At 67.5% G+C, this 54,407-nt stretch carries 59 protein-coding genes and 1 tRNA gene (2 of these 60 running past the window's edge); 30 read left to right on the forward strand and 30 right to left on the reverse strand.

Annotation, left to right across the window (positions count from 1 at the left end):
- Both QYL93_RS04485 and QYL93_RS04490 read right to left on the reverse strand, forming a co-directional pair.
- Nucleotides 1-16, reverse strand: partial view of a porin gene (locus QYL93_RS04485; RefSeq protein ID WP_305742526.1) — the start only. Its footprint begins 1,085 nt before the window's first position; the window shows 16 of its 1,101 coding nt (coding positions 1-16); the start codon lies at nt 14-16; its stop codon lies off the left edge, out of view.
- A gap of 525 nt (nt 17-541) precedes the next feature.
- Complete coding sequence (locus tag QYL93_RS04490; protein ID WP_305742527.1) at nt 542-1,267, reverse strand: FadR/GntR family transcriptional regulator; 726 nt, start codon at nt 1,265-1,267, stop codon at nt 542-544.
- A gap of 122 nt (nt 1,268-1,389) precedes the next feature.
- Here QYL93_RS04490 and QYL93_RS04495 point away from each other — a divergent pair, with 122 nt between their 5' ends.
- From QYL93_RS04495 to QYL93_RS04545, 11 genes are all read left to right on the forward strand, one after another.
- Nucleotides 1,390-2,208, forward strand: coding sequence for an NAD(P)-dependent oxidoreductase (locus QYL93_RS04495; RefSeq protein WP_305742528.1), 819 nt, complete (start codon nt 1,390-1,392; stop codon nt 2,206-2,208).
- An 11-nt stretch (nt 2,209-2,219) separates the two neighbouring features.
- Nucleotides 2,220-3,101, forward strand: a complete 882-nt coding sequence (locus QYL93_RS04500; RefSeq protein ID WP_305742529.1) for an SMP-30/gluconolactonase/LRE family protein — start codon at nt 2,220-2,222, stop codon at nt 3,099-3,101.
- Nucleotides 3,102-3,148: 47 nt separating this feature from the next.
- A complete protein-coding gene (locus QYL93_RS04505) occupies nt 3,149-4,126 on the forward strand; it encodes a TRAP transporter substrate-binding protein (RefSeq protein WP_305742530.1) in 978 nt (325 codons plus the stop codon).
- Nucleotides 4,127-4,208: 82 nt separating this feature from the next.
- Nucleotides 4,209-4,697 (forward strand): TRAP transporter small permease, encoded by a 489-nt coding sequence (locus QYL93_RS04510; protein WP_007853074.1) that lies wholly within the window; start codon nt 4,209-4,211, stop codon nt 4,695-4,697.
- 62 nt (nt 4,698-4,759) lie between these two features.
- Entirely contained in the window at nt 4,760-6,052 is a 1,293-nt protein-coding gene (locus tag QYL93_RS04515) for a TRAP transporter large permease (RefSeq protein ID WP_305742531.1), read from the forward strand.
- Between the two features lie 160 nt (nt 6,053-6,212).
- Nucleotides 6,213-7,148 carry a DMT family transporter gene (locus tag QYL93_RS04520; protein WP_305742532.1) on the forward strand — a complete coding sequence of 312 codons (936 nt, stop codon included), beginning with the start codon at nt 6,213-6,215 and terminating at the stop codon, nt 7,146-7,148.
- Between the two features lie 9 nt (nt 7,149-7,157).
- Complete coding sequence (locus tag QYL93_RS04525; protein ID WP_305742533.1) at nt 7,158-8,267, forward strand: aldose epimerase family protein; 1,110 nt, start codon at nt 7,158-7,160, stop codon at nt 8,265-8,267.
- A 111-nt stretch (nt 8,268-8,378) separates the two neighbouring features.
- Nucleotides 8,379-9,905, forward strand: a complete 1,527-nt coding sequence (locus QYL93_RS04530) for a DegQ family serine endoprotease (protein ID WP_305742534.1) — start codon at nt 8,379-8,381, stop codon at nt 9,903-9,905.
- Between the two features lie 69 nt (nt 9,906-9,974).
- Nucleotides 9,975-10,634, forward strand: coding sequence for a response regulator transcription factor (locus QYL93_RS04535; protein ID WP_305742535.1), 660 nt, complete (start codon nt 9,975-9,977; stop codon nt 10,632-10,634).
- On the forward strand, nt 10,631-12,016 hold the full coding sequence (locus QYL93_RS04540; protein ID WP_305742536.1) for an ATP-binding protein: 1,386 nt from the start codon (nt 10,631-10,633) through the stop codon (nt 12,014-12,016). Before QYL93_RS04535 ends, QYL93_RS04540 begins: the two co-directional genes overlap by 4 nt.
- Nucleotides 12,017-12,084: 68 nt before the next feature.
- Nucleotides 12,085-13,080, forward strand: a complete 996-nt coding sequence (locus QYL93_RS04545) for a 2-dehydropantoate 2-reductase (RefSeq protein WP_305742537.1) — start codon at nt 12,085-12,087, stop codon at nt 13,078-13,080.
- A 57-nt stretch (nt 13,081-13,137) separates the two neighbouring features.
- On the opposite strand, the gene QYL93_RS04550 is transcribed toward QYL93_RS04545, so the two are convergent.
- Nucleotides 13,138-13,365: a hypothetical protein gene (locus tag QYL93_RS04550; RefSeq protein ID WP_305742538.1), complete on the reverse strand. Its 228-nt coding sequence runs from the start codon at nt 13,363-13,365 to the stop codon at nt 13,138-13,140.
- Between the two features lie 328 nt (nt 13,366-13,693).
- Nucleotides 13,694-13,927: a hypothetical protein gene (locus QYL93_RS04555; RefSeq protein ID WP_305742539.1), complete on the reverse strand. Its 234-nt coding sequence runs from the start codon at nt 13,925-13,927 to the stop codon at nt 13,694-13,696.
- A 256-nt stretch (nt 13,928-14,183) separates the two neighbouring features.
- Between QYL93_RS04555 and QYL93_RS04560 the strand changes: the two genes are divergently transcribed.
- Entirely contained in the window at nt 14,184-14,993 is an 810-nt protein-coding gene (locus tag QYL93_RS04560; RefSeq protein ID WP_305742540.1) for a hypothetical protein, read from the forward strand.
- A gap of 16 nt (nt 14,994-15,009) precedes the next feature.
- Here the strand turns inward: QYL93_RS04560 and QYL93_RS04565 are convergent, their stop codons facing one another.
- On the reverse strand, nt 15,010-15,426 hold the full coding sequence (locus QYL93_RS04565; protein WP_305742541.1) for a hypothetical protein: 417 nt from the start codon (nt 15,424-15,426) through the stop codon (nt 15,010-15,012).
- Nucleotides 15,427-15,770: 344 nt separating this feature from the next.
- Between QYL93_RS04565 and QYL93_RS04570 the strand changes: the two genes are divergently transcribed.
- Together QYL93_RS04570 and QYL93_RS04575 are read left to right on the forward strand one after the other, a co-directional pair.
- Nucleotides 15,771-15,992 carry a DUF4287 domain-containing protein gene (locus QYL93_RS04570; protein ID WP_305742542.1) on the forward strand — a complete coding sequence of 74 codons (222 nt, stop codon included), beginning with the start codon at nt 15,771-15,773 and terminating at the stop codon, nt 15,990-15,992.
- Nucleotides 15,993-16,211: 219 nt separating this feature from the next.
- Nucleotides 16,212-16,817 (forward strand): hypothetical protein, encoded by a 606-nt coding sequence (locus tag QYL93_RS04575; protein WP_305742543.1) that lies wholly within the window; start codon nt 16,212-16,214, stop codon nt 16,815-16,817.
- 194 nt (nt 16,818-17,011) lie between these two features.
- Here the strand turns inward: QYL93_RS04575 and QYL93_RS04580 are convergent, their stop codons facing one another.
- The 3 genes from QYL93_RS04580 to QYL93_RS04590 all read right to left on the reverse strand — a co-directional run bounded on the left by QYL93_RS04580 (nt 17,012) and on the right by QYL93_RS04590 (nt 18,663).
- On the reverse strand, nt 17,012-17,398 hold the full coding sequence (locus QYL93_RS04580) for a hypothetical protein (protein ID WP_305742544.1): 387 nt from the start codon (nt 17,396-17,398) through the stop codon (nt 17,012-17,014).
- Between the two features lie 121 nt (nt 17,399-17,519).
- Nucleotides 17,520-17,927, reverse strand: a complete 408-nt coding sequence (locus QYL93_RS04585) for a zinc-ribbon domain containing protein (protein WP_305742545.1) — start codon at nt 17,925-17,927, stop codon at nt 17,520-17,522.
- Nucleotides 17,928-18,168: 241 nt separating this feature from the next.
- Nucleotides 18,169-18,663 carry an Lrp/AsnC family transcriptional regulator gene (locus QYL93_RS04590; RefSeq protein WP_305742546.1) on the reverse strand — a complete coding sequence of 165 codons (495 nt, stop codon included), beginning with the start codon at nt 18,661-18,663 and terminating at the stop codon, nt 18,169-18,171.
- A 98-nt stretch (nt 18,664-18,761) separates the two neighbouring features.
- Between QYL93_RS04590 and QYL93_RS04595 the strand changes: the two genes are divergently transcribed.
- A complete protein-coding gene (locus tag QYL93_RS04595) occupies nt 18,762-19,649 on the forward strand; it encodes an EamA family transporter (protein ID WP_305742547.1) in 888 nt (295 codons plus the stop codon).
- A 386-nt stretch (nt 19,650-20,035) separates the two neighbouring features.
- Entirely contained in the window at nt 20,036-20,389 is a 354-nt protein-coding gene (locus QYL93_RS04600) for a hypothetical protein (protein WP_305742548.1), read from the forward strand.
- Between the two features lie 212 nt (nt 20,390-20,601).
- On the opposite strand, the gene QYL93_RS04605 is transcribed toward QYL93_RS04600, so the two are convergent.
- From QYL93_RS04605 to QYL93_RS04625, 5 genes are all read right to left on the reverse strand, one after another.
- Nucleotides 20,602-21,891 (reverse strand): hypothetical protein, encoded by a 1,290-nt coding sequence (locus QYL93_RS04605; RefSeq protein WP_305742549.1) that lies wholly within the window; start codon nt 21,889-21,891, stop codon nt 20,602-20,604.
- A gap of 795 nt (nt 21,892-22,686) precedes the next feature.
- Nucleotides 22,687-22,761: transfer RNA gene (locus tag QYL93_RS04610), tRNA-Arg, on the reverse strand.
- A gap of 147 nt (nt 22,762-22,908) precedes the next feature.
- A complete protein-coding gene (locus QYL93_RS04615; RefSeq protein WP_305742550.1) occupies nt 22,909-27,402 on the reverse strand; it encodes a translocation/assembly module TamB domain-containing protein in 4,494 nt (1,497 codons plus the stop codon).
- Nucleotides 27,403-27,460: 58 nt separating this feature from the next.
- The gene (locus QYL93_RS04620; RefSeq protein WP_305742551.1) at nt 27,461-29,383 is read right to left on the reverse strand and encodes an autotransporter assembly complex family protein; all 1,923 of its coding nucleotides are present in this window, start codon (nt 29,381-29,383) and stop codon (nt 27,461-27,463) included.
- A 226-nt stretch (nt 29,384-29,609) separates the two neighbouring features.
- Nucleotides 29,610-30,146: a hypothetical protein gene (locus QYL93_RS04625; RefSeq protein ID WP_305742552.1), complete on the reverse strand. Its 537-nt coding sequence runs from the start codon at nt 30,144-30,146 to the stop codon at nt 29,610-29,612.
- Nucleotides 30,147-30,655: 509 nt separating this feature from the next.
- On the opposite strand from QYL93_RS04625, the gene QYL93_RS04630 reads away from it, so the two are divergent.
- On the forward strand, nt 30,656-31,141 hold the full coding sequence (locus QYL93_RS04630) for a DUF4279 domain-containing protein (RefSeq protein ID WP_305742553.1): 486 nt from the start codon (nt 30,656-30,658) through the stop codon (nt 31,139-31,141).
- A 195-nt stretch (nt 31,142-31,336) separates the two neighbouring features.
- Nucleotides 31,337-31,768: a hypothetical protein gene (locus QYL93_RS04635; RefSeq protein ID WP_305742554.1), complete on the forward strand. Its 432-nt coding sequence runs from the start codon at nt 31,337-31,339 to the stop codon at nt 31,766-31,768.
- Between the two features lie 99 nt (nt 31,769-31,867).
- Here QYL93_RS04635 and QYL93_RS04640 read toward each other — a convergent pair whose 3' ends face one another.
- The 4 genes from QYL93_RS04640 to QYL93_RS04655 form a co-directional block, all read right to left on the reverse strand.
- Nucleotides 31,868-32,110 carry a hypothetical protein gene (locus QYL93_RS04640; RefSeq protein ID WP_305742555.1) on the reverse strand — a complete coding sequence of 81 codons (243 nt, stop codon included), beginning with the start codon at nt 32,108-32,110 and terminating at the stop codon, nt 31,868-31,870.
- Nucleotides 32,111-32,172: 62 nt separating this feature from the next.
- The gene (locus QYL93_RS04645; RefSeq protein ID WP_305742556.1) at nt 32,173-32,445 is read right to left on the reverse strand and encodes a hypothetical protein; all 273 of its coding nucleotides are present in this window, start codon (nt 32,443-32,445) and stop codon (nt 32,173-32,175) included.
- Nucleotides 32,430-32,705, reverse strand: coding sequence for a hypothetical protein (locus QYL93_RS04650; RefSeq protein WP_305742557.1), 276 nt, complete (start codon nt 32,703-32,705; stop codon nt 32,430-32,432). Before QYL93_RS04650 ends, QYL93_RS04645 begins: the two co-directional genes overlap by 16 nt.
- 295 nt (nt 32,706-33,000) lie before the next feature.
- On the reverse strand, nt 33,001-34,206 hold the full coding sequence (locus QYL93_RS04655) for an MFS transporter (RefSeq protein ID WP_305742558.1): 1,206 nt from the start codon (nt 34,204-34,206) through the stop codon (nt 33,001-33,003).
- Nucleotides 34,207-34,328: 122 nt separating this feature from the next.
- Between QYL93_RS04655 and QYL93_RS04660 the strand changes: the two genes are divergently transcribed.
- Nucleotides 34,329-35,237, forward strand: coding sequence for a LysR family transcriptional regulator (locus QYL93_RS04660; protein WP_305742559.1), 909 nt, complete (start codon nt 34,329-34,331; stop codon nt 35,235-35,237).
- A 132-nt stretch (nt 35,238-35,369) separates the two neighbouring features.
- Here the strand turns inward: QYL93_RS04660 and QYL93_RS04665 are convergent, their stop codons facing one another.
- From QYL93_RS04665 to QYL93_RS04680, 4 genes are all read right to left on the reverse strand, one after another.
- On the reverse strand, nt 35,370-36,557 hold the full coding sequence (locus tag QYL93_RS04665; RefSeq protein WP_305742560.1) for a VWA domain-containing protein: 1,188 nt from the start codon (nt 36,555-36,557) through the stop codon (nt 35,370-35,372).
- Nucleotides 36,558-36,585: 28 nt separating this feature from the next.
- On the reverse strand, nt 36,586-37,191 hold the full coding sequence (locus tag QYL93_RS04670; protein ID WP_305742561.1) for a GNAT family N-acetyltransferase: 606 nt from the start codon (nt 37,189-37,191) through the stop codon (nt 36,586-36,588).
- A gap of 5 nt (nt 37,192-37,196) precedes the next feature.
- On the reverse strand, nt 37,197-37,457 hold the full coding sequence (locus QYL93_RS04675) for a hypothetical protein (protein WP_305742562.1): 261 nt from the start codon (nt 37,455-37,457) through the stop codon (nt 37,197-37,199).
- Between the two features lie 88 nt (nt 37,458-37,545).
- Nucleotides 37,546-38,400 (reverse strand): MoxR family ATPase, encoded by an 855-nt coding sequence (locus tag QYL93_RS04680; RefSeq protein ID WP_057201805.1) that lies wholly within the window; start codon nt 38,398-38,400, stop codon nt 37,546-37,548.
- 109 nt (nt 38,401-38,509) lie between these two features.
- On the opposite strand from QYL93_RS04680, the gene QYL93_RS04685 reads away from it, so the two are divergent.
- Nucleotides 38,510-39,178: a cytochrome c gene (locus QYL93_RS04685; RefSeq protein ID WP_305742563.1), complete on the forward strand. Its 669-nt coding sequence runs from the start codon at nt 38,510-38,512 to the stop codon at nt 39,176-39,178.
- A 77-nt stretch (nt 39,179-39,255) separates the two neighbouring features.
- Here QYL93_RS04685 and QYL93_RS04690 read toward each other — a convergent pair whose 3' ends face one another.
- A complete protein-coding gene (locus QYL93_RS04690; RefSeq protein WP_305742564.1) occupies nt 39,256-39,690 on the reverse strand; it encodes a DUF1841 family protein in 435 nt (144 codons plus the stop codon).
- Nucleotides 39,691-39,923: 233 nt separating this feature from the next.
- On the opposite strand from QYL93_RS04690, the gene QYL93_RS04695 reads away from it, so the two are divergent.
- Complete coding sequence (locus QYL93_RS04695; protein WP_305742565.1) at nt 39,924-40,157, forward strand: hypothetical protein; 234 nt, start codon at nt 39,924-39,926, stop codon at nt 40,155-40,157.
- A gap of 110 nt (nt 40,158-40,267) precedes the next feature.
- Here the strand turns inward: QYL93_RS04695 and QYL93_RS04700 are convergent, their stop codons facing one another.
- A complete protein-coding gene (locus QYL93_RS04700; RefSeq protein ID WP_305742566.1) occupies nt 40,268-41,068 on the reverse strand; it encodes an IclR family transcriptional regulator in 801 nt (266 codons plus the stop codon).
- 122 nt (nt 41,069-41,190) lie between these two features.
- On the opposite strand from QYL93_RS04700, the gene QYL93_RS04705 reads away from it, so the two are divergent.
- The 6 genes from QYL93_RS04705 (at nt 41,191) to QYL93_RS04730 (ending at nt 46,564) form a co-directional block, all read left to right on the forward strand.
- On the forward strand, nt 41,191-41,892 hold the full coding sequence (locus QYL93_RS04705; protein WP_305742567.1) for a 3-oxoacid CoA-transferase subunit A: 702 nt from the start codon (nt 41,191-41,193) through the stop codon (nt 41,890-41,892).
- A gap of 23 nt (nt 41,893-41,915) precedes the next feature.
- Complete coding sequence (locus QYL93_RS04710) at nt 41,916-42,575, forward strand: 3-oxoacid CoA-transferase subunit B (protein ID WP_305742568.1); 660 nt, start codon at nt 41,916-41,918, stop codon at nt 42,573-42,575.
- Nucleotides 42,576-42,620: 45 nt separating this feature from the next.
- Nucleotides 42,621-43,826 carry a 3-oxoadipyl-CoA thiolase gene (pcaF, locus tag QYL93_RS04715; protein WP_305742569.1) on the forward strand — a complete coding sequence of 402 codons (1,206 nt, stop codon included), beginning with the start codon at nt 42,621-42,623 and terminating at the stop codon, nt 43,824-43,826.
- A gap of 17 nt (nt 43,827-43,843) precedes the next feature.
- Nucleotides 43,844-44,641, forward strand: a complete 798-nt coding sequence (pcaD, locus tag QYL93_RS04720; RefSeq protein ID WP_305742570.1) for a 3-oxoadipate enol-lactonase — start codon at nt 43,844-43,846, stop codon at nt 44,639-44,641.
- Between the two features lie 106 nt (nt 44,642-44,747).
- Nucleotides 44,748-45,476, forward strand: coding sequence for an SDR family NAD(P)-dependent oxidoreductase (locus QYL93_RS04725; RefSeq protein ID WP_305742571.1), 729 nt, complete (start codon nt 44,748-44,750; stop codon nt 45,474-45,476).
- Between the two features lie 86 nt (nt 45,477-45,562).
- On the forward strand, nt 45,563-46,564 hold the full coding sequence (locus QYL93_RS04730) for a tripartite tricarboxylate transporter substrate binding protein (RefSeq protein WP_305742572.1): 1,002 nt from the start codon (nt 45,563-45,565) through the stop codon (nt 46,562-46,564).
- Between the two features lie 56 nt (nt 46,565-46,620).
- On the opposite strand, the gene QYL93_RS04735 is transcribed toward QYL93_RS04730, so the two are convergent.
- Nucleotides 46,621-47,229, reverse strand: a complete 609-nt coding sequence (locus tag QYL93_RS04735; protein WP_305742573.1) for a short chain dehydrogenase — start codon at nt 47,227-47,229, stop codon at nt 46,621-46,623.
- 124 nt (nt 47,230-47,353) lie between these two features.
- On the opposite strand from QYL93_RS04735, the gene QYL93_RS04740 reads away from it, so the two are divergent.
- Together QYL93_RS04740 and QYL93_RS04745 are read left to right on the forward strand one after the other, a co-directional pair.
- The gene (locus tag QYL93_RS04740) at nt 47,354-48,247 is read left to right on the forward strand and encodes a LysR family transcriptional regulator (RefSeq protein ID WP_305742574.1); all 894 of its coding nucleotides are present in this window, start codon (nt 47,354-47,356) and stop codon (nt 48,245-48,247) included.
- Between the two features lie 263 nt (nt 48,248-48,510).
- A complete protein-coding gene (locus tag QYL93_RS04745) occupies nt 48,511-49,125 on the forward strand; it encodes a hypothetical protein (RefSeq protein WP_305742575.1) in 615 nt (204 codons plus the stop codon).
- Nucleotides 49,126-49,258: 133 nt separating this feature from the next.
- Here the strand turns inward: QYL93_RS04745 and QYL93_RS04750 are convergent, their stop codons facing one another.
- Both QYL93_RS04750 and gcvA read right to left on the reverse strand, forming a co-directional pair.
- Entirely contained in the window at nt 49,259-49,687 is a 429-nt protein-coding gene (locus tag QYL93_RS04750) for a surface-adhesin E family protein (RefSeq protein WP_305742576.1), read from the reverse strand.
- 122 nt (nt 49,688-49,809) lie between these two features.
- Entirely contained in the window at nt 49,810-50,721 is a 912-nt protein-coding gene (gene gcvA / locus QYL93_RS04755) for a transcriptional regulator GcvA (RefSeq protein ID WP_305742577.1), read from the reverse strand.
- Between the two features lie 113 nt (nt 50,722-50,834).
- Between gcvA and QYL93_RS04760 the strand changes: the two genes are divergently transcribed.
- Entirely contained in the window at nt 50,835-51,434 is a 600-nt protein-coding gene (locus QYL93_RS04760; RefSeq protein WP_305742578.1) for a LysE family translocator, read from the forward strand.
- Between the two features lie 18 nt (nt 51,435-51,452).
- On the opposite strand, the gene QYL93_RS04765 is transcribed toward QYL93_RS04760, so the two are convergent.
- The 4 genes in view from QYL93_RS04765 to QYL93_RS04780 are tightly spaced (at most 25 nt apart) and all read right to left on the reverse strand, a layout consistent with a single transcriptional unit that may run on beyond the window.
- A complete protein-coding gene (locus QYL93_RS04765; RefSeq protein ID WP_305742579.1) occupies nt 51,453-52,094 on the reverse strand; it encodes a trimeric intracellular cation channel family protein in 642 nt (213 codons plus the stop codon).
- 25 nt (nt 52,095-52,119) lie between these two features.
- On the reverse strand, nt 52,120-52,479 hold the full coding sequence (locus QYL93_RS04770) for a hypothetical protein (RefSeq protein WP_305742580.1): 360 nt from the start codon (nt 52,477-52,479) through the stop codon (nt 52,120-52,122).
- Nucleotides 52,476-53,342 carry a hypothetical protein gene (locus QYL93_RS04775; protein ID WP_305742581.1) on the reverse strand — a complete coding sequence of 289 codons (867 nt, stop codon included), beginning with the start codon at nt 53,340-53,342 and terminating at the stop codon, nt 52,476-52,478. The genes QYL93_RS04770 and QYL93_RS04775 overlap by 4 nt, the downstream gene beginning before the upstream one ends.
- A protein-coding gene (locus tag QYL93_RS04780; RefSeq protein ID WP_305742582.1) for a PepSY domain-containing protein crosses the window boundary here: on the reverse strand, nt 53,339-54,407 show its 3' portion. The gene runs 65 nt beyond the window's last position; only the last 1,069 of its 1,134 coding nucleotides appear in the window; the start codon falls outside the window, past its right edge; its stop codon occupies nt 53,339-53,341. The genes QYL93_RS04775 and QYL93_RS04780 overlap by 4 nt, the downstream gene beginning before the upstream one ends.

Below are 54,407 nucleotides of genomic sequence, written 5' to 3' on the forward strand. Positions count from 1 at the left end.
GCGTCGTCTTCTTCATGGTTTTTTGTCTCTCTCTCGTTCTCGACTCTTGTTTTCTTCAGGGTTGATGAAAGCGGGGATGGAATGGAATGGGCGGTGGGGCTCCTCAGGGGTGGATGGGCATGGCAGGGCAGCACGCCGGCTCGGCGCGGTCAGGGGCTGTCGTTGCGATGGGGGGCGGCCCGGGGCCGCAGGGTGCCGAAGTGCTCAGCGCCCGGTGGCTGCTGCCATCGGAGCGGGCAGATGTCTGACCTCACAAGGTCCCATGCCGGTCGGCGGCGCGCATTTTGGTGAGGTCATGGACGAAAGCTCCCAGGCAATGAGGCGTGCGCTGGCGTGTGCCGGTGCTTTTGGGGGCAGGGCGGCAGCCTCAACGCGTTGATTTGTTGTATGTCATCGTACAACAAAATGCGGGGGTGTGGCTTCGGGTTATTACTGACGGGCCCGGCCCCGTGGGGCGGTGCCACGCAGGCGGCCTGCAGCCTGCGGAGGGGGCTGGGTTGGGCGTTGGTGGGGCAGGGTGGGAGCGTGGGCCCCCGGGCGATCAGCCCGCCTCGGCCTGCGCGCGGCGGCGCCGCTCGCGGCTGTTGGCCAGGTGGGTGCGCATGGCTGCACGCGCGCCATCGGGGTCCTGGCCGACGATGGCGTCGTAGATGCTTTCGTGCTCGCCGTTCACGCGGCGCAGGTACTGGCGCAGGTCGCTCTGGCTGTCGCCGGCATCAAGCCGCGCACGCGGAATGATCATGCTGCCCAGCGTGCCCATCAGCTCCGCGAAGTGGCTGTTCTGTGTGGCGCGCGCAATCTCCAGGTGGAACTGGAAGTCCGACGCCACGGCATCGCGCCCTTCGTCTACGGCCTTGGTCACGGCGTCCAGCGCCACGCGCATGGCGGCGATGTTGGCGTCGGTGCGGCGCTGCGCGGCCAGCGCCGCGGCCTCGGTCTCCACGCCGATGCGCAGCTCCAACACCGCGATCACGTCGCGCAGCGTGCTGAACTGGTCGGGCGTGATCTTGAAGCCCGGCGCCTGCCCCAGGCCCAGCACGAAGGTGCCGATACCGTGGCGCGTTTCCACCAGACCCGAGGCCTGCAGCTTGGAAATCGCCTCGCGCACCACGGTGCGGCTGACCTCGAACTCCGCCATGATCGCCGCCTCCGTGGGGAGCTTGTCGCCTAGCGCCAGACGCCCGTCGCGGATGCGGTCGCCCAGGGATTCAACCAGCTCCAGGGCCAGGGTGCGGGGCTTGCGGCGAAGGGCGATGGCGGTGTTCATTTCTCGGTGTTATCCCTATGTGATCGTGGGGCGCTTGGGAGTACATTGCACTCGCGTTGTACGACAACTGATGACGTGCAGCAGAGCATACCGCCACTGTACCAAGAACCTTCCCAATTTCCATGCCTTGTCACCCGACACCGATCCGATTCAACCGCCTGCTGCTCACCGGTGCCGCCGGCGGTCTGGGCCGTGAGCTGCGCACCCGCCTGAAGGCCTATTGCACCAGCCTGCGCCTGTCCGACATCGCCGAACTGGGTGCCGAGGCCGCGGGCGAGGAAGTGCGCCCCGCCAGGCTGGAAGACGCCGCCGCCATCCATGAACTGCTGGCCGGTGTGGACGCCGTGGTGCACCTGGGCGGCGTGTCCACCGAACAACCCTGGGACGCCATCCTGCCGGCCAACATCGTCGGCACATACAACCTCTACGAGGCAGCCCGCAAGCAGGGCGTCAAGCGCGTGGTGTTCGCCAGCAGCAACCACGTCACTGGCTTCTACCGCCAGGACGAGGTCGTGGGCCTCAAGGACCCGGCCCGGCCCGATGGCCTGTACGGGCTGTCCAAGGCCTTCGGCGAAGATCTCTCGCGCTTTTACTTCGACCGCTACGGCATCGAGACCGTCTGCCTGCGCATCGGCTCCTCCTTCCCCGAGCCGCGCAACCGCCGCATGCTCGCCACCTGGATGAGCTATGACGACCTGGAGCGCCTGGTCGTCGCCAGCCTCACCGCCCCCGTGGTGGGCCACAGCACCATCTACGGCATGGGCGACAACACCACCACCTGGTGGGACAACACGCTCGCGCGCCACATCGGCTACCGGCCGCAGGACAGCTCCGAGCCCTTCCGCGCCAAGGTGGAGGCCGCCGACCCCACGCCCGACCTGAGCGACCCGGCCGTCATCTACCAGGGTGGCCCCTTTGTGCGCACCGGCCCGTTCGAGTGAGCACGACCGCCATGGAATTGCTGCTGCCTGACCACCGCGACCAGGTGGGCGAGAGCCCGCTGTGGTCTGTTACCGAACAGGCCCTGTACTGGGTGGACATCGAAGGCCGCGCGCTGCGCCGCCTGCGCTGGGCCGACCGCCAACTGACCAGCTGGGCCACGCCCGAGCGCCTGGCCTGCATCGCCCTGCATGCCGATGGCGGCCTCATCGCCGGCATGGACACAGGCCTGTTCCACCTGCGCCCGGCCGATGACGGCACGCTGGCCTGCACCCTGGTCTCGGCCGTGCAGCACCCGCAGGAGGGCATGCGCTTCAACGATGGCCGCTGCGACCGCCAGGGCCGCTTCTGGGCCGGCACCATGGTGCGTGACATGGCCCTGGCCCAGCCCGCCGGCGGCCTGTACCGCCAGGACGCGCGCGGCTTGTCCGTGCCCCAGGTCGAAGGCCTGGTCACGCAGAACGGCCTGGCCTTCAGCCCCGACGGCGCCACCATGTACCTGAGCGACAGCCACCCCAGCGTGCAGAAGATCTGGACGCTGGACCTGCACGACGACGGCGGCCTGGGCCCGCGCCGCCTGTTTGCCGACATGCGCGAGCTGCCCGGCCGGCCCGATGGCGCCGCCATAGACACCGACGGCGGCTACTGGATCTGCGGCAACGACGCCGGCATGGTGCACCGCTTCACGCCCCAGGGTGTGCTCGACCGCTCGCTCAGCGTGCCGGTCAGCAAGCCCTCGATGTGCAGCTTCGGCGGCCCCGACCTCGACCTGCTGTTCATCACCTCCATCCGCCCCGGCCAGCCCCAGGGCAACGACGTTTTGCACGGCGGCGCGGTTTTCGTCGCCCGCCCCGGCGCCCGCGGGCTCGCAGAAGCCCCGTACCGCGCGGCCTGAGTGCAGCAGCACCGCGCACCCCCTTTCAACCCTGGAGACAAACCACCATGAACGTTCCACATATCTTTGGCCGCGTGGCACTGGCCGCCGGCATGCTGTTCGGCAGCCTGGCCGCGCATGCCACCGAATTCCGCTCGTCCGACATCCACCCCGAGGACTACCCCACCGTGCTGGCCGTGCGCCACATGGGTGAGACGCTGTCCAAGGCCACGGGTGGCAAGCACAGCATCAAGGTCTACGCCAAGGGCTCGCTCGGCATCGAGAAGGACACCATCGAGCAGACCAAGCTGGGCGCCATCGCCATGACGCGCGTGAACGTCGCGCCCATGAACAACATCTGCCCCGCCACCATGGTGCCCACCATGCCCTTCCTGTTCCGCGACAAGGAACACATGCGCAAGGTGCTCGACGGCTCCATCGGCGACGAGATCCTGAAGGACTGCGAATCGCAGGGCTTCGTGGGCCTGGCCTTCTACGACAGCGGCGCGCGTTCGATCTACACCGTGAAGAAGCCCGTCAAGACCCTGGCCGACGTCAAGGGACTGAAGGTGCGCGTGCAGCAGAGCGACCTTTGGGTCTCGCTGCTCGAGGCCATGGGCGCCAACGCGACCCCCATGCCCTTCGGCGAGGTCTACACCGCGCTCAAGACCGGCCTGGTCGACGCTGCCGAAAACAACTACCCCAGCTACGAGAGCTCACGCCACTTCGAAGTGGCCAAGTATTTCAACAAGACCGAGCACTCCATGGCGCCCGAGATCCTGCTGTTCAGCAAGCGCGTGTGGGACACGCTGAGCGCCGATGAGCAAAAGGCCATCCGCGCCGCGGCCAAGGAGTCGGTGGGCTTCATGCGCAAGATCTGGGACGAGCGCGAAGAGAAATCCCTGGCCACCGTGAAGGCCGCCGGCGCGCAGATCGTCGAGATCGACAAGGCCGCGTTCAAGACCGCCATGAAGCCGGTGTACGACAAGTTCCTCAAGGACCCCAAGCTGCAGGACATGGTCAAGCGCATCGACGCCGTGCAGTAAGAGAAAGCCAGAGTCTCCAGGGCAGGCGGCACCGGGAGCAGCCCGCCGCCTGCCCACTTCCAGTTGTTTTTGAATGTCCACTATGTACACGCGACTCTGCGCTTTCATTGCGCGCACCTGCCTTCAACTCGGGGTAGGGGGGCTCGTCCTGCTGGTTTGCGCCGTGCTCTACCAGGTCATCGGCCGCTATGTGTTCAACGACACACCCACCTGGGCCGAGAGCGGCGCGGTGCTGCTCGTGCTCTACGTGACCATGCTCGGTATGGCGGTAGGGGTGCGCGATGCGGGCCACATCGGCCTCGAATCCTTCCTGGTGCTGGCGCCCGACTGGCTGCGCACCAAGCTCGAGTTGCTGATCCACGCGCTGGTGCTGCTGTTCGGCGTCGTCATGGCCTGGAACTGCGGTGTGCTGGCCGAGTCGGTGGCGCCCTACAAGATCCCCACGCTCGGTATCTCCGAAGCCTTCAAGTACGTGCCGCCCGCCATGGCCGGCGTGCTGGTGGCCATGTTCTCGCTGGAGCACATCATCGCCATCCTGCGCGGCGTAGAAGTCGAGCCGGCCTGGCATTGAACGCTGCAGCGCCCACCTGACTTCTGCACCCTAACGTCCGTCCCTACAAAGATTCCACCACCATGGCGTTGACCATTCTCTGCGTGACCTTCACGCTCCTGCTGCTGCTGGGCGTGCCCGTGGCCTTTTCGATTGGCCTGTCCTCGCTGGCCACCATCCTGTACGAAGGCCTGCCGCTGGCCGTGGGCTTCCAGCAGATGATTTCGGGCATGAACCCGTTCTCGTTCCTGGCGATTCCGTTCTTCATCTTCGCCGGCGAGATCATGATGTACGGCGGCATTGCCGACCGCATCGTCAACTTCGCCAAGAGCGTGGCGGGCCATGTGCGCGGCGGCCTGGGCATGAGCAACGTGCTCGCCTGCACGCTGTTCGGCGGCGTCTCGGGCTCGCCCGTGGCCGACGTCTCGGCCATGGGTGCCGTGCTCATCCCGCAGATGAAGAAAGAGGGCTACCACGCCGACTACGCGGTGAACGTGACCACCCACGCCTCGCTGGTGGGCGCGCTCATGCCCACCTCGCACAACCTCATCATCTTCACACTGGCCGCTGGCGGCAAGGTGAGCATTGCCGCGCTGATCCTCGCCGGCATCGTGCCTGCGCTGCTGCTCACGGTCTGCAACCTGGCGGCCGCCTACCTCGTGGCCGTCAAGCGCGGCTACCCCGCCGGCACCTTCCCCGGCTGGGAGATCGTGTGGATCTCGTTCCGCGCCTCCGTCCCTGGCCTGGCCGTGGTGGTCATCATCATCGCGGGCATCCTTTCGGGGGCCTTCACGGCCACCGAGTCGGCGTCCGTCGCGGTGCTGTGGGCGCTGGTGCTCTCGGTCTTCGTCTACAAGAAGCTCACGCGCGAGCAGTTCCTCAAGGCCGCCTCCAAGGCCGTCAAGACCACCGGCACCGTGCTGCTGCTGATCGGCATCTCGTCGATGTTCGGCTACCTCATCGGCCTGTACGGCGTGGCCGAGCTCACCGGCGATGTGCTCAAGTCCATGAGCACCTCTCCCTGGGTCATCTTCCTGTGCGTGAACATCATTTTGTTCATCCTGGGCACCTTCCTGGACATGGCGGCCACCATCCTCATCTGCACACCGATCTTTCTGCCCATCTGCCAGCAGTTCGGCATGAGCACCGAGCAGTTCGGCATCGTGATCCTGATCAACTGCGCGCTGGGCCTGAACACCCCGCCCGTGGGCACCACGCAGTTCATCGGCTGCACCATCGGCGGCATCTCCGTGGGCGAGGTGATGAAGACCATCTGGCCGTTCTACAGCGCCCTGATCGTCGCGCTGATGCTGGTGACCTACGTGCCGCAGTTCTCCATGTGGCTGCCGGATCTGGTTCTCAAGGGTGGTGGGTGAAGCGCAGGGGGCCCGGCGGCGAGGCCGGGTCTCCTGCGTCTTTTTTCCTGCACTGACCGACTGAGCGTTGGAGTGCATCCACGAGGCGCCCCTGGGCGCCTCTTGCCTTTTTGGGTGCCCCTGGGCGCCTCGTTTCCTTTTTTGACTGAGAGATTTCCGCATGGGGGCAGTTTCCCGATTTTCCGACCGCAGGGTCGTCGTGGCCGTGGCGCTGCTGTGCTGCCTGCTCTGGGGCAGCTCCTACCCCGCCATCAAGACCGGCTACGCCTGGTTTGGCATCGCCAAGGTCGACGTGCCCACCCAGCTCGTCTTCGCCGGCTGGCGCTTCGTGGGTGCGGGCCTGGTGCTGCTGGCCTGGGCCCTGGCCAGCGGTCGCAAGGTGTGGGCCCTGGGCCCCGGCTCGGCGCGCCAGCTGGTGGTGCTGGGCCTGGCGCAGACCGCGCTGCAGTACGTGTTCTTCTACGTGGGCGTGGCGCACACCACCGGCGTCAAGGCCTCCATCATGAACGCCACCGGCACCTTCTTCAGCGTGCTGCTGGCGCACTGGGTTTATCACAACGACCGCCTGAGCCATGCCAAGCTCTGGGGCTGCCTGGTGGGCTTTGCGGGCGTCATGGTGGTCAACCTGGGCCGCGGCACGCTCGACCTCGATTTCACCCTGCTCGGCGAAGGTTTCGTCGTGCTCGCCGCCCTGGTGCTGGCCGCCGCCAGCATCTACGGCAAGCAGCTCTCGCAGCGCATGGACTCGGTCGTCATGACCGGCTGGCAGCTGGCCATCGGCGGCGCGGCCCTGCTCGCCATGGGCTGGGGCGCGGGCGGGTCGCTCACCGGCTTCACCCTCGCATCCACCACCTTGCTGGTCTACCTGGCCCTGCTGTCCTCGGCCGCCTTCTCGCTGTGGAGCCTGCTGCTCAAGCACAACCGCGTGAGCCAGGTCACGGTGTTCAACTTCACCGTGCCGGTGTTCGGCGCCGCCCTGTCGGCGGTGTTTCTGGGCGAGGCGCTGTGGGAGTGGAAGAACCTGGTGGCGCTGGTGCTGGTGTGCGGGGGGATCTGGCTGGTGACGCGCGATGCGCCTCCTGCCGGGAACAAATAGACTCGGCATATGGCCCACCTCCTCCACCGCGAAGCATTCCAGCAGACCCTGCACGGCCAGCGTACCGACCTGTTCATCCTGCGGGGCGAGGGCGGGCTGCAGGTCGCCATCAGCAACTACGGCGCGCGGCTGGTGCAGATCGCCGTGCCCGACGGGCAGGGCGGGCTGGTGGATGTGGCGCTGGGCTACGACAGCCTGCAGGGCTACCTGGACGGGCAGCTTTCCATGGGCGCGCTCATCGGCCGCTGGGCCGGGCGGCTGCGCAGCGGGCAGCTCACGGTGCCCGGTCACGGCGCGCCGCTGCAATTGCCCACCAACAGCGGGCCGCACCACCACCATGGCGGGCCGCGCGGTAGCCGCTTCCAGGTGTTTGCGGTGGACGAGGTGCAGGCCGACGCCATCGCGCTGAGCCATGTGTTCCGCACCGAGGACGATGGCGTGCCCGGCACGGTGCGGCTCACGGTGCGCATTGCCGTCACGCCCGACAACTCGCTGCAGATGACCTGGACCGCTGAGGCGGCCGATGCACCCACCATCGTCAACATCACCGGCCATGCCTTCTTCAACCTGGCCGGTGTCGGCAGCACGCACCGCCACCAGCTGCAGGTGCCCGCCAGCCGCTACGTGCCGTTGGCGCTGGACCTGTGCCCGCTGGGTGAACTCGATGGCGTGCAGGGCACGGCGTTCGATTTCCGTGAACTGCGCACGGTGGGCGAAGCCATTGCACAGCACGGCGACCAGTTGGCCCTGGCCGGCGGGCTGGACCACTACCTGGTGCTCGACAGCGGGGTCTCGGCCCGCGCGCCATTTGCGCTGCCTCCAGGCAGCCCGGGCCTGCGCCTGGCCGCGCGCCTGCGCGAGCCGGTGAGCGGCCGCAGCATGCAGGTGTGGAGCACGGCGCCCGGCGTGCAGGTCTACGCGGGCCATGGCCTCAAGGCCGACCCGGCGCGCGACCTGGGGCGCGGCAACGGCCCGGGCGGCTGGCTGTGGCAGCCCGGCGACGGCATCTGCCTGGAGCCCATGGAGTACCCCGACGCGCCCAACCACCCGGCCTTTCCCAAACGCTGGCTGGCACCTGGCGAGGCGGAGCATGGGGCCATCGTGTACCGGTTTCTTTGAAGTGCGGGGTGGCGGAGCTCGTCCCACCCGCCTAAGTTTCGCCTAAGTGTCCGTGCTGAAACTGCCTCCATCACAGCAACTCCTTGCTACTGAACGGAAAGGCAGACCACCATGAACACCTCCAGCTTTGTCGCATCCACCCCCCGCCGCCTGATCGCCGCGCTGGTGGCCGCAGGGGCCCTGGGCGCTACGAGCGTCGGGCTCATCAGCGGGCACCAGGCGCGGGCCTCGGCACCAGCGCCCGTGGTGGCGCAGGCCGCCTTGCCCGCCGGCACGGCGCTGCCCAGCTTTGCGCAGATCACCGCGCAGAACGGCCCGGCCGTGGTCAACATCAGCGTGACGGGCAGCACCCGCAGTGCCCAGGCCGGCAGCAATGACGACGATGACGAGCGCCCCACCGCGCGCCAGCAGCGCCAGGCGCCCGGCATCGACCCCGATGACCCGTTCTACGAGTTCTTCCGCCGCTTTGGCGTGCCGGGTGCGGGTGGCGGTGGCGCGCAGCCCAACGTGCCCACGCACGGCCAGGGCTCGGGCTTCATCGTCAGTGCCGACGGGCTGGTGCTGACCAATGCCCACGTGGTCAAGGGCGCGAGCGACGTGACCGTGAAGCTCACCGACCGGCGCGAGTTCCGCGCCAAGGTGCTGGGCTCGGACCCCAAGACCGATGTGGCTGTGCTCAAGATCGAGGCCAAGAACCTGCCCACGGTGCGCCTGGGCAGCACGCGTGACCTGCAGGTGGGCGAATGGGTGCTGGCCATCGGCTCGCCGTTCGGCTTCGAGAACAGCGTGACGGCCGGCGTGGTCAGCGCCAAGGGCCGCTCGCTGCCCGATGACAGCCTGGTGCCCTTCATCCAGACCGACGTGGCCGTCAACCCCGGCAACTCGGGCGGCCCGTTGTTCAACGGCCGTGGCGAGGTGGTGGGCATCAACTCGCAGATCTACAGCCGCTCGGGGGGCTACCAGGGCGTGTCGTTCGCCATCCCGATCGAGCTGGCCGACAAGATCAAGCAGCAGATCGTGGCCACCGGCAAGGTGCGCCATGCGCAGTTGGGTGTGGCCGTGCAGGAGGTGAACCAGGCGTTTGCCGAGTCCTTCCAGCTCGACAAGCCCGAGGGCGCGCTGGTGGCCAGCGTCACCAAGGACAGCCCGGCCGACAAGGCCGGCCTGCAGGCGGGCGACGTGATCCGCCAGGTGGACGGTCAGCCCATCGTGGCTTCGGGCGACCTGCCGGCTTGGGTGGGCCAGGCCCAGCCTGGGCAGAAGGCGCGCCTGTCGGTGTGGCGCCAGGGCAAGCCGCTGGAGCTGACCGCCACCCTGGGCGACGCCAGCGACAAGGGCAAGGCCGTGGCCAAGGCCGACGAGGCCACGGGCAAGGGCCAACTGGGCCTGTCGCTGCGTCCTCTGGATGCCGATGAGCGCCGCGAGGTGGGCGTGAGCGCTGGCCTGGTGATCGAGCAGGCGCGCGGCCCGGCCGCCGCTGCGGGTGTGCAGGCGGGCGATGTGCTGCTGGCCATCAACGGTGCGCCGGCCAAGGACATCGAGCAGGTGCGCGCGGCCATGGCCAAGGCGGGCAAGTCGGTGGCCTTGCTGATCGAGCGCAACGGCGACAAGATTTTTGTCCCCGTCCGCCTTGGATAAAGGTGCCTGAATGAAGGGGCTGCTTCGGCAGCCCTTTGCCATTCATTCTTTCGCTATGCTTGCCGCACCATGCGCCTGCTCCTCGTTGAAGACGACCCCATGATCGGCGAAGCCGTGCAGGACCTGTTGCGCGCCGAGCACTACGCCGTGGACTGGGTGCGCGATGGCGATGCCGCCGACACGGCCTTGCGCGCCAACGCCTATGACCTGGTGATGCTGGACCTGGGCCTGCCCAAGCGCGATGGCATCGCCGTGTTGCGCGACCTGCGCACGCGCAAGGACCGCACCCCAGTGCTGGTGGCCACCGCGCGCGATGCCGTGGCCCAGCGCATTGAGGGGCTCGACGCCGGTGCCGACGACTACGTACTCAAGCCCTACGACCTGGACGAACTGCTGGCCCGCATCCGCGCGCTGCTGCGCCGCGCCTCGGGCCGGGCCGAGCCGGTGTACGAGCACAAGGGCGTGAGCATCAACCCCAGCACGCGCGAGGCCAGCGTCAACGGTATGCCCGTGGTGCTGTCGGGCCGCGAATGGGCCGTGCTGGAGCCCCTGCTCGCGCGCCCGGGCCTGGTGCTGTCGCGCCAGCAGCTCGAAGACAAGCTCTACGGCTGGGGCGACGAGGTCAGCAGCAACGCGGTGGAGGTGTATATCCACGGCCTGCGCAAGAAGCTTGGGCCCGACATCCTTCTCAATGTGCGCGGCGTCGGTTACCTCGTACCCAAAGCATGACGGTGCAATCCAAGTCCTGGCGCACCGCGGTGCAATCGCTGCTGCCGCGCTCGCTGCGCGCGCAGTTGCTCATTTTCCTGCTCGCCGCCATCCTGCTTGCGGGCGCCGTGCAGGGCGTGCTGGCCTACCGCAGCGCGCTGGACGAGGCCGACTCGCTGTTCGACTACCACATGCAGCAGACCGCGCTGGCCCTGCGCTCGGGCCTGCCGCCCGATGCGCGCGACCTGGGGCAAGGCCTGTCGTCCGAGGACGAAAACCACGAATTCATCGTGCAGGTGTGGACCAACGAGGGCCTGCGCATCTTCGAATCGGCCGTGGGCGCGGCGCTGCCGCAGATCGCGGTGCTGGGCTTTGCCAACGTGCAGGCGCGCGGCGGCACCTACCGCGTGTTCTCGCTGCAGACGCGCTCGCAGGTCATCCAGGTGGCGCAGAACATGGCCGTGCGCAGCGGCATGGCGCGCACCCTGGCGCTGCGCACGCTGGCGCCGCTGGCGGTGATGGCTCCCCTGTTGGTGCTGGCCGTGTGGTGGGGCGTGAGCCGCTCGCTGGCACCGGTGGAGCGCGTGCGCCGCCAGCTCGCACGCCGCCAGGCCGACGACCTCTCACCCGTGAGCGATGCCGCCCTGCCCGACGAGGTGCAGCCCCTGGTGACCGAGCTCAACCTGCTGTTCGAGCGCGTGCAGGGCGCCTTCGCCGCGCAGCAGCACTTCGTGGCCGATGCCGCGCACGAACTGCGCTCGCCCCTGGCCGCGCTGCGCCTGCAGCTGCAGGGCCTGCAGCGCGCCAGCGACGATGGGGCCCGCGCCGTCGCGGTGGAGCGCCTGTCCGCCGGCATCGACCGCGCCACGCGCCTGGTCGAGCAGTTGCTCACCCTGGCCCGGCAAGAGGCCAGCGCCGCCGGCCCCACCCCCACCGAGGCCGTGGACCTGCGCGCCGTGGCCCAGCTCGCCCTGGCCGACGTGGCCCCCGCCGCGCAGGCGCGCGACATGGACATGGGCCTGCTCGAATCCGCCCCCGCCCCCGTGCCCGGCCGCCCCGAGGCCCTGCGCATGCTGGTGCGCAACCTGCTCGACAACGCCGTGAAATACACCCCCCCAGGCGGCCAGGTGGACCTGCAGCTGCACCGCACTGCCGACAACGCCGTGGAGCTGGTGGTCGAAGACAGCGGCCCTGGCATCGCCCCCGAGCACCGCGAGCGCGTGATGCAGCGCTTCGTGCGCGAAACCGCCGACAGCGCCCCGGGCAGCGGCCTGGGCCTGGCCATCGTGCAGGCCATCGCCCAGGCGCATGGCGCCAGCGTGGCGCTCGATGCCTCGCCTCGGCTGGGCGGGTTGCGGGTGACGGTGCGGTTTCCAGCGGCAACGATGGTTCCCGTCGCATAGGCAGCATCTGCGGCGGCTTCCTGGCCGCACAATGCCCCTTCAACATCCATCGGACGGGGCTGCATCGTATGAACTTCATCGTGTTGGGCGCTGGCGCCATCGGCTGCTACGTGGGTGGGCGCCTGGCCGCGCAGGGGCAAAGCGTCTGCCTGGTCGGCCGCTCCCACGCCATGGAGCCCCTGGCGCGCGAAGGCCTCACCGTCACCGACCTCGACGGCTACCGCGCGCACGTGCCCGCCGCGCAGCTGCGCCTGGCCGGCACGCTGGCAGAGGCTGCGCCGGGCCCAGATACGGCGGTGCTGCTCTGCGTGAAAAGCGGCGCCACCGAAAGCGCTGCCCGCGAGCTGGCCGCCGCGTGCGCCCCCGGCACACCGGTGATCTCGCTGCAGAACGGCGTCGACAACGTGGCCCGCATCGCGGCCCAGGCCCCGGCGCTCAAGGCCCTGGCCGGCATGGTGCCCTACAACGTGGTGCTGCGCGGCGCCCAGGTGCACCGCGCCACGGCCGGCGATATCCAGCTGCAGCGCGACGAAGCCACCGAGCCCGTGGCGGCAGTGTTCAACGCCGCCGGCCTGGCCACCGTGCTGCCGGACGACATCCGCGCTGTGCAGTGGGGCAAGCTGCTGCTCAACCTCAACAACCCGGTCAACGCCCTGTCCAACCTGCCCCTGCGCGACGAACTGCTCGACCGCGATTGCCGCCACGTCTTCGCCGCCCTGCAGACCGAGGCCCTGGGCGTGATGCAGCGCGCCGCCATCACCCCCGCCCAGGTCACCGCCGTATCGCCCCGCATGCTGCCCAGGGTCATGCGCCTGCCCAACTGGCTCTTCACCCGCCTGGCCAAACGCATGCTGCAGATCGACGCGAGCGCCCGCTCCTCCATGTGGGACGACCTCGAAGCAGGCCGCGTGACCGAGATCGATGCGATCTGCGGCGCCGTGGTCCGGCTGGCCGCGCAGCATGGCGCGCAGGCGCCCCTCAGTGGGCGGATGTGCGAGCTGCTCAGTGGGCCGCGGCTGCGGTTGACGGGGGTGGAGATGAAAAGGGCGCTGGGGTTGGGGTGATGCGCCCCAAGTGAGGCGGCGCTATGGCGGCGAGCCACCACCTGCCCCAGCATCTCTTCAGCGCTGCTTGCGCAGCGCATCCAGCATGCTGAAACCCATCAGCCCGCAGAACAGGGTGAAGGCCCAGAAGCCATGCATGCCTGCCTGCCGCAGGCGCTCGCGCGCGGCCTTGTCGGCGCGGGAGTTGCTTCTAATCTTGTGAAGAAACCAATCGAGGTCGGCCAATTCCTGGGGGGTGAACCTTCCTCGGTCGATGTAGTGGTGTTCAATGGCCTCCAGCGTCACTTCCGTGCTGCTCTTGTAGATGGGTACTTGCACAAAGCAGTAGGCGCTGAGGCAAAGCGCCACGACAGCGAGAAAAAGGTATCCAAAGGCGAATCTGCGCATCGAGAAATGGTGTGAAAAGGTCCAGGAAGAAGAATGCAGTCGTGCAGGCCTTGGGCCCACACAGGCATCAATATGCCGGCTGGAGCACCGCAAAAATCATGGTGCCGACCAGCAACCCCATCCATGCAAAGAAAAGCACGAGCATGCCATGCAGCTGCTGCATCGCTTTGTGCAGGGCTGGGCCCGTGACTGCGTGGCGCAGGCTTGCAAGTGCAGCCCCTGCTTGCTATGTCCGCACTGCGGCAAGCGCGAAAACAAGCACGAAGCACCCATACATCACGATGGCGTATGGAACCCGGTTGCGCTGCAGGTCCCTGGCTTGATGCAGGTCGAAATAGGCCGCTGTGAGCAGCGCAAGACACACCAGCCCATACACAACGGCCAGCCCCCGCGCGGGAAGCGCGAGTTGAGCAAGCCGCACGGCGGTGGCTTGAGAAAGGGGAATGTCGTCCAATGCCATGGCGTGGTATGGGTGGGGTTGGCATTCGCTGGTGGCCGCAATGCAAAGTGCACCAGGTGGCCTGCCGTTAGTTCTCGCCGTGGCGGCTGACTGGCTGACTCTGGCCTCACCAGCCGAGCATAAGCTGTGCAGCCGCCGAAGCGTGGGCAGCCTGGCGACCTTTCTTGCGGTGCATGGCACTTGCCCGCCTGCCGCGCCCCGCCCCAGTCCAGCCTTGTGCTGAAATGTGGGTCGTCAGCCCATCCCCTTCTCGACCATGCGCAAATCCATCCTCCTTGCCACCACGCTGCTTGCGCCATCGCTACCCGCCCTCGCCGCACCACCGCGCATGGACACGCTGGCGGTCGTCAGCCCATCCGACAACGGCGTGGCGCGCGCGTGTGCGTCCGACCAGCTCTGTGTCGACATCGCCCCCTCCCAACCCGGCTGCGAAGGCCAGGCCTGCACCATCGACGTAGGCCTCCTGCAGCTGCCTGGCGGCCCGCGTGATGCGGTCCCTGCGGCCCAGACGGCCTACCGGATGGCGGGCGTGCCGATAGCGGGCGACAGCGTGTCGATGGCACCATGGCCGCAGCTCATCCGCTTTGAGGGCGGCGTGCTTGCAGGTGTGCTGGTGCAAGAGCGCAGCATGTACTCCGGCGGCGGGGCCAGTGCCACCACCCTGCACCTCATCGCCTTTGTGCCCGGCCAGCCACCGTTTGAGGTGCTGGGCGTTCCGCACAGCGGGAGCGCGACGATCCGGGCATGTTTCAGCGAGCGTCACATGAAGCAGCGTGCCGGAGCCTGCCACGACGAATACAGCTTCGACGCCAGCCTTGCACTGACTGGAGAATCCGCTGCAGGAGGCATGCCGGTGCTGCGCTATCGCAGCAAGGCGACCTCTTTTCCAGGGCCCGTGTCGCGGTCCAAAGATTCGCTGGCGGCGCGACCTCTTCGCCAACGTGATCTTGTCACCGTGACCGATCCCCAATGCAGTTACCAGCGCTTGTACCGCTTTGCCCCGCAAGCCCGCGCTTACGTGCCCGAGACCCCCGTGCCCGACTGCTCGAACTACACCGTGCCCTGACGCGCCGTGCGCGCGTTCACAGCCGGCTTCTGGACCTGACCGCCAGGGCCACGATGGCGATGCCGCCAGCGATGATCAAGGCGTCCTCGATCAGGCCGCTCTTCGTCTGGCCGATGTGTTTCATGGCGCTCTTTCTGGCGTCCAGGGTGATGTAGGCGAGAGGCACTGCGGTGGCAACCGCTGCCAGCGCACCGGCTTGCTCACGCCCGCGCGGGGCCAGTGCCGCACCGGCAATGCCGGCGCTCATGACCCGCGCCAACAGGCCCAGAGCAACCGTCCTGTCAGGGGCCGTCTTCATCTTGTCGCCCGCCAACTCCCCGACCCCCATCGCGAGCGCGCCGTACTTGAACAAGGGGCGGTCCAGCAGTGCAAGCTTGCCGGGCGTGGAGTGGCCCAGCAGCCTTGCTGCCGCCAGCGTGGCCATCGGTGTCATGGAGCGGGCGCTGGCAACCGCCCCAATGAGCGCGGACCAGAGCAGACTTGGCGTTTTCATGTATTTCCCATCGGCGATGCAGATGGGAAATCGTCGGGGGTAACCAGCATTCCTGGTATTGCTTGAACTCGCTGACAGCCGTAGGACAGTCGCGCGTGTCGCCGTACGGCTGCCCACAAAAGCTGCGATGGCGACCAGCGGCCGACAGCAGCCAACAACCCATCCCCATTTTTGGCAACGGCTTGTCGATATCCACCCCCTTCGTTCGTCGTAGGAACAAGGGCGCATGGCACGCACCGTGCGCCCCGTCTGCCCCCCGAGCCCATTCACCAAGGAGCCTGCCCATGCCAGAGTCCAGCACCAACGCCAGCACCTACCCTGTCAAAGGCCCTGCCTCTTACTTCCCCCCCATCGAAGCCAAGTACGGTCAGCCCATTAGCCACTGGATGGACGTGCTGCGCGCGGCGGGCGCGCTCAAGCACATGGAGTACGTCGCCCTGCTCAAGACCGACCACGGCATGGGCCATGGGCACGCCAATGCGCTGGTGGCGGCGTTCCTGGCGTAGGGCCGGTAGCCGCTGCCCCACGCGGCAACGCATTGGCAGTGGACTGGACAGAATGTCCACTGCCAGGGCGTCGCGATTGCGTACCATCGAAGCGGCCCCGGCGCGAAGTCCCGTGGCTTGATTGCTTGATCATCGCTTGATCCCTCCTGCATTCTGCAGGCGCTGGAATGCGCTACCTGGCGTACCGGCCCACCCACCCCTCAACACGCAAAGCAAACCATGTCCATTTCCCTCTACCTGCTCATGCCCCTCAGCAAGCAGGCGTTCGAGAACCCGGCCAACACCCGGCGAGCCATCGATCTGCTGGTGCAGCAGGGCCTGGTGTCCCCTGACCAAACCACCGATGTCTGGAGCTATCCCTACGACAGCGAGGAAGATGAGCACGGCGAGGAGCAGCTGCCGCACGCCACGCTGGGGGCGCTGCGCGATGCGCTCGACGGTATCCGCACCGATGAGATCAACTTCGATGCTGGTTTCAGCCAGTACAGCTCGGAGCACAATGACGGCGAGGGCCAGGGCAGGCTGCCGGGCATCAACGCGCTGACGCAGCAGCTGCAGGACCACATGGCCGCGTTCTGCGAGCAAAACGACATCGACTACACCCTGGACGTGTACGGGCACGTAAGCATCGGCTTCATTAGCGCAGAGGGCGAAGACGGCCTGGGCGAGATCCGCGGCATCGGCGTGTTCTGCGACGGCAATGTCGCGCCCTTCATGGAAGATGCCGGCTACCTCGAAGCCGCCAAGACGCTGGAGATCTATGCCGTGTTCGAGAAGCTCGCGGCCATCTATGGTGAAGCGCCGACTCTGCAGTTCCGGGGCTGATTCAAAGAACAAGGGTGCGGTTACCGTCGAGTTCAGTGCAACGCGGAACGAGCCAAGGGCCTCACGCGAGCAAGCGCTGCCTTGCTCAAGACCGACAGTGGCCTGGCTAAAGGCAATTGGCCTGCGGCCTTGGGTGGCCGGGATGCGATGGAGGCCACTGGCGGATTCGCTGTCGATGCACAGGTCCCTCGTGCCTAAGTGGGTGTATCGCTGAAGGGCTCCGCTGCTACCTGGTGCTCGTCCTCGTAGACGATGTAGCCGGGCCGCTTGGTCTTTAGGACATCCACCGGCACATCATGCTCGGCAAGCAAAGCGGACATGCGCCGCATCTGGCGGATATGCTCCACCGCAGAGTCCTTGAACCAACTTAAGGCCACCTTCTTGGCGTGTGGCCGGGCAGCCCGAGCGAAGCTGCTTGGCTGCTTCAGGTGGTGGCGGAACCAGTCCCGCAACTCCATGTAGACGTCCTGATGATGGCCTTGCAGGCGGCCTTCGGACTCCAGATCTGCCAGAGCCTGGAACAGGCCCTGGCGTCTTCCAGAGTCGTCATCATTTTTGTGAACTACAAAACGCGTGAACATCGTTGCGCGATTGTGCGTTCGGCCGAGGTCGGTGCCTGGCAAAAGAGCGAAGTCGGACAAGCAACCGGGTGCCGCAAAGCGGGGTCTGCCGTGCTCTCCATGCCAGGCGTCCCCGTCCGCATCAGCACTCGCGCCCCCGCAACAGGGCCAGCAACATGTGGATGTTGCATTCGTCCCGGCTCCCGCCATAGTCCACATGCTGCTGCAGAAGGCCGTGCCAGCGCCGCAGGAACGGGGTGTCGGCATTGCATTCGGACCTGGCGGTTTGCCAGCGGTGCGCGCATGCCACCAGTTCGGCTTCAATCTGCATCCGGGTGGCGAAGCACTCCGCGCACAGCACCCGGGCCTGCCAGATGTAGTCCTTTCGCACTTCGTATGACTCACGCTGTTCCTGACCGGTAAACACCGCCGCTTTCTTGCAGTGCCGGCAGGTGTAGTGGCGGTCGCTGTACTCGCGAGGGGGCGACTGGTAGGCATACGACTGCTTGCTGCTGTCGGACCAGTGTTCGGGTGAGGTGGGCACCGCCATGGTGTTCGGCCTTTGCTCATTCTTTTCCATCAGATGGTGCTTCTTATTTTTCGTTCAGGGCAGGTTAGCAGCTGCGAACCATTGCCCAAAGCCCTGTTGCGCGCTAGCAGTTGTGTAGCCTCCACCTCCACCTCCACCTCCACCTCCACCTCCACCTCCTCCTCCTCCTCCTCCTCCTCCAACGCGATAACTGCGCTGGTCAGTGCATAAGAGCTTAGATGTCGGCAGCCAGGGTCACTACTTAGGCCACGCCACCCTGACCCATGCCCAGCGGCACCTGCAACCCCGCCTTCAAACACCCCAGTGACACCGACGTCCGAAACCGCCGCACGTTGTCATCGCCCTCGAACAGCCGCCGCGTCAGCGCCTCGTAGTCGGCCATGGATGCCACCGTCACCACCAGCAGGTAGTCCGCCTCGCCCGTCACGCAGTAGCACTGCTGCACGGCGGCTTCGGTGGCGATGCGCGCGCGCAGCGGGGCGGTGCGGTCGGGGCGTTCGTTCTCCAGGTGCACTTCGACCATGATGGTCAGGGGCAGGCCCACCTTTTCGGGATCGATCACAGCCACGTTGGCGCGGATCACGCCGGTCTGCGCGAGCCGCTGGATGCGCCGCTGCACGGCGGGCGCCGACAGGTGCACCGCCTGCGCGATGGCGCGCTGGGGCGTGGTGTTGTCGCGCTGCAGGATGTCGAGAATGGCCAGGTCGAAGGCGTCCAGGGCAGGGGTAGAGGGCATGGTCGGACTTTTACGACGGAATAGGTGTGAGCGAAAATTGCGTGGCGGGGCTGAAATTCGAGTCAAAAACAAACCATGGTCGAACTATATTTTCAGCCATGTCCTTCCTGTTGATCCGCTACCAGCGTTTTGTTCCCTTTCTCGCCGTGCTCGGCGCCGTCACGGCCCTCGGCATCGGCACCTCGTGGGCCAAGCACTACCTGTTCCCTTTGGTGGGCGCGCAGGGCACCACGGCCGTGCGCGTGGGTTTCTCGGCGCTGCTGCTCTTGCTGCTGTGGCGGCCCTGGCGCTGGCACTTGTCGCGCAAAGACCTGCGCGCCATCGTGCTCTACGGTGCCATGCTGGGCGCCACCAACCTCACGTTCTACATGTCGCTGCGCACGCTACCCTTCGGGCTGGCCGTGGCCATCGAGTTCTCGGGCCCGCTGCTCATGGCCGTGCTGTCCTCGCGCCGCGCCATCGACTTCGTATGGGTGGCCCTGGCCGTGGTGGGCCTGGGCATGCTGCTGCCCCTGGGCATGAACGGCAGCACCCTCGATCCCGTGGGCGTGGCCTATGCCCTGGCAGCCGCCGCCTTCTGGGCTCTGTACATCGTGTTCGGCAAGCGCGTGGGGCATTTGCACGCCGGGCATTCGGTCTCCCTGGGCCTGCTGGCTGCGGCCGTGGTGGTGGTGCCCGTGGGCGTGGTGCATGCCGGCGCCGCGCTGCTGTCGCCCTACGTGCTGCTGGTCGGCGTGGGTGTGGCGGCCGTCTCCAGCGCCATCCCCATCTCGCTGGAGATGATGGCCCTGAAGCGCCTGCCCAAGGAGGCCTTCGGCATCATGATCAGCATGGAGCCCGCCGTGGCCGCACTGCTGGCATTGGTGCTGCTGGGCGAGGTGCTGACCTTCAACCAGTGGCTGGCCATCTGCCTGATCATGTCGGCGTCGATGGGGACGGCCATGACGGCGCGGCGTGCCGAGCAGGGCAAGCTGCAGCCGGCGTAGTGGCGGGCCGGGTGACATCCTTTTCAGCCGTTCCGATTCTGTGGCATGCCATACCTGTTCACCCTGCGGCTTTTGAGCTACTTGGACTTCGCGCCATCCATCCGGGTCGGTTCTCTGACATGTGCCTGTAGGACAGCGGGGGCTGCCAGGCGGTGGCATGCAGGCCCTGGCCGAGGCCCGTACTCCTACACCTTGCACGCAAACATCCCGCCATAGTGGAGTTGCCGCTTTCATGGTGCGGTGCCACGTGGGCAGACGTGGCCGGATAGGCGCCGAGGCGATTGCGGGTATCACAGCCGGCCTATCTTTTGCCCGCCCTTCGGGGCGGGCATTTTTTGGCGGTTCGGCGGGCGGGCGAGGGGGGCTCGCTATGGGCAGGCCAGCATTTGGATTGGCGCCTGCTGGAGCGGCGCGGGTCGAGCGTGCTGTGGAACGACGTGCGCTGCTTCGGCGGCCAGCTGTGGGTGGCGTCAGACTACCAGCTGCGCGTACGGATCGGGCACGAACTGGTGGCGCCGGAGCACGAAGGCAGGCCGGTGCTGGCATCGGGCTACATGGATGCGCACGACGGGCTGCTTCTGGTGGCGGATCTGTGGTCGGCATCGACCTTCGATGGAGCCGTCTGGCGGCAAAAAGTCGACACCTGCTGGCTTTTGCGGACTGGCGCAGCGTGCAAGCCTGTACGTGCGTTGGCAAGCGATCCGCAGGCCCTCAGGATGGTCACTGCTGTCCTGGCCTGATGTGCACCGCGAGCCCACACAAGGGGGACTCCTGAACCGCTGAGTGTCCGGGACTGACAGCGCGTGAACGATATGAGGCGATCCGGCTCGCTAGATCCAGGAGACGCGCCCGGTGTAGTGCGCCTGCCGGCTGGCGGACCACCGCATGGTGGTGCCCCCCGCTGCAGCGCTGCTTGCCAGCGCCGCGGGCACCTATCTCACTGCACCTCACGCTATTTGCAAAAGCGCGCAGAGTAGGGGTTGACCTCCGCAGTGCCCGCATAGGTGAAGGCGTACATCAGCGAGTAGACCTGCGAGTTGAGCGTGAAGCCCTGCGGGTAGTAGCCCAGCGCCAGAACGCGGCGGTCGGACAGCACGGTGCCAAAGCCCAGGTAGTCGGGCTGGTAGCTCAGCGCCGCCAGGCTGAGGATGGTGCTTTGGCCCGAGATGATGTCCACGCGGTCGGGGCCGAAGCCAAAGCGCAGGGGCTCGATGAAGCGGCCGCCACCGTTGTAGCAAAGGTAGGTGCGCGCAGCGGGCGGGAAGGCGAAGTCCGCGGGGATGACCGAGCCGGGCACCGGTGTGGGCGTGGGTGTAGGTGTTGGCGCTGGCGTTGGAACAGGGGTCGGTGGGGGCGCAGGCACCGGCTGGGGCGTCGGCGTGGGGGCGGGCACGTCCACGGGAGCCGAGGGCGTGTTCTGGTAGATGGTCTTCTGGTAGGTCTTGCCGGTGGCTGCGGACGAGTACCCCGCCGTCACGATGAGCCCGGGAATGCCCGACACATCGAGCGCGCTGGTTACCGAAATGGTCTTGCCCGCCAGGGTCACGGGGTTGGTGAAGTAGGGCACAGGCTTGTCGAAATAGCCCGACACCCAGCCCGCCTGGGTCAGGTTCAGCAGGATGCCGGAGGTCGGCTCAGTCGCTGTGATGAAGTAGTTGCCCTGGCCGGCGTGCAGGGCCGAGGGCTTGAACACGGCGTCCAGCGTGAGGCTCTTGGCGTCGCCGGTGACCTTGGCTTCGATGCGGTAGTGCTCAGGGTTGTAGACATTGCCCAGCGAGGTGCCGGCTGGCAACACAATAGGGTTTGGTGCGTAGCTCCCTATGGTCGAGTAGATGGTCCCGTCATCGAACACCACGGCAGTACTGTGTTGCCCTGCTGCGATCAATGAAATGCCTTTGCCATTGGTGGGAATGTTGAGCTGGCCTTCGCCATAGGCCCCCCAGGCCACAATGGTTCCATCCCGCTTGAGCGCCACGGAATGCAGCCCTCCCGCTGCAATCGCGACCACATCGGTAAGGCCGACGGGCACATCGCTCTGGCCGTGCTGGTTCCTGCCAAAGCCGACGACCGAGCCATCCTTCTTGAGCGCCAGCGTATGCATGTAGCTCGATGAAATGGCCACTACATCCTTCAAGCCTGCAGGCACGTTGGTCTGTCCGTAGGTGTTGGCCCCCCAGACGCGCAGCGTGCCGTCACGTTTGAGCGCGACTGCATGATCTTCTCCTGCAGCGAGTGCAAGCACATCGCGAAGGTCCGCTGGAATCGTGGCAGGCGGTTGATCGCCCCAGGAAACGACCTGGCCGTCATCGCGGGATGCCAAGTGGAAGCGGTTGCCCCCAGCAATGCTCGTGAACCGGCCTGGGTACTCCCGTGCAAGGACCGTCTTGGTAAAGGTTCCGGCCCAGGCTTTGTGCAGCTCGATAGAGCCATCGGTTTTCAATAGCAGCGAGTCCCAAGCTCCGCTGGCGATTTTTTCAACACCGCTGGTACCCGGTTCAATCCACGTCGGGCCACGGCTCTTCTCTCCGAAACCCATTGGTCGTCCATCGCTGCCCATGGCCGTGAAATGAGAAGCACCGCCGCTGATCGCAGGCTGCGCAGCCCGCGCCAGTATTGGCATGGCAAAGCACGTGAGCAGCACGGCCCACAGGATGACGAGATGCAAACGGTAGTTTTGCGGAATGCGCTGTTGCTGCATGGATTGCAATATCTCTAGAGGAAACGGATGGGGTGGCCGCGGCATTTTTGTTGTCGTTGCGTCTGGTGCGCGGCGCCGTGCAGAAGCTCCAAATGAAATGCCCATGGCAACAAGTGCCGTGTTCGTCCATCCGCCATTCCGGCTACCTCGCGTGCGCAAATGCATGGAATGGGAGCAGCTGTGTTTCTGAACGTATCACATTGCCGTGAATAGGCCAAGCAGCTTTCGTCTGGGCAAGGCAGGTCGCCCGTCGTTGTCGCGGTTGCAGCAGGTGAAGGGGAGTTTGGCGCCGAAGGCGGCTTCGTTTGGCGGCGAAACCATGATGGGCCATGGCGGGATTGGTCCCCTCGACAGGAATCGAACCTGTATCTAGCGCTTAGGAGGCACTCGTTCTATCCATTGAACTACGAGGAGGACGCAGCCGGCGATTGTATGGGCTGCGCGGGGGCTCCTGCGGCAAGGCCGGGTTTTTGCGCCGTGCACTGCCCCCGCATGCGGCTTTGCGTTTAGCTGCATGGCAAGGCGAACCAACGACGCCAGGTGGTTGAACGCAATGCCGCATCAGTCGTACTTCAGCGTGTAAATGATATCCACCGCACTCTGCGCCCCCGTCTGCCCGCGCAGGGTGAGCCGGCGCGACAGGTCATAAAAGATGTACAGCGTGCCCAGGGTGCCCGACAGGCTGCGCTCGTACGTCACATACAGGTCGGTGGACAGGCGCTTGCCGAAGGTGAGCGCCGCGCCGGTGGCGTCGTCGCCCGAGCCGGGGCCCTTGAAGCCGATTTCGTCCAGGCCCAAGCGGCTGGCCACGTTGGCGGTGCCGCCGCCGCCCTTGCGGCCCAGCAGGGCCAGGGCGGCCTGTTGCAGCACGGCGGCTTCGGCGCCGCCGGCAGCGGCGTCGCGGCCCAGCACCACCCAGGACAGTTTTTCGGCGTCGGGCAGCTCGGGGTCCGAGTACAGGCGCACGCGCGGTGCCAGGGCCGAGCCGCTGACCTGCACGCCCGCGCGCACGCTGATGTTGGGGCGCAGCGCCAGGATGTCGAGCGAGGGGTTGTTGTACGGGCCGTTGAAGCGGATGAGCCCGGTCTCCACGTCCAGCACCTGGCCCCAGGCGCGGTAGCGGCCCTGCTCGGTGCGCACCTCGCCGATCACGCGCGGGGGCGCGCCGGGCACGGCGCTGCTGCGGATGTCGAGCTCGCCTGTCAGGCGCGTGGTGATGCCCTGGCCCTGCAGCGCAAAGTCGTTCCCCAGGTTCAGCGTGATGGAGATGTCGGGCGGCTTGGCCGTGGTGGGCGTGGTGCCGGTGGCGGGTTGGGCGGCGGCCTGCGTGGCCTTGGCCACTGCCTGGGCCTTGGCCTGCGCCTCGCGGTCCTTGGCGGCCGAACGCACCACCACGTCGCTGCCCAGGCTGGGCGCGGTCTCGTCGGGCAGGATGATGGTGGCGCGGTCGGTGGTCAACTGCCCGCGCACGCTGAACTGGCCCTGCTGCAGCTGCGCCTGCACCTTGCCCGACACGCTGACCTGCCGGTCGGCCCGGCCCAGCACCTGCAGGGCCTTGGCCTCGGCCTGAAAATTCATGCCCAGGCCCGACATGCCGTTGGTTGCATCGCCCCAGGTCACGCGGCCGGTGCCGGTGATGCTGCCACCGTCCTGCGGGGCGGCCGTGCGGTTGCCGCTGTAGCCGGGGATGCGCGCTTTGCTGCCGCTGCCGCCCTTCAAGCGAAACTCGGTGATATCGAGCTGGTTGCCGTTGAGCGCGGCGCGCAGCCTCCCGCCTTGCAGGTCCACCCCGTCAAGCACGGAGCGCACGGCCAGCTCGTCTGCCCCCAGCGTGCCGGCCCAGCGCGGCGCGGCGCGGGTGCCCGACAGGCTTGCGTTGGCATCCAGCGTGCCGCGCACGCGCCAGCCTGGCGGCGCCAGGGCCGACCACACGCCCACGTCGGGCAGGCGGGCGCGCAAGGTGCCGGCCAGGGGCGCATCGGGCGCAAGCGTGGTGTCGGCCAGGCTGCTGCCCAGGGTGAGGCGGGTGCTGGCCGTGGCGTCGACCTCGCCAGCGCGGTCGCTGGCCCACACCAGCTTGGCGCGCAGGGCATCGCCCTCGGCCTCCAGGCTCAGCTCGGCCTGGCGCACGCCGGCATTGCTGCCGCTGCCGGGCTCTTCGGTCACGGTGGCCTTGGCGCTGCCGGCGCCGGTGCCTTGGCCGCTGCTCTGCACGGTGGTGATCGTGGCCGTGCTGTCGCCGGCCAGAATGCGCAGGTCGCCCGAGGCGCGGCGCACGCTGGCGCTGGCGCGCAATGCATTGCTGGTGTCCACGTTCCACTGCCCGTCGAACACGATGTTGCCGGCCAGGCCCAAGCGGGCCAGCAGGGGCTGGGCGGGCTTGCCTGCGGCATCGCTGCCGCCGCCAAAGGCATCCACCCAGGCCATGGGCAGGCCCTGCAGGCTGCCCTGCGTTTGCAGGCGCAGCGGGCTGCCGCCGCCACCGGCGTAGGTGATGGGCTGCCAACGCAGCGTGGCGGTGCCCGGCACCGGCCCGGTGATGCGCGCCTGACCGGCCGTTGCCTGCACCGACAGGGCGGCGCTGCTAGCGGCCGGGGTGGTGCCCGATGCCGCAGCAGCAGCAGGGGCTGGCGTGGCCGCACCCATGCGCAGTTTCACGGTCACGGGCTCGGCCAACTGCACGGCCCAGGGGCCGGGCAGTTGCGTGTCCTGCGCCTGCAGGCGCAGCTCGGTCACCTGGGCCTGCCATTCATTGGCGCCGCCCATGCCGCCCGACAGCCGCGTGCGCACCGTGGCGCGCTGCGTGCCGGTGCGGGCCTCGCCATCCAGCGCCAACTTGGCCTGGGCGAGCGAGCCCGACACTTCGGCATTCACGCCGCGCAGCTGGATGGCGGACATGGGGCTCGCAACCCCTGTAGCGCCCTTGCCCGGTGGCAGCGCCACGTCGAGCTGCGGCGCATTTACGCGCGCCTGCAGGGTGAAGTTGCTCGCGGCGTCCTTGCCGCTTGCGGGCAGGGCCTTGCCGGCCGCCAGCGCCTCGATCTGGCGTTGGGCGGTCTGCCAGCCGCCCGTCCAGCGCGCATTGAGTTGTGCCTGGCCCTTGGCCGTGGCGCCCTTCATGGCATCACCCAGGCCCGGCAGGCTGGCCAGCCAGGCCTGCGTGCGCTCGGCATCGCTCAGCTGCACCTGCAGCTCGCCCGCGCCCTTGGTGGGTGCGATCTGGCCATTGGCACTGGCCGTGGCGCCCGGCACCGTGGCGCGCAGCTGGCCCTGGGCCGATTGTTCGCCAATGGCCACGCGCAGCTGCGTGGCCTCTACCTTGGCCTGCAGGGCGTCGAGCAGCAGGCGGTCCAGCTGCACCGTGCCGCCGCCCGTCTGCGCCAGGTACTGGCCCTGAGCGGTGAAGACATTGATGCGCAGCAGCGGGGCGCCTTTCTTGCCCGCTGCCTGCACGAGGGCTTGCGCAGGGGCCGTGCCCGTGGCGCGGATGTCTGCCGTAAAGCGCACGGCCTGGTCGGCCTGGCCCTGGGCGGTGATGCGCCCGCCCAGCGGTGCTGCGGCCAGCGCGGTGTGCAACACATCAGGTCGCAGGTTGCGCAGCTCGGCCTGGCCTTCCGCCGCGCCGGTGGCGGGGGTGAACTGGCCCTTCAGTGCAATGGTGCCTGCGGCCATGCCCGTGCCGATGGTGGCGGTGGCAGCGGGCACATCCCAGCGCGCGCCGTCAAAGCCCGCGCGGGCCTGCAGTGCGGCCAGGGGCAGGTGCCTGGTGTCCCACGGGCCGGGCAGGTCGTTGCGCAGGTCGGCCTCGATGTTCCAGCCCGTGCCGGCGAGTGAGGGCGCCGCAGCGGGCGAGGTGGGTGTGGATGCCGGGGCCGAGGGGGCGGCAGGGGCGCCAGGGGCAGCAGCCGTGGCCGCGACCGGGTCCACGTGCACCGTGCCATGCAGCAGCGTGCGCGGCGCCTGGGGCCACAGGGCCGCCAGGTCCAACGCCTTGAGGGTGGCCTGTGCCTGCTTGAGCGGTTGGGGCACCCAGGGGAGGATGGTGGCCTGCACATCGGCCTGCATGGGCTCGGCGGGGGTCTTGGCGGCGGTTGCCGCCGCTGGCGCGTTCTTGCGCGGTGCAGCGGCGGGTGCCGATGCGGACGAGGCCGCCGCCTGCGCCGCCACCGCCACGGGCTGCAGCCGCGCGGCCAGCTCCAACTGCGCCGCCGCCGTGGCCAGCGTGCCCTGCAGCGTGGCGTGCGCGCCCACCTGCAGCGGGTTGCCACCGCCCGGGGGCGTGGTCTGCACCGTGCCGTCCACCGTGGCGTCGATGGCCATGGGGGCCAGGGCCTGCAGCTTCACGCGTGCGCTGTAGCGGCCCTGGGCCAGCTCCACGTTGTCGATCTTCAGGTGGTGCTCGCTGCCGTCGTAGCGGTAGTCACCGGCCAGGTTCTGGGCCTGCACGGCGGGCCGGCCGGCCCGCCCTTCCTGCTGCGGCGGTTGGCCGGCCAGGCTGATCTGCTGCTCGGGCGAGCCCGCCCACTCCAGGTTGTCCACCTTGAAGGGCACGGCCACCTGCACGGGCAGCACCAGCTGCTCCAGCGGTTTCAGGGGCTCGTTGCTGCTGGGCGCCGTGGCCTGGGGGGTGATGCGCACGCGCGCGGCATGCACCTCGCCCAGCTCCACCTTGCGGCTGAGCAGCGGGGCCAGTTGCCAGCCGATGCGCGCGCCGTCTACCTCCACCACCATGGCCGGGCTGCTCCAGCGCAGCCAGCCAATGCTGCCGCCCGCGCGCAGCGATCCGCTCACGTCGCGGCTCTCCAGCTTCTGGTCCGCCGGCAAGTACTGCGCGGCGCGCGCCAGAGCCAGGGCCAGCGATGTATTGCTGCCCGCCCACCACCACGCGCCCCCGCCCACGGCCAGCACCAGCGCCAGCAGGCCCAGCACCAGCCAGGCCAGCAGCCGCAGCCAGCTGCGGCGCCGGCGCGGCGGTGGCGGCGGTGCCGACGACCCGGCGCTGAAATCGGGCGAACGGATGGCAGTGGCAGAGGAAGGCGGGTTGCGTGCGGACATCAATCAATCTGTCAGAGGATCAGGCGGGCGGTGAGGGGTAAAAAAGAGAAGGGTCCGGTCAGAAGCTGAAGCCCAGCCGCAGGTGCAGCCTCAGCTCCTTGGCCTGCACGCCATAGGCCAGGTCGGCCTGCAGCGGGCCCACCGGGCTGCGCCAGCGCACGCCGGCACCCACGCCCACGCGCGGGTCCAGGTCGCCCAGCTTGTCGGCCACGGCGCCGGCATCCACGAACAGGGTGCTCTCCCAGTCCGTCATGCTGCCCTTGTAGACGATGGGGCGCTGCCACTCCAGGCTGCCCACGGCCATGTAGCGCCCGCCGTAGAGCTGGTCGTTGTCGGTGCGCGCACCGATCTTGCGGTAGCCATAGCCGCGCACCGTGGTGTCGCCCCCGGTCAGGAAGAGTTGGGTCACCGGCAACTGCGCGCCCTCGCGCGCAAACACCGCGCCGCCCTCGGCCCGCACCGCCAGCCGCGCTGCGCGCGATGCGCCGTCGTCGGCCACCACACGGCCTGCCGGGATGAAGGTCTGCCAGCGCAGCAGCGTGCGCACAAAGGGGGCGCGTTCGGGCGTGAGCGTGGTGCCCACGCCCAGCTCGGCCGCAATGCCGTGGCCGCGCGTGGGCGCGGTGTTGTTGTTGAAGTAGCGGCCCGTCCAGCCGTAGTTCACGCTCAGCGCCGTGCCCGAGGGCGAGGCGTTCAGCCCCTGGCTCTTGGCATAGTCGTACTGCAAAAAGTAATTGCGGTCGATGTTCTTGGTGCTCTTGCTGCGCCCGCCGCGCATCCGGGCGCTGTTGGTTTCGTAGTCGCCCGTGTCCTCGCGCTGCACCTGGCCGCCGGCAAACCATCGCCAGCCGTTCTCGCCGGGCAGGTCGGTCCACTCGGTGCTGAGCAGCTTGTTCTTGCGGTCGAGCGACAGCTTGCTCACCGCGCGCCAGCCCAGCAGGGGCATCTGGTTGTGGATGTGGTCAATGGTCAGGCGCGGCCCGCTGTCGGTCGACAGGCCCGCACCAAATACCACCTTCTGCAACTGCGCCTCGCGCACCTGGGCCACCACCGGCACGGCCAGCGGGTCGGTGCCCTCGGTGTCCAGCGTCAAGAACACCGCGTCGTAGTACCCGCTGCTGGCCAGGCGCAGTTGCGCGTCCAGCAGCTCCGTCTCGTCGTAGATCGCGCCCGTGGGCAGGCGCGCCAGGCGGCGCGCGCCATCGGGGTCGTAGCGCTGGTTGCCGTCCACCCGCAGCGGGCCAAAGCGGTACAGCGGGCCCGTGTCGTAGGCCACGCTCAGGTTCGCCTCGTGCTTGTCGGCATCCACCTCGGCACGGCTGTTGGTGATGCGCGCCGTGGGGTAGCGGCGCACCTGCAGCTGGCGCAGACCATCGTTCTTGGCGCTGTCCCACGCCGACTGGGTGAACGCCTTGCCCGGCGGCAGCCCCCAGCCGTTCTGCACCCGCCGCAGCTGGCGTGTGCGGCCCTCGCCATCCTGCGCGTTGCTCACCGCCTCGGCAAAGGTGATGTCGGCCTTGGCAATGTGCGTCTGCGGCCCCGGGTCCACCGTGATCACCACCGTGCGCGGTGCCAGCTTGGCATCGGGCGTTTCGGTCAGCTCCACCTTGATGGTGGGCGCAAAGTAGCCCAGCGTGCCCAGCAGCTCGCGCGCATTGGAATCGGCCGCGCCCAGCAGGCGCTGCAGCTCGCTGGCCTGCAGGTCGGGCAACTGGCGAAAGCGCTGCAGCTCCAGGTGCCGCTCCAGCGTCTCGCGCACCGAGTCCGGCCCGCGCACCTCCACCGCAAACGAGGGGCTGCCGTCCGAGTCCGCCTCGATGGGGCTCGACGCCGCATCGCGCGGCGCCTCCTCACCCCCGCGCCCGGGCAGCAGGCTGCAGCCCTGCAGCAGCAGCGACGAGGCGGCACTGAAAAGCAGCAACGCCGACCATCGGGCCGGCGTTGAAAAAAGGGCAGTGTGCGAGAGGGGGCTACGGGACACGGCAAACAGCTTCGGTTGGGATGGACGATGTCATGGTACGGCACGGTGCAGACACGGCAGGCACAGCGGCACCAGGGGTGCGAGCGGTGTGCCAGGGGGCCTGCCAGCGATGCCACACTATCGCCGCAAAAAGCGCGTTTCCTTGTAAGACAGATTCCCGCAGCGTATAGGGGTGTGTCCGTTGCGAGGGTCCTCCTGGCCGCAAGCGCTTGGGGCACATGCCCCATCAAATCACCACCCACAGCGCCACCCCTACCACCGCACCCACCAGCAAGGCCGGTGCGGCCACCGACCAGTCCTGCGTCGACGGCACACTGGCCCCGAAGGCCGATGCCGCCAGCCAGGCGTGCAGCCAGTAGATGACCCCCGACCCGGCTCCGGGCATGAAGGTGGTGGCCCACCAGAAGCTCAGGGGCGCCAGGGCAACCGGTGCCAGCGCAATCGGCAGCGACCGAAAGTATCCCGCCTGGAACCGCACCGACCCCAGGCGCCAGCCGCCGTGCGTTCGCACCGGCACCAGGTTGGGCATGGTGGGCCGGGCCCCCAGCAGCGCAGCGACGACCCAGTGCATGGCCTCATGCAGCGCAGTGCCCGGCAGCACCGCCAGGCAGTACGACCACATGCCGATGTGCACGCACAGGCGCTGGAAGACGAGGATGCCGGCCAGCACCAGCCAGTCTCTTGAATCCAGGGCCTGGGCGCGCACGGTGGCCCAGGCCAGGGGGTGGGTGATAGCTTCGGTGATCCATGCGGGGTCGTCCATGGGAAATCAATTTTTCATTCGTTGAAAAGGTGGGTGAGAGGGCGCGCCAAGAGCCTGGCACCGATGGCCATTGTCACGATGAAATGGGGGGCGCGTGTCGGAGAGCATGCCTTGTGGGGTGCCGAGATTGGTGCCCCGGGGGGCGCGGGCCCGACGCGGGCCCATGCTGCGCGGTGAGCTTCGCGGCGCGCGCGGCCGGGCCGGGCGCATGCATCGCGGCCCAGCCGGGCACGCGCGTCCTTCCCTGCGCATGCGCACGACCTGTCGGCCCGCGCCCAGATCGCGAGCGTCGCCTGCGACCTGGACTGACCCCTGCCCCCGTGGGCCTCTACCGCCACCAGGGCGTGCCCGACTCGCCCAGCATGGAGACCTTCGTGCGCACGCTCAAGGGGGCTGTGAAGGGAGCGGTTTGAGGCGGGGTGAGGTGCCGGTGGGCAGTGCGGTTGCTGATACCCTGGCGGCACTGCCCCCGGGGGCTCGCGCATCACACCCAAGTCAGAAGGAATCAGATGGCCCGTATCTCCACCACGGTCCGGCGGCGCGTGGAACGCGGCGTGCGGCGCCGGGACAAAATTCTTGCCGACCCCACTTACCGCGGCACACCCCGCCTCTACCGCTTCGATGCATCGCTGCGCATCGCCGGTATCGGCGAGCAACACGACGCCATGCAGCTTCGGACGGGCATCGAGCCCACCCGTGTTGTCCGCAAGGGCGAGCCATGGTTCGCCGGAAAGCGATGGCAAGAGGATCTGTGGCGCCTGGACTCGCCATTGGGTGGCGTGGCCCCGCTAGACGCACACCTGCAATGGCTCTGGCAGACCATCGCTCCGCACCAGGACTATTTTCGACAGCTCATCGCGCTGTCATCCAGTGCCGAGCTGGTTCTTGGGTGCTTCTCTGAAAGCCCGTATCCGTACCTCACGGTGGAGAGTGATTCCCTGCACCTTCTTCGGGAGTTGAACCTGGGGGTTTCCTTCAACTTCACGTGCGTGTAGGCAGGGCGCAGGACCTGAGCGGCGTGGCGCAGCGCAGTGGGCAGGGCCTCACCCCAAAAGATCTGCGTGGAGCCCACCCTGGCCACTGCTACGATGACGGCTACAGCCCGGACGCGGGTATACAAGGGCCTCGCAAGGTTCTCCAGCCGACTGGCATGGGTAGCACTCTCTACAGAACGTCTGGCGTCAAAAAACATGCACTCCTGGCACGACTTTCATATCACTGGCTACGCTGTCGATGGCAAACGCCGCGAGCTGGTCTTTGAACTGGAGTGGCCCTATGACCCAAGCGCCGAACCAAAGCGGGCGAAGCTTGGGTTTTCCGGGGTCGAGTGCTACTTCCTGGAGCACGACCTGGGCGGTAACATCGTGTACTCGTTCGAAGAGCGGCCGCTGCGGGAGTTTTTGACGGAATGGACTGATCGCTTCGAGACCGAATACAAATGGGGCTGGCCCAAATTCTGGCGCCCGGTCCCTCATCCGAAGCGCCCAGTGGAAGTCGAACGAGAAGAATCGCTTCAAACGCTTTCTTCCATGCAGCTAAGGTGCATCGAGTTATCCAGCTCCTATGGATTGAGCGGGTGGATTCTGGCTGTGGGAAGCCACCATTCATCCATGGATGTCTGACCACGCACCGCGCCGGCTCGCATCTCACTTTCAAGAAATGGTCTATGGCGATTCAACGGCGAGTGTCTTCCGTGGCTGAGATGGGCCTTAAGCGAAGCTTCACGCCGAACCGAAGGCCCTGGCATGGGTGGCTTGCAGCCACGCCTTGTCCGGCTGCCCGTTGAAGCCCACCACGGCATCGACGCCGCACTGGGGGCAGATGGCCGTCTGGTCCTGGTTGTCGCCATCGCACCATTCCCTAATGGCGCCAGGCGCGAACGTCCCAAAGCAGTAGTAGCAAGCAGCCACCTCACTGCCGAGAAGCGCATCGCGGTGCAGCGACGATCCGCACGTTCTGCCCATGGTGTCAACCAATCCAGATGGTGGTGGGCCGGGGCACAAGAGAGATCGTGGCCTGAAGTGCTTCAATGGTCATTTCTATTCGGGTGAGCACGTATTCGTGAACCGGATTTGGCGATGCGGTCGAGACCCAGTTCTGGAGGGTTCGCAATCATCGCAGACAGCGGGTATGTCATGTCGAGAGGGACGCCCGATGAAAACAGAGGGATCCATTGCGCGCCGATTTTCTCTGCACCTTGCAGCCAAATTGCATTGACCACTTCCTCCGTCGACACCGGATGTGTTGATGCTGCGGTGGCGCCATCGATCTCACGCTCGACGATCAGCAATACGGGCAAACGAAAGCTCCTTCATTGTGGCGGCGTTGGCCAGTCAACTTCTTCCAATACCCACCAGAAGCTCTCTCTGGAAGCAGCACGATCCAGATAGACGAATCATCCAGACGCTGAAAGCAAGCAGCCTGGCCCATCTCGTTCGCTGGATGGGTGTGCCAGTCGGGCTCTTTGACCGAGATGATTTCTCCCGCTCGCAGTCCCGCTTGAATGGCCTCGTCATAGTTTTCAAAATCGCTCAACCTTTGAACATCTTTGGGGGTCAAAAAGGCAGGGTGTCATGGCGCGAGGCCCGTCAGCGTTTCCAAGCGGCGACGCATTGAGGCGTCGGACTGCTCCAGCCAGACGATGCATGACTCCGGATTCCCCTCGATGCCTGCGTTGGCCGCATCCACCAAGGGCACCGGAAGGTAGCAAAGCAGGTAAAGGCGTGCGGAAAGCCGTGGATGGCTGTCCTCGACAAAGAACGACACCCAGCCGACGGGGAGTCGCGCCGCCCCTTTACTTCGACAAAGTTATCACCTCAGATAGCCCTGGGCCAAACGCCAACTGGCACGCGCGCTACCGCATTGCCGATCGCCCCAGCCGCCCCACCAACCCCGCACCCACTGCCGCGAACAGCGCCACCACCGCCCCCACCACCCCCACACTCCCAACCCCCCATAGCGGAATGCTCGCCCCGCCCAAGATAGCCCCCAGCGCAATGCCCCCATTGGCCGCCGACACGTTGATCGTCCCCGCCAGGGCCTGGGCCTTGGGGGCGGACTTCATCACGCGGATCTGGCAAACGGGGTAGAGCGCGGTGTTGGCCACGCCCCATACGGCCAGTGCCAGGACCAGCGCGGGGCGCGACGTGGCCAGCGCAACCGTGGCGGCCATGCCTATGGCCAGCAGGGCACTGAAGCCGGCCGTGGTGGCCAGGGGCTTGCGGTCGACCCACAGGCCGCCGAGCCAGTTGCCGGCCAGGCCCACTGCACCAAAGCCCATCAGCCACCAGCCGACCTGGGCGGGGGGTACGTGGGCGATTTTCTCCAACACCTCCGCCAGGTAGGTGTAGCCGGTGAACATGGCGGTGAACACGGCGACGGACAGCAACACGTTGCCAATGAAGAACGGGTCTTTCAAAATCAGCGCCTTCTCGCCCAGCCGCACGCGCTTGCCTGGCGCCATGGTGGGCATCAACACCTGCAGCAGCACGGCCACCAGCAGGCACAGCGCTGCCAGCGCCCAGAAGGCGCCGCGCCAACCCAGGGTGGCCCCGGCCACGGTGCCCAGGGGTATGCCGAACAGCATGGCGCCCGATATGCCCAGGTACACGGTGGATACGGCGCGGCCGGCGCGCGCGGGCCCGGCCAGTTGCGCTGCGGTTTCGCTGGCGGTGCCCCAGAACACGGGCAGGGCCAGGGCGGGCACGATGCGGGCGATGGCCAGCGTCCACAGGTTGGGGGCCAGCGCGGCAACGGCGTTGGATGCGGCAAACAGCAGCAGCACGCCCAGGAAGAGGCGCTTGCGCTCCCAATGCGCGAGCCAGGCGGTGAGCACGGGGCCGAACAGCATCACCACCATGGCAAACAGCGTGACCAGCTGGCCTGCGGCAGACACCGAAACGTTCAGATCCGCAGCCAGCGCGGGCAGCAAGCCCACCATGAGGAACTCGGTGGTGACGATGACAAAGGCCGCGATGGCCAGGATGATGGTGGAGGCGGTGCCGGTGCCGGTGGCGGCGGGGCTGGCGCTAACGGCTGCGGGGGGTGAAAGAGAAGACATGGAGACATTGATGGAAACTAATCCGGTCAGTCTATTGAAGAAATTGAATCTTATTGGCGATAATTTTTCCGGCGGTTATAGAATGAATTTCCTGAATCATGGGGTTGAAGGGAGGGTGACCAATGCAATCGGTAGAGCGGCTCAAGGGCATCGATGTGTTCGTGGCCGCGGCGGCGGCGGGCAGCTTTACGGCGGCGGCAGAGCGGCTGAGCCTGACGAGCTCGGCCGTGGGCAAATCCATTGCGCGGCTGGAGGCGCGGCTGGGCACGCGCCTGTTCGAGCGCACCACCCGGCGCCTGCGGCTGACGGACGCGGGGGCGGCCTTCCACCGCATCTGCGTGCGGGTGCTTGAAGAACTGGAGTCGGCCGAGCGTGTGCTGGCGGCCGACGCGGCGGAGCCGTCGGGCCGGTTGCGGGTGGACCTGCCCGCCACCTTTGGCCGGCTCAAAGTGATGCCGCTGCTGCTGCAGTTCGTCAGCCAGCATGCGGCGGTGCAGCCCTATGTGTCGTTCACCGACCGTTTCGTCGACGTGGTGGACGACGGCATCGACGTGGCCGTGCGCATCGGCGGCGCAGACACTTGGCCCGCCAACCTGGGCCACCGGTTTCTGGGCACCGAGCGGCTGGTGTTCTGCGCATCGCCGGCGTACCTGGGCCTGCGCGGCGTGCCCGAGTCGCTGGACGACCTGGCCGGCCACGACGCAGTGGCCTATGGCCGGGCAGACGGCAGCGTGAGCCCGTGGCGCACAGGCGGTGCAGACGCACCCGCAGAGCGCCGCATGGTGGAGAGCCGCCTGGTGGTAGGCGATGGCGAATCGCAGCTCGACGCCGTGGTGGCCGGCCTGGGCATTGCGCCGCTGGCCACCTGGCTAGCGGATGGTCACCTGGCTGCCGGGCGCCTGGTGCCGATACTGCCGCAGCTGGATGCGGACGGGTTGCCGCTGCACATCGTGTGGCCGCTCAGCAAGCAGCTGCTGCCCAAGGTGGATCGGCTGGTGGACCACCTGGCAAGGCACCTGCAGATTAGATAGGGGCAGGGCGGCCGGGGCCTGTCATCGCCTGCGCCTGGCAGGCGGGGGAGGAGCAGAGTTGGCGCAAGGAGCGCCAGTAGCAACGGGTCAGCCGATCGCGTCAGCCGCGGGCGCCGTGCCGCCCACGCCCCCTTACTTCGACAACAACCGCATCGTCTCTTCCAACCCCTTCAACGACAACGGAAACATCCGATTCCCGATCAGCTGCTGCACGATGCTGATGCTCTGGCGGTACTGCCACACGCCCTGGGGCTCGGGGTTGATCCAGGCGAACTTGGGGAAGGCGTGGGTCAGGCGCTGGATCCACTCGGCGCCGGGTTCTTCGTTGTTGTATTCCACGCTGCCGCCGGGCTGCAAAATCTCATAGGGGCTCATGGTCGCGTCGCCCACGAAGATGAGTTTGTAGTCCTTGTTGTACTTGCGGATGATGTCCCAGGTGGGGAATTTCTCGGCAAAGCGGCGGCGGTTGTTCTTCCACATGAAGTCGTACACGCAGTTGTGGAAGTAATAAAACTCCAGGTGCTTGAACTCGGTCTTCACGGCGCTGAAGAGTTCTTCCACGCGCTGGATGTGCTCGTCCATGGTGCCGCCCACGTCCATCAGCAGCAGCACCTTCACGTTGTTGTGGCGCTCTGGCACCATTTTGATGTCCAGGTAGCCGGCGTTGGCCGCGGTGCTGCGAATGGTGTCGGGCAGGTCCAGCTCCAGGTCGTTGCCCTCGCGCGCAAACTTGCGCAGGCGGCGCAGCGCCACCTTGATGTTGCGCGTGCCCAGCTCCTGCTGGTCGTCGTAGTCCTTGTAGGCGCGCTGCTCCCACACCTTCACGGCGCTCTTGTTCTTGCCGGCGCCGCCTATGCGCACGCCCTGCGGGTTGTAGCCGCCGTGGCCAAAGGGGCTGGTGCCGCCGGTGCCGATCCACTTGCTGCCGCCCTCGTGGCGCTCTTTCTGCTCTTCGAGGCGCTTTTTCAGCGTCTCCATCAGCTCGTCCCAGCCCATCTTTTCGATGGCGGCCTTTTGCTCGGGGGTCAGCTCGTTCTCCAGGATCTTGCGCAGCCAGTCGGCCGGCACTTCCTTGGTGAAGTCGGCCAGCATCTCCACGCCCTTGAAGTAGGCGCCGAAGGCCCGGTCGAACTTGTCGTAGTGCTTTTCGTCCTTGACCAGGGTCAGGCGCGAGAGGTTGTAGAAATCGTCCAGGCTCCACGAGTCGTCGGAGCGGGGGCCCACCACGCCGGCCTCCAGCGCCTCCAGCAGGGTGAGGTATTCCTTGACCGACACGGGCAGCTTGGCCGCGCGCAGGGTGTAGAAAAAGTCGATGAGCATGGTGGGGTGCCTCCTCGGTCAGGCAGATTCAGGCGGTTGCATCGCGCCGGGCGCGCAGGTACAGCAACTGGGCGCGGGCCTCGGGCCACTCGCCGGCGCGCATGCTGTACATCACCGTGTCGCGGATGGTGCCGTCGCGGCGCAGCGCGTGGCCGCGGATCACGCCGTCCTTGTGCGCGCCCAGGCGCTCGATGGCGCGCTGCGATGCGAAGTTGTAGTTGTCGGTGCGCCAGCCCACCACGTTGCAGCCCAGCGTGTCGAAGGCGTGGCCCAGCATCAGGAGCTTGCAGGTGGTGTTGACGTGGCTGCGCTGCACACTCTGGCGGTACCAGGTGTAGCCGATCTCCACGCGCTTCACGGCGGGCAGTATGTCGTGGTAGCTGGTGCTGCCCAGCACGGTGCCGCTGGCCTCGTCGACCACGGCAAACGCAAAGCGGTCGCGCGTGGCCAGGGCAGTCTCGATGTAGGCGCGCGTGTCCTGCGGCTCGGGCACCGAGGTCACGCGCAGGGTCCACAGCTGGCCGTCGGCCGCAGCGGCTTGCAGGCCGGCTTCATGGTGCAGGGCCAGGGGCTCCAGGCGCAGGCCCTGGTCGCGCAGGGTGACGGGTTGCACGAACGTCGACGACGGCTGCATGCGGTTCATTCCTTGGGGAGTTGTGCTGCTGCAGTTGCTGCCTGCTTTTGCCGGCGCTGCAGTTGCCAGCGCCGTGCGGCGTGCAGGCCCAGGCCGCCGCCCACGCTCACCAGGGCAATGCCGCCCAGCGTGGTGGCGCCGTAGCCGGGCGCAAAGATGTCCAGGCCCATCCACTGGCCCAGCCAGAAGCCGGCCAGCGCGCCGCCGAGAAAGCCGATGGCGTCGGCTACGCCGTCGATCAGCGAGGGGGTGTTTGCTTGGGTCATGGGTGGGTGAGTGGTTCGTGTGGAGATCAGCGGTACGGCCCGCCGCCGCGCCGCCTCATGGCGGCGGAGCGCGGCGGTCAACGATTCCTCAGCGGTTCCTCTGGTTCATGAACACCAGCTTTTCGAACAGGCTCACGTCCTGCTCGTTCTTGAGCAGCGCGCCCACCAGCGGGGGCACGGCCACCTTGTTGTCGGCGCTTTGCAGGGCAGAGAGCGGAATGTCTTCGGCCACCAGCAGCTTGAGCCAGTCGAGCAGCTCGCTGGTGGAGGGCTTCTTTTTCAGGCCCGGCAGGTTGCGCACGTCGTAGAAGGTCTTCATCGCCACGCTGAGCAGGTCGGCCTTGAGCGTGGGGAAGTGCACCGCCACGATCTGGCGCATGGTGTCGGCTTCAGGGAACTTGATGAAGTGAAAGAAGCAGCGGCGCAAAAAGGCGTCGGGCAGCTCTTTCTCGTTGTTGGAGGTGATGAACACCAGCGGGCGATGCTTGGCCTTGATGAGCTCGCGCGTCTCGTAGCAGTAGAACTCCATGCGGTCGATTTCGCGCAGCAGGTCGTTCGGGAACTCAATGTCGGCCTTGTCGATCTCGTCGATCAAGAGCGCCACGGGTCGGTCGGCCGTGAAGGCCTGCCACAGCACGCCCTGGATGATGTAGTTGCGGATGTCCTTCACGCGCTGGCTGCTGTCGCCATCGTTGAGCTGGCTGTCGCGCAGGCGGCTCACCGCGTCGTACTCGTACAGGCCCTGCTGCGCCTTGGTGGTGGACTTGATGTGCCATTGCAGCAGCGGCATGCCCAGCGCCTGGGCCACTTCCTCGGCCAGCATGGTCTTGCCGGTGCCCGGCTCGCCCTTGATGAGCAGCGGGCGTTGCAGGGTGATGGCGGCGTTCACGGCCAGCATCAGGTCTTGGGTCGCAACGTAGTTCTGGGAACCTTGGAATTTCATGGCAGGGAAAACACCGGATCGTTGATGAATGGGCTTGACAGGCGCTGGCTATAATTGCCCGGTTAAGCAGAGCCCTCAGGCTGAACTTCCACGAGATTGTGCGCGCAAAATGAACAAGACGTTGACCACGATATTTGCCCTGGCTGTCGCTTCCGTGACCGCCTTCTCCCACGCTCAGGAAGTCAAGGGCGATGTGAAAGCGGGGGAAAAGAAGATCGCCATGTGCATCGGCTGCCATGGCATTGTGGGCTACCAGGCCAGCTTTCCTGAAATCCACAAGGTGCCCATGATCTCGGGCCAGAGCGGTGCCTACATCTCCTCGGCGCTCGACGCCTACCGCAAGGGCGACCGCAAGCACCCCACCATGCGCGGCATTGCCGACTCGCTGACCGACCAGGACATCGCCGACGTGTCGGCCTACTACGCGCAGCACGGCAAGACCGCCGGCGCTGCCGAGCTGCCCGCCAAGCCCAAGCGCGAACCCAGCGTGCAGGTGGCCGAGCTGCTCAAGAAGGGCGCCTGCGTGTCCTGCCACGGCGACAACTTCGCCAAGCCCATCGACCCCTCGTACCCGCACATCGCCGGCCAGCACGCCGACTACCTGTTCGTGGCGCTCAAGTCGTACAAGGCCGAGAAAAACCCCAACCTGGGCCGCAACAACGCCATCATGGCCGGCGTGGCCAAGCAGTTCACCAACAACGAACTGAAGGCACTGGCCGGTTACCTGGGCAGCCTGGAAGGCGACCTGCACACGGTGCGCCAATCGCCCTTCCGTTGATGTGCAGGCCCTTTGCCGGGCCAGCCCTCAAAGCAAGAAGCCCGCAGCTGCGGGCTTTTTTGATGGGCGATTCAGTCTCAGTCTCGGGTTGCTCTGCGTTGCACGGCGGCGATATAGGCATCGCCATCGGGCGGGCGGCCCGAGCGCTGGCTTTCCCACAGCATCTGGCCCAGGCACTCCATGGTGGCGTGGTGCGCGTCGTGCAGTGAATCGAGGCGCTTGGCCAGCAACTCCACCGCCTGGCGGATGCCGCGCGGCTGGTCGATGCTGCACTGCTCGCTGATCGACAGGTGCATCGACAGGTGCAGGAACGGGTTGGTGCGGTCCGGCGTCTCGTCGTAGTTGCGGTCCACCGCGGCCTCGGCATCGGAGAAATCGGCGTGGTACTCGGGGTGCTCGGCGATCCACAGGCTGGCCAGCGTCTCGATGGCCTCCATGGGGGCGCCGCTCTGGGACTTGGCGTGCACGCCGCAGAGAAAGCGGCGCACGTCGGCTTGGGACGGGTTGAACATATTGGGGCCGCAGCGTAGCACGCACGACGTGCCGGGGTGGGGCGCGGGGGTATGCGGCCCAGGGCGCCCGGCGCGCTATCGGTGTCCTGGCTGGCGAATTTGCTGCACAGGGCGGGGCGACTCTGTCCTACGCAGTGGCCCGGGGCCCGCACCTACATTGGAGCCGCGGGAGACACAGCTTGTCACAGCACGATACATCCCAAGACAATTCACCACCACCCAAGGAAACTGCCATGAACAACAATGCAATGCGCATCATCGGGGCCCTGCTGCTCGTCGTCGGCCTCGCCGGCTTCTTCACCGGCGGCTTCAGCTTCACCAAGGAAACCACCCAGGCCAAGCTCGGCCCGCTGGAACTGAAGGTGCAGGAGAAAGAGTCCGTCAACGTGCCCCAGTGGCTGAGCGTGGGCGCCATGGCGCTGGGCGCGGTGGTGCTGGTGCTGGGGTTTCGGCGTGGCGGCCGCTGAACGCGATAACTCCCCAAGCTAAGGGCGAGCCAGGAGCACTGCTGCTCATGGCTTGCCCTTTTGTCTTTTACCTCTCCGGTGGGGCTGCGTTTCTGTCAGCCCCCTGAATGTCAGGTCCGAGGCGCCCCCATCATGCGCGAGATGGTGCGGGCCGCCTTGAGCAACGCCGGCAGCATCGCCTCCTGCATCACCTCGGCACTCGTGCGGTTGGCCTGGCCGCTGATGTTGAGCGCAGCCACTGTCTGGCCGGTGCGGTTGGTGAGCGGCGCGGCAATCGAGATCAGGCCCTCCTCCAGCTCCTGGTTCACCAGGCACCAGCCCTGTTGGCGTGCCTGGCGGATGCGGGTGAGCAGGGTGGGCACGTCGGTGGCGGTGTGCTCGGTCCAGCGCTGCAGGGGGTGGGCTTCGAGCCTTGCTTGCAGCTCCTCGTCGGGCAGGGCGGCCAGCAGCATGCGGCCCATCGATGTCCAGCACGCGGGCAGGCGCGAGCCCACGCCCAGGTTGGTGCGCATGATCTTATGCGTGGGCACGCGCAGCACGTAGACGATATCCAGGCCGTCGAGCACGGCGGCCGAGGACGACTCGCGCACCTCTTCCACCAGGTCTTCCATCACCGGCTCGGCCAGGTTCCAGATGGGCAGCGACGACAGGTAGGCAAACCCCAGATCGAGGATGCGCGGCGTGAGGCGGAACTGCCTGCCATCAGTCTCCACATAGCCCAGCGTCTGCAGCGTGAGCAGGATGCGTCGCGCCCCGGCGCGTGTGAGGCCCGTTTGCGCGGCCACCTCGCTCAGTGTCTGCTGCGGCGCGCTGGCGCTGAACGAGCGAATCACCTCCAGCCCGCGCGCAAAGGATTGCACGTAGCTGTCGCTGGGCTTGGGGTCTTTGGCGGGCGCAGTTTGGGTGTTCATGGGCGGTGTGACTATAATTCTTTTAGCGAACATTTGTTCTTTAGGCGAACAAAATCAAGAAGAAGTTGCAGGTGCGAGACAATCCCGCCGCAGCTTCCCTCCATTCTCAGGAAATCAGATCCATGATCAACAAGATTGCAGAGTCGGTGGCACAGGCGCTGGCCGGCGTGAAGGACGGCGCCACGGTGCTGATCGGTGGCTTTGGCACGGCCGGCATTCCCGGTGAGCTGATCGACGGGCTTATCGCCCAGGGCGCGCGCGACCTCACGGTGGTCAACAACAACGCCGGCAATGCCGATCACGGCCTGGCGGCGCTGCTCAAGGCCGGCCAGGTGCGCAAGATCATCTGCAGCTTTCCGCGCCAGGTGGACAGCTACGTTTTTGACGAGCTGTACCGCAGCGGCAAGCTCGAACTGGAGCTGGTGCCCCAGGGCAACCTGGCCGAGCGCTTGCGCGCCGCCGGGGCCGGCATCGGCGCCTTCTTCTGCCCCACGGCCCATGGCACCGAGCTGGCTGCGGGCAAGGAGACGCGCGAGATCAACGGCAAGCACTACGTGCTTGAGTACCCCATCCAGGGCGACGTGGCGCTGATCAAGGCCGAAAAGGGCGACCGCTGGGGCAACCTCACCTATCGCATGTCGGCACGCAACTTCGGCCCGGTGATGGCCACGGCCGCTAAGACCACCATCGCCACGGTGCATGAGGTCGTCGAACTGGGCGCGCTGGACCCGGAGGCCATCGTCACGCCCGGCATCCACGTCACGCACGTGGTGCGCATCGACCGGGTTGCCACGCAAGCCGGCGGTATCAAGAAGACAGCCTGAACCCAGCGGACCGAGCGCACACCATGACGACCACCACCACCAGCTACCAAAAACGAAGCAAGGACGACCTGGCCCGCCGCGTGGCGCAGGACATCCACGACGGCGCCTACGTGAACCTGGGCATCGGCCAGCCGACCCTGGTCGCCAACCACATCCCTGCGGGCCGCGAGGTCATCCTGCAAAGCGAGAACGGCATTCTGGGCATGGGCCCGGCGCCGGCTGCAGGCAGCGAGGACTATGACCTCATCAACGCCGGCAAGCAGCCTGTGACCTTGCTGCCCGGTGGCGCGTATTTTCACCATGCCGACAGCTTTGCCATGATGCGCGGCGGCCACCTCGATATCTGCGTGCTGGGCGCCTTCCAGGTCTCGGCCACTGGCGACCTGGCCAACTGGAGCACGGGCGAGCCCGGCGCCATACCCGCCGTGGGTGGCGCCATGGACCTGGCCATCGGCGCCAAGCAGACCTGGGTGATGATGGACCTGCTGACCAAGCAGGGCGCCAGCAAGGTGGTGGCGCAGTGCAGCTACCCGCTCACCGGTGTCGCCTGCGTCAAGCGCATCTACACCGATCTGTGCACACTGGCCTGCACGCCAGCGGGCCTGCAGGTCATCGACACGGTGGACGGGCTCACGCTTGCGGAGCTCGAACGCCTGATCGGACTGCCGCTGCTCGCAGCCTGACCCATTTTCATCACCGCTTTACAACCACCCTCAGGAGACAAGACCATGAGCCAGCAAGCCTTCATCTGCGACGCGATTCGCACCCCCTTCGGCCGCTACGGCGGCGCGCTGTCCAGCGTGCGCACCGATGACCTGGGTGCCATCCCCCTCAAGGCGCTGATGGCGCGCAACCCCGGCGTGGACTGGGCGGCGGTGACCGACGTGCTGTACGGCTGCGCCAACCAGGCCGGCGAAGACAACCGCAACGTGGCGCACATGTCCAGCCTGCTGGCGGGCCTGCCCATCGAGGTGCCCGGCGCCACCATCAACCGCCTGTGCGGTTCAGGGCTGGACGCCGTGGGCTCGGCCGCGCGCGCCATCAAGGCCGGCGAGGCGGGCCTGATGATTGCCGGCGGCGTGGAGAGCATGAGCCGCGCCCCCTTCGTGATGCCCAAGGCAGAGACAGCCTTCAGCCGCAACAACGCGGTGTACGACACCACCATCGGCTGGCGCTTCATCAACAAGCTGATGAAGGAAAAATACGGCGTGGATTCGATGCCCGAGACGGCCGAGAACGTGGCCACCGAGTTCGGCATCGAGCGCGAGGCGCAGGACCGCATGGCCCTGGCCAGCCAGCTCAACGCCGTGGCCGCGCAAAAGGCCGGCCACCTGGCGCGCGAGATCACGCCCGTGACCATCCCCCAGAAAAAGGGCGATGCCATCGTGGTCGACACCGACGAACACCCGCGCGAAACCAGCCTGGAAGCGCTGGCCAAGCTCAAGGGCGTGGTGCGCCCTGACGGCACCGTGACGGCCGGCAACGCCAGCGGTGTGAACGACGGCGCCTGCGCGCTGCTGCTGGCCGACGCGGCCAGCGCAGGCAAGTACGGCCTCAAGCCCCGCGCCCGCGTGGTGGGCATGGCCACGGCCGGCGTGGCGCCGCGCATCATGGGCTTTGGCCCCACGCCCGCCACCTTGAAGGTGCTGGCCCAGACCGGCCTGACCATCGACCACATGGACGTGATCGAGCTCAACGAAGCCTTTGCCGCACAGGGCCTGGCCGTGCTGCGCGCCCTGGGTTTGAAGGACGACGATGCCCGCGTGAACGCCTGGGGCGGCGCCATTGCCCTGGGCCACCCGCTGGGTGCCAGCGGTGCGCGCCTGGTCACCACTGCCGTCAACCGCCTGCACGAGCATGCGGGCCAGTACGCGCTATGCACCATGTGCATCGGCGTGGGCCAGGGCATCGCCATCATCCTCGAACGCGTCTGACCCCGGGAGCCCAGACCGTGCCCACGCCCACCTCCTTGTTGCAGACCCCCGCCGGGGCGTTTCGCGTCGCCATCGACGGCCCCGAGGGCGCGCCCGTGCTGGTGCTCTCCAACTCCCTGGGCACCACCCTGGAGATGTGGGACGCCCAGGCCGCGCGCCTTGCCACCAGCCACCGCGTGGTGCGCTCCGACACCCGCGGCCACGGCGGCAGCGTGGTGCCGCCCGGCCCCTACAGCTTCGAGCAACTGGGCGGCGATGTGCTGGCCCTGCTCGACGCCCTGCAGGTCGAGCGCGCCAGCTTCTGCGGCATCTCCATGGGCGGCTTCACCGGCCTGTGGCTGGGCGTGCACGCCGGCCACCGCCTCAACCACCTGGTGGTGGCCAACAGCGCCGCAAAGATCGGCACCGAAGAGGGCTGGCGCACCCGCGCCGCCCTGGTGCGCGAGAAGGGTGCTGCTGCCATGGCCGAGCTGGCCGCATCGTCCCCGGGCCGCTGGTTCACCGAGGCCTTCGTGGGCACGCAACCGCAGGTGGTGGCCCGCGCCCAGGGCTGGATCGCCGGCATCGCCCCCGAAGGCTATGCCGCCTGCTGTGAGGCCCTGGCCCAGGCTGACCTGCGCAGCAGCATCGCGCGCATCGCCGTGCCCACCCTGCTGATTGCCGGCGCGGCCGACCCGGTGACCACCGTGGCCGACGCCCAGGCCATGCAGGCCGCGATACCCGGCGCACAACTGGTGCAGTTGCCGGCATCGCATCTGTCCAACCTGGAAGCACCGGCCGAATTCGACGCCGCGCTGGCCGCCTTCGTGGCCTGAGCACCGGAACACGCCGCCCCCCGCCACTGCGCCCAATGGCGCGTGTGGCGCCCGCTGGCTGGGCGCAATCCTGGCCACCCCTTGAATCTGTGAAGGAAGCATCCCCATGACCCACCCCAGCACCCAGCGCGAGCGCGTCCTCATCACCGGCGGTGGTGCCGGTATCGGCGCGGCCACGGCCGAGCGCTGCCGGGCCGACGGCTACGAGCCCGTGGTCATCGACCGCGTGGTCGAGCACGTGCCCGGCGGCATCAAGGCCGACCTGTCGAACACGGCCGACACGGCGCGCGCGCTGCAGCAGGCGCTGGCCGGCGGCCCCATCACGCGGCTGGTGAACAACGTGGGCGTGGTGGTGCCGGCCGATGCCGAGCACCAGACGCTGGACGAGTTCGACCTGGCCGTGGCGCTGAACCTGCGCTGCAGCCTGCAGTGCATGCAGGCCCTGCTGCCCGGCATGAAAGAGACAGGGTTCGGGCGCATCGTCAACATGTCCTCGCGCGCCGCGCTGGGCAAGGAACTGCGCACTGCTTACTCTGCTACCAAGGCCGGCCTGATCGGCATGACGCGCGTGTGGGCGCTGGAGCTGGGGCGCCACGGCGTCACGGCCAATGCCATCGGCCCCGGCCCCATCCGCACCGAGCTGTTCGACCGCGCCAACCCACCCGACGCACCGCGTACGCGCGCCATCATCGAATCCGTGCCCGTCAAGCGCGTGGGCACGCCCGACGACGTGGCGCATGCCGTGTCCTATTTGCTAGACGCGCGCAGCGGCTTCGTTACCGGGCAAGTCCTCTATGTCTGCGGCGGCATGACCGTCGGCGTGGCCGGCGTCTGACGCCCCCTCTTTTCCTGCGAGGCCACGCACTGCACGGCGGCCTCGCCTTTCTCGCTCCCCATTTCTAACCGTGTTCAGGAGATGACATGAACCCCATCCGCTTTCCCTCCACCCGCCGCACCCTGCTGGCTGCACTGGCCACCGCCGCTGTCGGCGCTGCGATCCCTGCCGGCGCCCTGGCTCAAGCCGCCTACCCCAGCAAGCCCGTGACCATCGTCGTGCCCTTCGCGGCGGGCGGCACCACCGACATCCTGGCGCGCATCATCGGCCAGGCCCTGACCAGCGAGCTGGGCCAGCCCGTCGTTGTGGACAACCGCGCGGGCGCGGGCGGCAACATCGGCGGCGCGCTGGCTGCCAAGGCCCCGGCCGACGGCTACACCCTGTTCATGGGCACGGTGGGCACGCATGCCATCAACGCCAGCCTGTACAAGAAGATGCCCTTCGACCCGGTCAAGGACTTTGCGCCCCTCACGCGCGTGGCAAACGTGCCCAACCTGCTGGTGGCCAACCCGGCCCAGCCCTACAAGAGCGTGAAGGAGCTGATTGCCTACGCCAAGGCCAACCCCGGCAAGGTGAACTTCGGCTCTTCGGGTAACGGCAGCTCCATCCACCTGTCGGGCGAGCTGTTCAAGTCACTGGCCAAGGTCGACATGGTGCACGTGCCCTACAAGGGCAGCGCACCGGCTGTCACCGACCTGCTGGGCAACCAGATCGGCATCATGTTCGACAACATGCCCTCGGCCATCCAGCACGTGCGCTCGGGCAAGCTCGTGCCCATCGCCGTGACCACCGCCAAGCGCTCGCCCGAGCTGCCCAACGTGCCCACCATCGCCGAAGCCGGCGTGCCCGGCTACGAGGCCACTTCGTGGTTCGGCATGTTCGCCCCCACCGGCACGCCCGCGCCGGTGCTGGCCAAGCTCAACACCGCCCTGGTCAAGGTGCTCAACCAGGCCGAGGTGAAGAAGAAGATCAACGAGCAGGGGGCAGAGACGACCAGCGAAACGCCCGAGCAGTTCGCCGCCTTCATCAAGACGGAAAGCGTGAAGTGGGGCAAGGTCGTGCAGGAGTCGGGCGCGAGCCTGGACTGAGAGAGCACCCCCCGCTGGCAGGCGCCGGCCAGCGGGGCGTTGCACACATCGCGTGCTCAGTGCACCCGGTACACCCGCCCGGTCTGCCCGCCTTCCACGCTGCGCTGGTAGGCCAGGGCCGCACGGGCGGCGGGCACGGTCTCGAAGCCCGGGAAAAAGGGGCCGTAGCTGCCCACCGATTCGGTCAGGATGGTGGGGCTCACGGCGTTGATGCGAATCCCGCGCGGCAGCTCTATGGCGGCGGCCGCCACGAAGCCATCGATGGCTGCATTCACCGCTGTGGCGTTGGCCCCGTTGCGGATGGGCTCGATGCCCACTATGCCGCTGGTCAGCGTGATCGAGCCGCCGTCGTTCAGGAAGTGCTGGCCCAGCAGCGCCAGCTGCACCTGGCCCAGCAGCTTGTCCTGCAGGCCCAGGTTGAACTGCTCGGGCGTCATCTCGGCCAGCGGGCCGAAGTGCAGGTTGCCGGCGGTGCTGACGATGGCATCCACCTTGCCGACCGCCTTGAACAAGGCAGCCACCGACCCTGGTTGCGAAAAATCGGCACGGTGCGTGCCGCTCGTGCGGCCCACGGTGATGACCTTGTGGCGTGCCGCCAGATTGGCCAGAACGGCCTGGCCGATGGTGCCGCTGGCGCCGATGAGAAGAATCTTGCTGGTGGACATGGCTTGTTCCTTTTTTCCGGGTTGTGCCCGAATGCGTTGAAGAAGCCTGGATTGTTTTGTGAATCAATCAGCGCATAAAGTACAGTGAAGTTATTCTTGAACTAACCTGGAGTTCGCAATCACCATGGACAAGCTGCGCAACATGGAGGTCATGGTGGCCGTGGTCGAGGCCGGCAGCTTTGCAGGAGCTGCGCGCCAGCAGGGCATTTCGGCCGTGATGGTGGGCAAGCACATCCGCCAGCTGGAGGAGCACCTGGGTGCGCGCCTGTTCCAGCGCAGCACGCGCCAGAACAGCCTGACCGAGGTGGGCGCCGCCTTCTACGAGGACTGCCGGCGCGTGCTCGAGCAGGTGCGCTGGGCCGAGTCGGCGGTGGAGCGCAGCCGCGCCTTGCCCCAGGGCCTGCTGCGCGTGAGCGCGCCCTTCACGCTGGGCAACCAGGTGATCGCGCCGCTGGTGGCCGACTTTCTGCTCGCCCACCCGCAGGTGCGCGTGGAGCTGCAGCTGACCGACAGCGTGGTGGACATGGCGGGCGAGGGCTTCGATGCGGCCGTGCGCATCGGCACCATTGCCGATGAGGGCCTGGTGGCCCGGCCGCTCAAACCCTACCGCATGGTGATCGCCGCCACGCCCGGCTACCTTGCGCGCCATGGCCGCCCCGAGCGCGTGGCCGACCTCGCGCAGCACCAGTGCCTGAGCCATTCGGTCTGGCAGCGGCGCGTGGAGTGGACGCTGCACGACGACGGCAATGCCTTCCAGTGGCCCGAGCTGGCGCGCTTCACCTGCAACCAGGGCGACGGCTTGCGCCAGGCCGCGCTGCGCGGCCTGGGCCTCATCATGCAGCCCGAAGTGCTGCTGGCCGAGGAGATCCGCGAGGGGCGGCTGGTACCGGTGCTCACCCGCTGCGTGCCCGCAGCGCGCCCGGTGCATCTTGTCTATGCGCCAGACCGGCGGCAGTTGCCCAAGCTGGCGCGCTTTATCGAGTTCATGGTGCGGGCGATGAGGGAAGGGGCACGCTGACCCCGCCGATGTGCAGGATCGAGGCGTGCGCAGTGGGGCTTGCGGGTATGCGTGTTGCAGTCGCTTTGGGCAAGCCCGTTCGACTTTGCGGGGATGGTGGGAGCGGAGGGGGCTGAGGATCTCCGCCGACGCTCAGGGAGGACACGGGCAAGGCAGCGGGGGATAGGTTCTTCCGCTGCGTTACCCAGCCGATCTGCGGGCGGACGGGGCATGCGCGCGACCGGCTAGACTTTGGCAATCGGCCAGGAGCAACCTTACCCAGCATGAGTCAAGCGCCCATTCTTCTAGAAAAATTCAGCCTGCCTGCCCTCAAGTTCGAGCCCGTTCGCGCGACCTCGTCCGACGCGACTATGGTGTGGCTTCACGGAGTCGGCGAAAGGGGCACGGATATTTCTCTGGTGGCCAAATACGGGCTACCTGCAGCACTGGTCGCCGGCCGGATACAGGCCCCATGTGCAGTGATCTGCCCCCAACTGCCACTCGGCGAAGAGTGGGGTTGCGAGCGCGTATTGCAGTGTCTGGAGGATGCCCATGCGGGCAGCGGTCCTCTCGTCGTCATGGGGTACAGCCTGGGCGGCACCGGCATTCTGGAGTCGGTTGCGAAGACGGGCCCCCTGTGTTCGCTGCATGTGGCAATTGCAGGGCAGTGCAGGGTGCCGGTTGGTGCTGCGCAGGATGGTCTTCGCTTTCTGGCAATACAAGGTGAATTTGATGTTCAACCCGGAGTGGCTGACTTTGTGATCGAAACACGCAAGCGCGGGGGATTCGCAGAGGACGTCATCGTCAAGGGAGGCAATCACTACATCTCGGAATCCGCGCTGTGGCAGCCGGAACTCGCGGCGGCTTTGTCGTCGTTGGGCGTCAACCTGCATGGGTAGCACGTGTACTGATGCCTTCAGTTGATCGTTCGCTCGCGGCCAAGTCGCGGTGCGAAAAACGGAGTCAAGGTTGTCGAGCTCGGGGGGCAGGCTGGCAAGGATGGGCATGGCGGGAGCGTGCCCGCCGACACGGCTACAGATTGCGCACCTTGCACGCCGCCGAAATCATGCGCCGCGACCACTCGCTCGACATGTCCTTGAACAGCACCGGCGCCTCGCCTTCCTTGTACTCCTCGCGCCCGACGACGGGGCCGGCCCACTCGGGCTGTGCGTAGTACGAGAGCCAGAGGTACCAGGCCTTGCGCGAGGGGCAGTCGACCACGACCTTGGCGTAGTACGAGCGGTATTTCTGGCCCCGGAACGAGGTGCGCTGCTGGTCGCGCGATACGCGCAGGTCAAGCACCACGCGCTGGTCCACCCCGATGGGCTCGGGCAGGATCTCGATCAGATTCTTGCCGGCCTCCGCGCGGTCACCGCTCAGCGTGAACCAGCCGTCCGAGGAGACGGGCCGCTGCTGCCCGCCTGCCAGGGCTGCGATACACAGGACAACAGCACACAGCATGGGGGTCTTCGGTCGGTCCAGGGACGGAGGATGGAGGGAGGAGGCAATCGGAAAATCATTATCACTGAGGCCGGTGCTCAGTTTCTACCTGTTACAACAGGGCGCGTGCCGGGCCCACCCGTTCAGGTGATGCGCCAGTCCGATGTTTCTGCCAAGACCCAGTCGCGAAACGCCGCCAGACGCGGCTGCCCGGCCGCCGCCGGGGGGTAGGCCAGCCAGTAGCTGTAGTCATTGGGCAGGTCCAAGGCAAAGGGTTTGATCAAACGCCCTGCCGTGATGTCGGCCGAGGCCAGGAACATGCGGCCCAGCGCCACGCCATGGCCCTCGGCGGCGGCCTGCAGCACCAGGGCCGAATCGCTGAACCCCGGGCCCGCGCGCACGATGGCCTCGGCCTCGCTGCGGGTGGCGCCGGCCAGGGCCAGCCAGCGCGGCCACAGGTCGCCCGGCTGGTCGTGCAGCAGCGTGTGCGCCTGCAGGTCGGCCACGGTGGCCAGCGGTGCCTGCGCCGGCAGGGCCGGGCTGCACACAGGCGACAGGCGCTCACGCGAGACCAGATCGGCCTGCAGTCCGGGCCAGCGCCCCAGGCCCAGGCGGATGGCCAGGTCGAAGCCATCGCGCGCAAAGTCGTGCACCGCCACCTCGCTGGTGATGTGCAGGTCGATGCCCGGGTGCAGCGCCCGAAAGCCTGCGAGGCGAGGCACCAGCCAACGGGCCACGAACGAGGGCAGGGCGGTGATGCGCAGCGGCCCCACCATGCTGTGGTCGTTGCCGGCCACGCGCTCGGTGGCGCTGGCCAGGGCGTCGAGCAAACGGCTCAACTCGGGGGCATAGGCCTTGCCGGCCGCGGTGCGGGTGAGCGTGTGGCCCTGGCGCTCGAACAGCTTGAGCCCCAGCCACTCTTCCAACTGCCGCACCTGGTGGCTGATGGCTGCCTGCGTCACGTGCAGCTCGTCCGCCGCACGCGTGAAGCTGTGGTGGCGCGCGGCGGCCTCGAAGGCGCGCAGGGCGTTCAGCGGGGGCAGGCGGCGGGCCATGGATCAATCAAAATTTCTCATCGAGAGCATGAGATTACATCGTTTGGCAACTGCGGGTGCGGCCGCTGTAATCGGCGCTTTGTCCCATCGTTCTCGTATTGGAAGCACCGCCCATGATCGCCCTGTCCACCTGGCTATTGATCCTTGCCTTTGCCGTGCCCATGATCGTCAGCCCCGGCCCGGGCAACACGGTGCTGGCCGCATCGGGCGGGCAGTTCGGCCTGCGGCGCACCGTGCCGTTCTGGATGGGTTTCGAGACCGGCAACCTGGTGTGGTGCCTGGTCTATGGCTTTGGCCTGAGCGAGGTGTTTGCGCGCCACCCGCTGGCGTACAGCGTGCTCAAGTGGGGCGGCACGGCCTACATCGTGTACCTGGCCTGGTGCTTCTTTCGCAGTGCGGGCGCCACCGAGCGGCAGGACCTGAGGCCGCTGGGTTTCGTCGACGGCTTCATCTCGCTGAGCCTCAACCCCAAGGTGCACTCGATGATTTTGGTGATGTTCTCGCAGTTCCTCTCGCCCGGCCTGCCGCTGGCGGCCCAGGTGCTGCAGATGGCCGTGGTCTTCGTCGTGGTGGGCCTGGCCTGCCACTTTGTGTGGATCTACGGCGGGCAGGTGCTCTTCAGCCGCGCGCAAAGCCCGCGCGCCATCCGCCTGCAGGGGCTGGCGTTTGGGGCGTGCATGCTGGTGGTGGCGGGGGTGATGGCGGTGTCGTGAGGCCGCGCGCGTTGGCGCTCACACCCGCCACGCCGGCAGCTCCCAATTGCGCCACAGCGCCAGCCCGCGCAGCCCGGCCGTGGCCACTACGCAGGCCAGCAGCGGCGCCCAGCCCGGCGCATCCAGCTGGCGCAGGGCCACGTCGACCCAGCCGCCGGCAAAGGCGCACAGGGCATACGGCCGGTGGTCGCTGAAGGCCTGGGGCACCTCGTTGCACAGCACGTCGCGCAACACGCCGCCGAAGACGCCGGTGGTCACGCCCATCATCACGGCGATGATGGGCGGCATGCCGATGGCGGTGGCGATGTCCACCCCCACGGCGGCGAACAGGCCCAGGCCGATGGCGTCGGGCAGCAGCATGGCGCGCTCGGTAGGCTGAAAGTGCCGCTGGCGCATGAACAGCATGGCGCACACGCACAGTGCGATCAACCCCCAGATGAAGCCGGTGTGGCGCACCCAGAAGAAGGGCCGCTGGTCCAGCAGCAGGTCGCGCAGCGTGCCGCCGCCGAACGCCGCGACAAAGGCCACCACGCACACGCCCACCACGTCCATGCGCTTGCGCGCCGCAGCGATGATGCCCGACAGCGCGAAGGCGATGGTCGCCGCCACCTCAATGAAAAAGCGCAGCGTTTGAATCCAGGGGGCGTCGAGCAGGTCCATGGCGGCGATTGTGCCGCGCGACCTGTCACCAGGCCAGTGCGTGAATGAGCAGGCCCAGTATGCAGCCGGCCCAGCCCACCGCGCCAATGCGGCGCGCCCAGCGCAGGCTGCCCTCTGGCCACTGGTTCATGGCCAGCACCAGGCCCCAGCCCAGCACCATCCACGATGCCAGCGCAATCGCCACACCGGCCGCCAGGCCGGCAGCCATGGTTGCGGCCGCGCACTGCAGCGCCAGCGTGGCAAGCGCCAGGCCCCAGGCGCGGCGCTGCGTTGGCGCGCCGGCGGTGGCATCGCCCCAGGCCCGCGTGGGCGTGGCCTGAGCCCAGTGCACCAGGGCCAGCAGGCAGGCTGCGGCCGCGCAGGTCAGGGCCAAGGTGCCGGTCATGCCGCAGGCTCCGCGCGCTGCACAGGCGCTGCGCTGCGCATGGAGGCTGCGCGGTGCTTCCATTGGCGGTGCAGCACCGCAACCCCCATGGCCAGGCACAGGGCTGCGGCGCTAGCCCACACCGCCGTGGCCCATTGCACCATGCCGGAGCGCCAAGCCAGCCCCGCCAGTGCCCCTGCGGCCAGAGCTGCCAGCACGGCGGCGGCGCGCGGCCACCAGGCCTGCAGCGTGGCGGCCGGCAGCACCAGGAAGAAGGCGATCAGCAGGCCCAGCATGCCGGCCGAGCGCGCGGGCTCCACCGCCACGATGTGCGCGATGCGAAACGACTCTATGGCCAGCAGGCCCGCCAGCCAGAACGAGAGGGTCTGCGTGGAAGGCATCGAGGGCCAGCGCCAGCGCGTGGTGCGGCGGTGGTGGTGGTGGGTGCCTCTGCCATTGCTGTCACGGCGGCGATTCGCCTGCACCCGCGCCGGGGCGATGAACGCGGCCAGGCCCGCCAACACAGCGCCCAGCGCTACAAGGCTGGCCAGCATGGGCCACTCCAGCGGCGTACCGAGCACCAGGCCCGCTGCGCCAGCCAGCACCAGCAGCCCGCCGGCGCTGCCCAGCGAAACGCGCCACAGCGCCAGGTGGCGCAGTGCACAGGCGGCTAGCAGCGATGTGATGAGCCAAGTGCCGATCAGCGTCCACACCGCCCACACCGGCCGCTGCGCCAGCGGCGGCAGGCCAGCGGGCGGCCACAGGTGCACGAGCACGGCCACCAGCACGGCGGCGGGCACGGTGGCGTGCAGCGCGAGGAAGCCGCGCACCACGAAGGAGGTGGGTGCAGCAGGGGTGGCTCCCGGGGCGGCGTGCCTGGTCATGCCTGCAGCCCCGGCGGTACGCTGGCCTGTTGCGATTCACGCCGTCGCTGCTGGCGCGAGTCCAGCCAGATCAGCGTGCCCGATATCGACAAGAAGGCTGGCGTCATACCCAAAATGAAGTACAGCCACTTCAATGCCAGCCCACCGAAGTCGCCAAAGTGCAGCGGCTCCATGAGCCCGTTGACCAGCGACCAGAAGCCGGCCGTGCGCGGGTCCAGCGCCTTCTTCGGCGCACCCGTGGCGGCGTTCATGTCCACACGCGCCGTGCTGGCCAAGTGGCCGGCCAGGGCGCCGGTGAAGCTGGCCTCCGCCGCCGTGGTGCCCCAGCGGCGCAGCGACACATAGCGTGCCTGAAGCCCCGGCACGGCCTGCTGCGCGCTGCGGTACAGGGTGTCGAGGGACTGCATCGCCGCAGGCTCGGCGGCTGGCGGTGGCTTGCGCGCGGTCCTGCTGGCGGGCACTCCGCTCGCCATCACGTACTTGGCCCCTTGCTCGAACAGCGGCGCCAGGCCCAGCCAGGCGCCCGTGGCCGCGATCAGGATGTGAAAGCCCAGCCCCCAGATGCCGGCGGACTTGTGCAGGTCCGACATCACCACCCGAAAGCTGCGGCCCCAGCGCTGGGTGAACAGCTCGGCCAATATCTTGCGGTGGATGACGATGCCGGTGCCGATCAGCACCAGCATGGCCGCGCCGAGAAAGCCCACGATCCAGCGCGGCCCGAAGAACAGAAACACATGCAGCATGCGCAGGTACTGGCCGAGCTGGCTGTCCACCGGGCCCACAACCGCGCCCGTATCCGAGCGCAGGGCCACCTTGGTGCGCTGGCTGGCGGGGGCGCCGCGTTCGCGCAGGTGGGCGAAGTAGCTGGGGTTGGTGGCGTCGGGCAGCGCAATGGTCTCCACCGTGGCGCCCGGGTAGCGCGCCTGCAACTGCGCCAGCACGGTGGCCAGCGGCGCGGGCGGCTCGGTGCGCGGCAGCCCCGCCAGCGAGGGGTTGGCCCACAGATCGATCTCGTTCTTGAACACCACCACCGCGCCCGAGAAGCAGACGATGAACATCAAGAGC

The organism is Acidovorax sp. A1169, from assembly GCF_030704685.1.
GTDB lineage: Bacteria > Pseudomonadota > Gammaproteobacteria > Burkholderiales > Burkholderiaceae_C > Acidovorax.

Coding starts and splice junctions, on each gene's coding strand:
- QYL93_RS04655 (WP_305742558.1), bottom strand. CDS start 34,206: ATGTCTTCTCTTTCACCCCCCGCAGCCGTTAGCGCCAGCCCCGCCGCC.
- QYL93_RS04730 (WP_305742572.1), top strand. CDS start 45,563: ATGAACCCCATCCGCTTTCCCTCCACCCGCCGCACCCTGCTGGCTGCA.
- QYL93_RS04535 (WP_305742535.1), top strand. CDS start 9,975: ATGCGCCTGCTCCTCGTTGAAGACGACCCCATGATCGGCGAAGCCGTG.
- QYL93_RS04590 (WP_305742546.1), bottom strand. CDS start 18,663: ATGCCCTCTACCCCTGCCCTGGACGCCTTCGACCTGGCCATTCTCGAC.
- QYL93_RS04580 (WP_305742544.1), bottom strand. CDS start 17,398: ATGTTCACGCGTTTTGTAGTTCACAAAAATGATGACGACTCTGGAAGA.
- QYL93_RS04585 (WP_305742545.1), bottom strand. CDS start 17,927: ATGGCGGTGCCCACCTCACCCGAACACTGGTCCGACAGCAGCAAGCAG.
- QYL93_RS04635 (WP_305742554.1), top strand. CDS start 31,337: ATGCACTCCTGGCACGACTTTCATATCACTGGCTACGCTGTCGATGGC.
- pcaF (WP_305742569.1), top strand. CDS start 42,621: ATGAGCCAGCAAGCCTTCATCTGCGACGCGATTCGCACCCCCTTCGGC.
- QYL93_RS04760 (WP_305742578.1), top strand. CDS start 50,835: ATGATCGCCCTGTCCACCTGGCTATTGATCCTTGCCTTTGCCGTGCCC.
- QYL93_RS04575 (WP_305742543.1), top strand. CDS start 16,212: ATGTCCATTTCCCTCTACCTGCTCATGCCCCTCAGCAAGCAGGCGTTC.
- QYL93_RS04675 (WP_305742562.1), bottom strand. CDS start 37,457: ATGACCCAAGCAAACACCCCCTCGCTGATCGACGGCGTAGCCGACGCC.
- QYL93_RS04710 (WP_305742568.1), top strand. CDS start 41,916: ATGACGACCACCACCACCAGCTACCAAAAACGAAGCAAGGACGACCTG.
- QYL93_RS04545 (WP_305742537.1), top strand. CDS start 12,085: ATGAACTTCATCGTGTTGGGCGCTGGCGCCATCGGCTGCTACGTGGGT.
- QYL93_RS04765 (WP_305742579.1), bottom strand. CDS start 52,094: ATGGACCTGCTCGACGCCCCCTGGATTCAAACGCTGCGCTTTTTCATT.
- QYL93_RS04495 (WP_305742528.1), top strand. CDS start 1,390: ATGCCTTGTCACCCGACACCGATCCGATTCAACCGCCTGCTGCTCACC.
- QYL93_RS04695 (WP_305742565.1), top strand. CDS start 39,924: ATGAACAACAATGCAATGCGCATCATCGGGGCCCTGCTGCTCGTCGTC.
- QYL93_RS04510 (WP_007853074.1), top strand. CDS start 4,209: ATGTACACGCGACTCTGCGCTTTCATTGCGCGCACCTGCCTTCAACTC.
- QYL93_RS04540 (WP_305742536.1), top strand. CDS start 10,631: ATGACGGTGCAATCCAAGTCCTGGCGCACCGCGGTGCAATCGCTGCTG.
- QYL93_RS04615 (WP_305742550.1), bottom strand. CDS start 27,402: ATGTCCGCACGCAACCCGCCTTCCTCTGCCACTGCCATCCGTTCGCCC.
- QYL93_RS04750 (WP_305742576.1), bottom strand. CDS start 49,687: ATGCTGTGTGCTGTTGTCCTGTGTATCGCAGCCCTGGCAGGCGGGCAG.
- QYL93_RS04770 (WP_305742580.1), bottom strand. CDS start 52,479: ATGACCGGCACCTTGGCCCTGACCTGCGCGGCCGCAGCCTGCCTGCTG.
- QYL93_RS04640 (WP_305742555.1), bottom strand. CDS start 32,110: ATGGGCAGAACGTGCGGATCGTCGCTGCACCGCGATGCGCTTCTCGGC.
- QYL93_RS04630 (WP_305742553.1), top strand. CDS start 30,656: ATGGCCCGTATCTCCACCACGGTCCGGCGGCGCGTGGAACGCGGCGTG.
- QYL93_RS04555 (WP_305742539.1), bottom strand. CDS start 13,927: ATGGCATTGGACGACATTCCCCTTTCTCAAGCCACCGCCGTGCGGCTT.
- QYL93_RS04490 (WP_305742527.1), bottom strand. CDS start 1,267: ATGAACACCGCCATCGCCCTTCGCCGCAAGCCCCGCACCCTGGCCCTG.
- QYL93_RS04595 (WP_305742547.1), top strand. CDS start 18,762: ATGTCCTTCCTGTTGATCCGCTACCAGCGTTTTGTTCCCTTTCTCGCC.
- QYL93_RS04690 (WP_305742564.1), bottom strand. CDS start 39,690: ATGTTCAACCCGTCCCAAGCCGACGTGCGCCGCTTTCTCTGCGGCGTG.
- QYL93_RS04685 (WP_305742563.1), top strand. CDS start 38,510: ATGAACAAGACGTTGACCACGATATTTGCCCTGGCTGTCGCTTCCGTG.
- QYL93_RS04775 (WP_305742581.1), bottom strand. CDS start 53,342: ATGACCAGGCACGCCGCCCCGGGAGCCACCCCTGCTGCACCCACCTCC.
- QYL93_RS04515 (WP_305742531.1), top strand. CDS start 4,760: ATGGCGTTGACCATTCTCTGCGTGACCTTCACGCTCCTGCTGCTGCTG.
- QYL93_RS04740 (WP_305742574.1), top strand. CDS start 47,354: ATGGACAAGCTGCGCAACATGGAGGTCATGGTGGCCGTGGTCGAGGCC.
- QYL93_RS04725 (WP_305742571.1), top strand. CDS start 44,748: ATGACCCACCCCAGCACCCAGCGCGAGCGCGTCCTCATCACCGGCGGT.
- QYL93_RS04735 (WP_305742573.1), bottom strand. CDS start 47,229: ATGTCCACCAGCAAGATTCTTCTCATCGGCGCCAGCGGCACCATCGGC.
- QYL93_RS04680 (WP_057201805.1), bottom strand. CDS start 38,400: ATGAAATTCCAAGGTTCCCAGAACTACGTTGCGACCCAAGACCTGATG.
- gcvA (WP_305742577.1), bottom strand. CDS start 50,721: ATGGCCCGCCGCCTGCCCCCGCTGAACGCCCTGCGCGCCTTCGAGGCC.
- QYL93_RS04525 (WP_305742533.1), top strand. CDS start 7,158: ATGGCCCACCTCCTCCACCGCGAAGCATTCCAGCAGACCCTGCACGGC.
- QYL93_RS04565 (WP_305742541.1), bottom strand. CDS start 15,426: ATGACACCGATGGCCACGCTGGCGGCAGCAAGGCTGCTGGGCCACTCC.
- QYL93_RS04500 (WP_305742529.1), top strand. CDS start 2,220: ATGGAATTGCTGCTGCCTGACCACCGCGACCAGGTGGGCGAGAGCCCG.
- QYL93_RS04625 (WP_305742552.1), bottom strand. CDS start 30,146: ATGGACGACCCCGCATGGATCACCGAAGCTATCACCCACCCCCTGGCC.
- QYL93_RS04705 (WP_305742567.1), top strand. CDS start 41,191: ATGATCAACAAGATTGCAGAGTCGGTGGCACAGGCGCTGGCCGGCGTG.
- QYL93_RS04560 (WP_305742540.1), top strand. CDS start 14,184: ATGCGCAAATCCATCCTCCTTGCCACCACGCTGCTTGCGCCATCGCTA.
- QYL93_RS04530 (WP_305742534.1), top strand. CDS start 8,379: ATGAACACCTCCAGCTTTGTCGCATCCACCCCCCGCCGCCTGATCGCC.
- QYL93_RS04660 (WP_305742559.1), top strand. CDS start 34,329: ATGCAATCGGTAGAGCGGCTCAAGGGCATCGATGTGTTCGTGGCCGCG.
- QYL93_RS04520 (WP_305742532.1), top strand. CDS start 6,213: ATGGGGGCAGTTTCCCGATTTTCCGACCGCAGGGTCGTCGTGGCCGTG.
- QYL93_RS04670 (WP_305742561.1), bottom strand. CDS start 37,191: ATGCAGCCGTCGTCGACGTTCGTGCAACCCGTCACCCTGCGCGACCAG.
- QYL93_RS04745 (WP_305742575.1), top strand. CDS start 48,511: ATGAGTCAAGCGCCCATTCTTCTAGAAAAATTCAGCCTGCCTGCCCTC.
- QYL93_RS04570 (WP_305742542.1), top strand. CDS start 15,771: ATGCCAGAGTCCAGCACCAACGCCAGCACCTACCCTGTCAAAGGCCCT.
- QYL93_RS04505 (WP_305742530.1), top strand. CDS start 3,149: ATGAACGTTCCACATATCTTTGGCCGCGTGGCACTGGCCGCCGGCATG.
- QYL93_RS04665 (WP_305742560.1), bottom strand. CDS start 36,557: ATGCTCATCGACTTTTTCTACACCCTGCGCGCGGCCAAGCTGCCCGTG.
- QYL93_RS04700 (WP_305742566.1), bottom strand. CDS start 41,068: ATGAACACCCAAACTGCGCCCGCCAAAGACCCCAAGCCCAGCGACAGC.